Annotated in this window: 61 protein-coding genes (1 of these 61 running past the window's edge); 31 read left to right on the forward strand and 30 right to left on the reverse strand. The window is 69.7% G+C overall.

All coding sequences use genetic code 11. The features are described 5' to 3' along the window. Positions 1–265, reverse strand: a 265-nt coding sequence (locus FB391_RS12455) for an SDR family NAD(P)-dependent oxidoreductase (RefSeq protein ID WP_246093498.1), incomplete at its 3' end; no start/stop codon positions are given. Positions 266–386: 121 nt separating this feature from the next. Here FB391_RS12455 and FB391_RS12460 point away from each other — a divergent pair. Continuing rightward, positions 387–968: a TetR/AcrR family transcriptional regulator gene (locus FB391_RS12460; RefSeq protein ID WP_141894755.1), complete on the forward strand. Its 582-nt coding sequence runs from the start codon at positions 387–389 to the stop codon at positions 966–968. Between the two features lie 6 nt (positions 969–974). Here the strand turns inward: FB391_RS12460 and FB391_RS12465 are convergent, their stop codons facing one another. Further along, positions 975–1340 carry an HNH endonuclease gene (locus FB391_RS12465; RefSeq protein ID WP_141894756.1) on the reverse strand — a complete coding sequence of 122 codons (366 nt, stop codon included), beginning with the start codon at positions 1338–1340 and terminating at the stop codon, positions 975–977. Between the two features lie 148 nt (positions 1341–1488). Then, on the reverse strand, positions 1489–2313 hold the full coding sequence (locus FB391_RS12470; protein WP_141894757.1) for a Cof-type HAD-IIB family hydrolase: 825 nt from the start codon (positions 2311–2313) through the stop codon (positions 1489–1491). Between the two features lie 91 nt (positions 2314–2404). Here FB391_RS12470 and pgi point away from each other — a divergent pair, with 91 nt between their 5' ends. Next, the gene (pgi, locus tag FB391_RS12475; protein ID WP_141894758.1) at positions 2405–4087 is read left to right on the forward strand and encodes a glucose-6-phosphate isomerase; all 1683 of its coding nucleotides are present in this window, start codon (positions 2405–2407) and stop codon (positions 4085–4087) included. Positions 4088–4129: 42 nt separating this feature from the next. Here pgi and FB391_RS12480 read toward each other — a convergent pair whose 3' ends face one another. Then, on the reverse strand, positions 4130–6085 hold the full coding sequence (locus FB391_RS12480; RefSeq protein ID WP_141894759.1) for an FAD-dependent oxidoreductase: 1956 nt from the start codon (positions 6083–6085) through the stop codon (positions 4130–4132). 296 nt (positions 6086–6381) lie between these two features. On the opposite strand from FB391_RS12480, the gene FB391_RS12485 reads away from it, so the two are divergent. Continuing rightward, positions 6382–7272 (forward strand): aggregation-promoting factor C-terminal-like domain-containing protein, encoded by an 891-nt coding sequence (locus tag FB391_RS12485; RefSeq protein WP_141894760.1) that lies wholly within the window; start codon positions 6382–6384, stop codon positions 7270–7272. A gap of 45 nt (positions 7273–7317) precedes the next feature. On the opposite strand, the gene FB391_RS12490 is transcribed toward FB391_RS12485, so the two are convergent. Next, positions 7318–8460, reverse strand: coding sequence for a DUF4232 domain-containing protein (locus tag FB391_RS12490; RefSeq protein WP_141894761.1), 1143 nt, complete (start codon positions 8458–8460; stop codon positions 7318–7320). Positions 8461–8515: 55 nt separating this feature from the next. Then, positions 8516–9217 (reverse strand): DUF899 domain-containing protein, encoded by a 702-nt coding sequence (locus FB391_RS12495; RefSeq protein ID WP_141894762.1) that lies wholly within the window; start codon positions 9215–9217, stop codon positions 8516–8518. A 250-nt stretch (positions 9218–9467) separates the two neighbouring features. Between FB391_RS12495 and FB391_RS12500 the strand changes: the two genes are divergently transcribed. Continuing rightward, the gene (locus tag FB391_RS12500; RefSeq protein ID WP_141894763.1) at positions 9468–10748 is read left to right on the forward strand and encodes an MFS transporter; all 1281 of its coding nucleotides are present in this window, start codon (positions 9468–9470) and stop codon (positions 10746–10748) included. Positions 10749–10861: 113 nt separating this feature from the next. Here FB391_RS12500 and FB391_RS12505 read toward each other — a convergent pair whose 3' ends face one another. Together FB391_RS12505 and pyrH are read right to left on the reverse strand one after the other, a co-directional pair. Then, positions 10862–11344 (reverse strand): tetratricopeptide repeat protein, encoded by a 483-nt coding sequence (locus tag FB391_RS12505; protein ID WP_141894764.1) that lies wholly within the window; start codon positions 11342–11344, stop codon positions 10862–10864. Next, positions 11341–12081, reverse strand: coding sequence for a UMP kinase (gene pyrH, locus FB391_RS12510; RefSeq protein ID WP_141894765.1), 741 nt, complete (start codon positions 12079–12081; stop codon positions 11341–11343). The genes FB391_RS12505 and pyrH overlap by 4 nt, the downstream gene beginning before the upstream one ends. A 182-nt stretch (positions 12082–12263) precedes the next feature. Between pyrH and FB391_RS12515 the strand changes: the two genes are divergently transcribed. Next, the gene (locus tag FB391_RS12515; protein WP_141894766.1) at positions 12264–13865 is read left to right on the forward strand and encodes a DUF5060 domain-containing protein; all 1602 of its coding nucleotides are present in this window, start codon (positions 12264–12266) and stop codon (positions 13863–13865) included. 63 nt (positions 13866–13928) lie between these two features. On the opposite strand, the gene FB391_RS12520 is transcribed toward FB391_RS12515, so the two are convergent. Together FB391_RS12520 and FB391_RS12525 are read right to left on the reverse strand one after the other, a co-directional pair. Then, on the reverse strand, positions 13929–15002 hold the full coding sequence (locus tag FB391_RS12520; protein WP_141894767.1) for a 3-deoxy-7-phosphoheptulonate synthase: 1074 nt from the start codon (positions 15000–15002) through the stop codon (positions 13929–13931). Positions 15003–15223: 221 nt separating this feature from the next. Beyond that, positions 15224–15862, reverse strand: a complete 639-nt coding sequence (locus FB391_RS12525) for a hypothetical protein (RefSeq protein WP_141894768.1) — start codon at positions 15860–15862, stop codon at positions 15224–15226. Between the two features lie 58 nt (positions 15863–15920). On the opposite strand from FB391_RS12525, the gene FB391_RS12530 reads away from it, so the two are divergent. Continuing rightward, positions 15921–16463 (forward strand): NUDIX domain-containing protein, encoded by a 543-nt coding sequence (locus tag FB391_RS12530; protein ID WP_141894769.1) that lies wholly within the window; start codon positions 15921–15923, stop codon positions 16461–16463. Beyond that, positions 16463–17245, forward strand: coding sequence for a formylglycine-generating enzyme family protein (locus FB391_RS12535; protein WP_246093499.1), 783 nt, complete (start codon positions 16463–16465; stop codon positions 17243–17245). Before FB391_RS12530 ends, FB391_RS12535 begins: the two co-directional genes overlap by 1 nt. Here the strand turns inward: FB391_RS12535 and FB391_RS12540 are convergent. After that, positions 17239–17430 (reverse strand): hypothetical protein, encoded by a 192-nt coding sequence (locus FB391_RS12540; RefSeq protein ID WP_141894770.1) that lies wholly within the window; start codon positions 17428–17430, stop codon positions 17239–17241. The genes FB391_RS12535 and FB391_RS12540 overlap by 7 nt on opposite strands. 63 nt (positions 17431–17493) lie before the next feature. After that, complete coding sequence (locus FB391_RS12545; RefSeq protein ID WP_141894771.1) at positions 17494–18102, reverse strand: hypothetical protein; 609 nt, start codon at positions 18100–18102, stop codon at positions 17494–17496. 108 nt (positions 18103–18210) lie between these two features. On the opposite strand from FB391_RS12545, the gene zapE reads away from it, so the two are divergent. After that, entirely contained in the window at positions 18211–19302 is a 1092-nt protein-coding gene (gene zapE / locus FB391_RS12550; RefSeq protein WP_141894772.1) for a cell division protein ZapE, read from the forward strand. Positions 19303–19486: 184 nt separating this feature from the next. Next, positions 19487–20107: a GyrI-like domain-containing protein gene (locus FB391_RS12555; protein ID WP_141894773.1), complete on the forward strand. Its 621-nt coding sequence runs from the start codon at positions 19487–19489 to the stop codon at positions 20105–20107. A 10-nt stretch (positions 20108–20117) separates the two neighbouring features. Here FB391_RS12555 and FB391_RS12560 read toward each other — a convergent pair whose 3' ends face one another. Then, positions 20118–20696 (reverse strand): AAA family ATPase, encoded by a 579-nt coding sequence (locus FB391_RS12560; protein WP_141894774.1) that lies wholly within the window; start codon positions 20694–20696, stop codon positions 20118–20120. A gap of 275 nt (positions 20697–20971) precedes the next feature. On the opposite strand from FB391_RS12560, the gene FB391_RS19795 reads away from it, so the two are divergent. After that, positions 20972–21946, forward strand: a complete 975-nt coding sequence (locus FB391_RS19795; RefSeq protein WP_141894775.1) for an HNH endonuclease signature motif containing protein — start codon at positions 20972–20974, stop codon at positions 21944–21946. Between the two features lie 17 nt (positions 21947–21963). On the opposite strand, the gene FB391_RS12570 is transcribed toward FB391_RS19795, so the two are convergent. Together FB391_RS12570 and FB391_RS12575 are read right to left on the reverse strand one after the other, a co-directional pair. Continuing rightward, positions 21964–22359 carry a VOC family protein gene (locus tag FB391_RS12570; protein ID WP_141894776.1) on the reverse strand — a complete coding sequence of 132 codons (396 nt, stop codon included), beginning with the start codon at positions 22357–22359 and terminating at the stop codon, positions 21964–21966. Positions 22360–22362: 3 nt separating this feature from the next. After that, positions 22363–24162, reverse strand: coding sequence for a DUF2207 domain-containing protein (locus FB391_RS12575; protein WP_141894777.1), 1800 nt, complete (start codon positions 24160–24162; stop codon positions 22363–22365). A 41-nt stretch (positions 24163–24203) separates the two neighbouring features. Between FB391_RS12575 and FB391_RS12580 the strand changes: the two genes are divergently transcribed. Next, the gene (locus FB391_RS12580) at positions 24204–24644 is read left to right on the forward strand and encodes a MarR family winged helix-turn-helix transcriptional regulator (protein ID WP_141894778.1); all 441 of its coding nucleotides are present in this window, start codon (positions 24204–24206) and stop codon (positions 24642–24644) included. 18 nt (positions 24645–24662) lie between these two features. Here FB391_RS12580 and FB391_RS12585 read toward each other — a convergent pair whose 3' ends face one another. From FB391_RS12585 to FB391_RS12595, 3 genes are read right to left on the reverse strand one after another with little or no spacing between them, the layout of a single operon-like run. After that, a complete protein-coding gene (locus FB391_RS12585) occupies positions 24663–25676 on the reverse strand; it encodes a DUF2804 domain-containing protein (protein ID WP_141894779.1) in 1014 nt (337 codons plus the stop codon). Beyond that, positions 25673–27556 (reverse strand): glycoside hydrolase family 2 protein, encoded by a 1884-nt coding sequence (locus FB391_RS12590; protein WP_141894780.1) that lies wholly within the window; start codon positions 27554–27556, stop codon positions 25673–25675. The genes FB391_RS12585 and FB391_RS12590 overlap by 4 nt, the downstream gene beginning before the upstream one ends. Beyond that, positions 27553–28932, reverse strand: a complete 1380-nt coding sequence (locus FB391_RS12595; protein WP_246093500.1) for an MFS transporter — start codon at positions 28930–28932, stop codon at positions 27553–27555. Before FB391_RS12595 ends, FB391_RS12590 begins: the two co-directional genes overlap by 4 nt. Positions 28933–29012: 80 nt before the next feature. Between FB391_RS12595 and FB391_RS12600 the strand changes: the two genes are divergently transcribed. Then, positions 29013–29597 carry a thymidine kinase gene (locus FB391_RS12600; protein ID WP_141894781.1) on the forward strand — a complete coding sequence of 195 codons (585 nt, stop codon included), beginning with the start codon at positions 29013–29015 and terminating at the stop codon, positions 29595–29597. Here FB391_RS12600 and FB391_RS12605 read toward each other — a convergent pair. After that, the gene (locus FB391_RS12605; RefSeq protein ID WP_141894788.1) at positions 29584–31170 is read right to left on the reverse strand and encodes an L-serine ammonia-lyase, iron-sulfur-dependent, subunit alpha; all 1587 of its coding nucleotides are present in this window, start codon (positions 31168–31170) and stop codon (positions 29584–29586) included. The genes FB391_RS12600 and FB391_RS12605 overlap by 14 nt on opposite strands. Before the next feature lie 114 nt (positions 31171–31284). Further along, the gene (locus FB391_RS12610; protein WP_141894790.1) at positions 31285–31653 is read right to left on the reverse strand and encodes a VOC family protein; all 369 of its coding nucleotides are present in this window, start codon (positions 31651–31653) and stop codon (positions 31285–31287) included. Positions 31654–31774: 121 nt separating this feature from the next. Here FB391_RS12610 and FB391_RS19700 point away from each other — a divergent pair, with 121 nt between their 5' ends. The 3 genes from FB391_RS19700 to FB391_RS12620 all read left to right on the forward strand — a co-directional run bounded on the left by FB391_RS19700 (position 31775) and on the right by FB391_RS12620 (position 33501). After that, positions 31775–31939: a hypothetical protein gene (locus tag FB391_RS19700; protein ID WP_185843053.1), complete on the forward strand. Its 165-nt coding sequence runs from the start codon at positions 31775–31777 to the stop codon at positions 31937–31939. Positions 31940–32011: 72 nt separating this feature from the next. Beyond that, positions 32012–32422 carry a GreA/GreB family elongation factor gene (locus FB391_RS12615; RefSeq protein ID WP_141894792.1) on the forward strand — a complete coding sequence of 137 codons (411 nt, stop codon included), beginning with the start codon at positions 32012–32014 and terminating at the stop codon, positions 32420–32422. A 107-nt stretch (positions 32423–32529) separates the two neighbouring features. Beyond that, entirely contained in the window at positions 32530–33501 is a 972-nt protein-coding gene (locus tag FB391_RS12620; protein WP_141892304.1) for an IS481 family transposase, read from the forward strand. 13 nt (positions 33502–33514) lie between these two features. Here the strand turns inward: FB391_RS12620 and FB391_RS12625 are convergent, their stop codons facing one another. Next, positions 33515–33916, reverse strand: a complete 402-nt coding sequence (locus tag FB391_RS12625; RefSeq protein WP_141894795.1) for an ester cyclase — start codon at positions 33914–33916, stop codon at positions 33515–33517. A 135-nt stretch (positions 33917–34051) separates the two neighbouring features. Between FB391_RS12625 and dinB the strand changes: the two genes are divergently transcribed. The 7 genes from dinB (at position 34052) to FB391_RS12660 (ending at position 40003) form a co-directional block, all read left to right on the forward strand. Beyond that, entirely contained in the window at positions 34052–35248 is a 1197-nt protein-coding gene (gene dinB / locus FB391_RS12630; protein WP_141894797.1) for a DNA polymerase IV, read from the forward strand. A 122-nt stretch (positions 35249–35370) separates the two neighbouring features. After that, on the forward strand, positions 35371–35754 hold the full coding sequence (locus tag FB391_RS12635; RefSeq protein ID WP_141894799.1) for a YciI family protein: 384 nt from the start codon (positions 35371–35373) through the stop codon (positions 35752–35754). Further along, complete coding sequence (locus FB391_RS12640) at positions 35751–36995, forward strand: RNA polymerase sigma factor (RefSeq protein ID WP_141894801.1); 1245 nt, start codon at positions 35751–35753, stop codon at positions 36993–36995. The genes FB391_RS12635 and FB391_RS12640 overlap by 4 nt, the downstream gene beginning before the upstream one ends. 28 nt (positions 36996–37023) lie before the next feature. Next, positions 37024–37602, forward strand: coding sequence for a VanZ family protein (locus tag FB391_RS12645; RefSeq protein ID WP_141894804.1), 579 nt, complete (start codon positions 37024–37026; stop codon positions 37600–37602). 52 nt (positions 37603–37654) lie between these two features. After that, positions 37655–38542 (forward strand): zinc-ribbon domain-containing protein, encoded by an 888-nt coding sequence (locus FB391_RS12650; protein ID WP_141894806.1) that lies wholly within the window; start codon positions 37655–37657, stop codon positions 38540–38542. A gap of 51 nt (positions 38543–38593) precedes the next feature. After that, positions 38594–39052: a P-loop nucleotide/nucleoside kinase family protein gene (locus FB391_RS12655; protein WP_246093517.1), complete on the forward strand. Its 459-nt coding sequence runs from the start codon at positions 38594–38596 to the stop codon at positions 39050–39052. A gap of 99 nt (positions 39053–39151) precedes the next feature. Then, complete coding sequence (locus tag FB391_RS12660) at positions 39152–40003, forward strand: alpha/beta fold hydrolase (protein WP_141894808.1); 852 nt, start codon at positions 39152–39154, stop codon at positions 40001–40003. A gap of 171 nt (positions 40004–40174) precedes the next feature. Here FB391_RS12660 and FB391_RS12665 read toward each other — a convergent pair whose 3' ends face one another. Further along, on the reverse strand, positions 40175–40360 hold the full coding sequence (locus FB391_RS12665) for a hypothetical protein (RefSeq protein WP_141894810.1): 186 nt from the start codon (positions 40358–40360) through the stop codon (positions 40175–40177). Next, positions 40317–41009, reverse strand: a complete 693-nt coding sequence (locus FB391_RS12670) for a YrhB domain-containing protein (protein WP_141894811.1) — start codon at positions 41007–41009, stop codon at positions 40317–40319. Before FB391_RS12670 ends, FB391_RS12665 begins: the two co-directional genes overlap by 44 nt. Positions 41010–41286: 277 nt before the next feature. Between FB391_RS12670 and FB391_RS12675 the strand changes: the two genes are divergently transcribed. The 3 genes from FB391_RS12675 to FB391_RS12685 all read left to right on the forward strand — a co-directional run bounded on the left by FB391_RS12675 (position 41287) and on the right by FB391_RS12685 (position 42942). Further along, positions 41287–41640: a hypothetical protein gene (locus FB391_RS12675; protein ID WP_141894813.1), complete on the forward strand. Its 354-nt coding sequence runs from the start codon at positions 41287–41289 to the stop codon at positions 41638–41640. Between the two features lie 49 nt (positions 41641–41689). Then, entirely contained in the window at positions 41690–42100 is a 411-nt protein-coding gene (locus FB391_RS12680; protein ID WP_141894816.1) for a DUF4259 domain-containing protein, read from the forward strand. A 572-nt stretch (positions 42101–42672) separates the two neighbouring features. Further along, positions 42673–42942 carry a hypothetical protein gene (locus tag FB391_RS12685; RefSeq protein ID WP_141894818.1) on the forward strand — a complete coding sequence of 90 codons (270 nt, stop codon included), beginning with the start codon at positions 42673–42675 and terminating at the stop codon, positions 42940–42942. A gap of 307 nt (positions 42943–43249) precedes the next feature. On the opposite strand, the gene FB391_RS12690 is transcribed toward FB391_RS12685, so the two are convergent. Next, positions 43250–43867 (reverse strand): HD domain-containing protein, encoded by a 618-nt coding sequence (locus FB391_RS12690; RefSeq protein ID WP_141894820.1) that lies wholly within the window; start codon positions 43865–43867, stop codon positions 43250–43252. A gap of 241 nt (positions 43868–44108) precedes the next feature. Between FB391_RS12690 and FB391_RS12695 the strand changes: the two genes are divergently transcribed. Together FB391_RS12695 and FB391_RS12700 are read left to right on the forward strand one after the other, a co-directional pair. Further along, entirely contained in the window at positions 44109–45935 is a 1827-nt protein-coding gene (locus FB391_RS12695; protein WP_246093501.1) for an alpha-amylase family glycosyl hydrolase, read from the forward strand. Then, a complete protein-coding gene (locus FB391_RS12700; protein WP_141894823.1) occupies positions 45928–46704 on the forward strand; it encodes a hypothetical protein in 777 nt (258 codons plus the stop codon). Before FB391_RS12695 ends, FB391_RS12700 begins: the two co-directional genes overlap by 8 nt. 12 nt (positions 46705–46716) lie before the next feature. On the opposite strand, the gene FB391_RS12705 is transcribed toward FB391_RS12700, so the two are convergent. From FB391_RS12705 to FB391_RS12730, 6 genes are all read right to left on the reverse strand, one after another. Beyond that, entirely contained in the window at positions 46717–47730 is a 1014-nt protein-coding gene (locus tag FB391_RS12705) for a LacI family DNA-binding transcriptional regulator (RefSeq protein WP_141894825.1), read from the reverse strand. A gap of 32 nt (positions 47731–47762) precedes the next feature. Beyond that, entirely contained in the window at positions 47763–48710 is a 948-nt protein-coding gene (locus FB391_RS12710) for a sugar ABC transporter permease (RefSeq protein WP_141894827.1), read from the reverse strand. Then, complete coding sequence (locus FB391_RS12715) at positions 48710–50314, reverse strand: ABC transporter permease subunit (RefSeq protein ID WP_141894829.1); 1605 nt, start codon at positions 50312–50314, stop codon at positions 48710–48712. The genes FB391_RS12710 and FB391_RS12715 overlap by 1 nt, the downstream gene beginning before the upstream one ends. 83 nt (positions 50315–50397) lie before the next feature. Continuing rightward, positions 50398–51645: a sugar ABC transporter substrate-binding protein gene (locus tag FB391_RS12720; RefSeq protein ID WP_141894831.1), complete on the reverse strand. Its 1248-nt coding sequence runs from the start codon at positions 51643–51645 to the stop codon at positions 50398–50400. 153 nt (positions 51646–51798) lie between these two features. After that, the gene (locus FB391_RS12725; protein ID WP_141894833.1) at positions 51799–52596 is read right to left on the reverse strand and encodes an AAC(3) family N-acetyltransferase; all 798 of its coding nucleotides are present in this window, start codon (positions 52594–52596) and stop codon (positions 51799–51801) included. 631 nt (positions 52597–53227) lie between these two features. Beyond that, entirely contained in the window at positions 53228–53470 is a 243-nt protein-coding gene (locus FB391_RS12730; RefSeq protein WP_246093503.1) for a helix-turn-helix transcriptional regulator, read from the reverse strand. A 111-nt stretch (positions 53471–53581) separates the two neighbouring features. On the opposite strand from FB391_RS12730, the gene FB391_RS12735 reads away from it, so the two are divergent. The 4 genes from FB391_RS12735 to FB391_RS19705 all read left to right on the forward strand — a co-directional run. Further along, positions 53582–54211, forward strand: coding sequence for a helix-turn-helix domain-containing protein (locus tag FB391_RS12735; RefSeq protein ID WP_185843054.1), 630 nt, complete (start codon positions 53582–53584; stop codon positions 54209–54211). A 106-nt stretch (positions 54212–54317) separates the two neighbouring features. Next, positions 54318–54710, forward strand: coding sequence for a hypothetical protein (locus FB391_RS12740; RefSeq protein WP_141894838.1), 393 nt, complete (start codon positions 54318–54320; stop codon positions 54708–54710). After that, on the forward strand, positions 54707–54835 hold the full coding sequence (locus FB391_RS20100; RefSeq protein WP_281286432.1) for a hypothetical protein: 129 nt from the start codon (positions 54707–54709) through the stop codon (positions 54833–54835). Before FB391_RS12740 ends, FB391_RS20100 begins: the two co-directional genes overlap by 4 nt. Then, on the forward strand, positions 54832–54893 hold the beginning of the coding sequence (locus FB391_RS19705) for a hypothetical protein (protein ID WP_185843055.1). It continues 103 nt past the right edge of the window; 62 of the gene's 165 nt are visible here — the first part of the coding sequence; its start codon is at positions 54832–54834; its stop codon lies off the right edge, out of view. The genes FB391_RS20100 and FB391_RS19705 overlap by 4 nt, the downstream gene beginning before the upstream one ends.

Consider the following 54893-nt stretch of genomic DNA (forward strand, 5'->3'; position numbering starts at 1 on the left):
CGGCGTTGTTGACCGCGATCCGCAGCGGCGCGAGGGCCTCGGCGGCGTCGACGGCGGCCTGGCCGACCGCGGGGTCAGACACGTCGCCCACGAACGCGACGGCGGTGCCGCCCGCGCCGGTGATCTCGGCGACGACCGCGTCGGCGGCCTCCTGTCGCACGTCGGCGACGAGGACGGCGGCGCCGTTCGCCGCGAGGGTGAGGGCGACCGCCCGGCCGATGCCGGATCCGGCGCCCGTGACGATGGCGGAGCAGCTCCGCGACATCGTACGTAGCCATGATGTACCTCCGTTGGTGGCGTCATCGTGTGGCGCCCGTCGTGTATCCGACAGTTGTCGGTTACATATGAGTTAACCTACACCTGTCGAAAAGATTCCCGGAGGCGGCATGGACCCCCGAAAACAGCGCAGCCAGGAGCGCCTCTACGCCGCAGCCCTCGAGCTCGCGGGCGAACGACCGATGTCGGAGCTGTCGGTCACGCAGCTCGCCGAGGCGGCTGGTGTGCACCGCTCGACGTTCTATGAGCATGCCGACTCCCCCGAAGCCCTGGTCGAGGCGGCGCTCACCGCCGAGTTGGACCGGCTGCGCGACGCGCTGCTGGCGGACCGATCGGATGCCGCGACCGCCCTGGTCACCGTCACGCGTGGCGTGCTCGAGCACGTGCTGCGGCACGCCGACGTCTACCGCCGCGAACTCTCCGACGGCGGCGGCGCGCTGCATGCGATGCTCAGCCGTCACTTCCGCGGCACGACCGAGGCGCTGATCGAGCGCGGTCGCGTCGAACTCGGTGTGACCGTCGCCGGCACGGCGCCCGCGGACGTCGCCGACGCGGCGGCGCGGTTCCTGGCGGACGGGACCGTCGGCCTCATCGACGGCTGGCTGCGACGCCCACGCCCACAGGTCGACCAGTTCCTTCAGCTCTACGGTGCCCTGCTGCCCGACTGGTGGCCGCACCGCCCCTCGGTCTGAACTCGGTCAGGGCGCCGAAGCGGGAGAGGAGCCCCCACGCCAGGCGGCGAGCACCTCGACGTGCCGCAGCAGGAAGGCGCGCTCGTCGAGCCGCTTGCGGCGGAGCCACCCCGTCACCTCGTCGTTGCTCTTGCTGGCGTTGCACGAGCGGCACGCCGGAACGACGTTCTCGAACGTGTAGCGGCCGCCCCGCGAGATCGGCAGCACGCAGTCCTTCTGGAACGGCCCCGTCGCGACCCCGCAGTAGGCGCAGGCGCCCCACGCCTCCAGGATCGCCTCCCACTCGTCGAGCGTGAGATCGTTGTCGGCGGCGGCCACGCGGCGCGCACGGCGCCGCGACGCGCGGGCGCGGCGGGTCTGACTGACGGCCATGCCCACAAGCTACCGACCGCGACCGCCGGATCCGTTCGGCACGCCCGCATGAGTGTGCACATCATGTGCTCTCGCCGAGCGCACACGTCACCGACGCGGACAGCGTGTCATCTCGGCGAGAGCACATGATCACGACGGCCGTCGGGGGTCACGCCGCCTCGCCGGGGAGGCCGTCCAGCAGCTTCTCGATCGTGGTGAGGACGCCGTGATCGAGGTTGGACGGCGCGGCGTACCGCGCGCGCTCGGCGACGAGCGGGTGGGCATTGGCCATCGCGAACGAGAGGGCTGCGGCATCCATCATCTCGAGGTCGTTGAGGTAGTCGCCGAATGCGGCCGTCTGGTCGCGCGTGATGCCGGTCGCCGCCTGCAGACGCTTCAGCGCGGCTCCCTTGTCGACGCCGAGGTTCATGATGTCGATCCAATGCTTGCCCGACACGACCACCTGGTGCGTCGCACGCAGGTCCTCAAGCGCCGGCGCCGTGGTGGCCGCGTCCTCGAAGTCGAAGATCGCGACCTTGAGGATCTGGTCGTCGACCTCCAGCAGGTCGGGCACCGCCTCCAGCCTCGCGTAGTACTTGTCAGCCTCCGCACGGAACGCGTCGTCGGCGCGCTCGATGTAGGCCGAGGTCTTCCCGCACACGACCACGCCCAGGTCCCGCTGCGTGAGCGCACGGAGGCGGGTGATCAGGGATGCCACGAACGCGGCATCCATCGCGTCCGAGCTGATCTCGACGCCGCCCTCGACGACGTACGCGCCGTTCTCGGCGATGAACACCATGTGGTCGAGGTGCTCGGCGAAGGCGCGCTGGAGCGTCGCGAGCTGTCGTCCGCTGGCGGGCGCGAAACGGATGTCGCGCTCGCTCAGGCGGTCGAGGAGCGGCCACAGCGCATCGGGGATGCGGCCGTCGCCGTCGAGGAGGGTGCCGTCCATGTCGACGGCGATCAGGCGCAGGTCTGGGCTCGGAAATGGCATCGCCTCGAGCCTACGCGGCTCACTTCGACGCCCACCTGGCGGTGAGAAACACGAAACCATCACCGCCACGGGCGCGGGTAGCTTAGGGTGCGTGACCGCTCCCGTCGATGCCACCGCCACGCCCGCCTGGTCCGAGCTCAGCTCGCTCCGGGATTCGTTCGCCCCTGATCTGCGCGACTGGTTCGCGATCGATCCGCGCCGCGCCGAACGGCTGAGCTTCGAGCTCGCCGATCTGCACGTCGACCTGTCGAAGAACCTCGTGACCGACGAGATCCTGGCCGCCCTCGTGCGCCTGGCCGAGCAGACCGGGGTCGCCCAGCGGTACGCGGCGATGCTCGCCGGTGAGCACATCAACACCACCGAGGACCGGGCCGTCCTGCACACGGCCCTGCGACGCCCGGCGGGCACCGAGCCCGCGCTCGTCGTCGACGGACAGGACATCGACGCCGACGTGCAGTCGGTGCTCACCGCCATGAGCGCGTTCGCCGACCGGGTGCGCTCGGGCGAGTGGACTGGGGTGACCGGCAAGAAGGTCACGCACATCGTCAACATCGGCATCGGCGGGTCCGATCTCGGTCCGGTCATGGTCTCGGCGGCGCTCGAGCCGTACGCGACCGCCGGCATCCAGGCCCGGTTCGTGTCGAACATCGACCCGTTCGACCTCGCGAACAAGACGAAGGACCTCGACCCCGAGACGACGCTCTTCATCGTCGCGTCGAAGACCTTCACGACCCTCGAGACCCTGACCAACGCGCGTCTCGCGCGCGACTGGCTGTGGGGGGGCCTGCAGGCCGCCGGTGCGATCGACGGGTCCGACGAGGCGCGGACGGATGCCGTCGCGCATCACTTCGTCGCCGTCTCGACCGCACTCGACAAGGTCGCGGCGTTCGGCATCGACCCGGTCAACGCCTTCGGATTCTGGGATTGGGTCGGCGGCCGCTACTCGGTCGACTCGGCCATCGGGCTCTCGCTCATGATCGAGCTCGGACCCGACGTGTTCCGCGAGCTGCTGGCCGGGTTCCACGCGGTCGACGAGCACGTGCGGACGACGCCGCTCGACGCCAACGTGCCGGTGCTGATGGGCCTGCTGAACGTCTGGTACTCGAACTTCCTCGGCGCCCAGTCGCACGCGGTGCTCCCCTACGCGCAGCAGCTGAGCCGCTTCGCCGCGTACCTGCAGCAGTTGACGATGGAGTCCAACGGCAAGTCCGTGCGCTGGGACGGCTCCCCCGCGACGACCGACACCGGCGAGGTGTTCTGGGGCGAGCCGGGCACGAACGGCCAGCACGCGTTCTACCAGCTGATCCACCAGGGCACGCGGCTCATCCCCGCCGACTTCATCGCGTTCGCCAACCCGGCGTACCCGCTCGAAGACGGCGGCCGCGACGTGCACGGCCTGTTCCTGTCGAACTTCCTCGCGCAGACCAAGGCGCTCGCGTTCGGCAAGACCGCCGCAGAGGTCGAGGCCGAGGGCACGACAGGTCCGCTCGTGGCCGCGCGCACGTTCGCCGGCAACAAGCCGACGACGTCGATCTTCGCGCCGGCGCTCACTCCCGCGGTGCTCGGCCAGCTCGTGGCGCTCTACGAGCACATCACCTTCACGCAGGGCGTCATCTGGGGCGTCAACTCGTTCGACCAGTGGGGCGTCGAGCTCGGCAAGCAGCTGGCACTGCAGATCGCTCCCGCGATCGAGGGAGACGAGGCCGCCATCGCCGCGCAGGACGCGTCGACGCGGTCGCTGCTGGCGTACTACGCCGCTCACCGCACGCGCTGAGGGACCCGGGATGCCGGTGCCCCCGGTATCCCGGATCCCACGTTAAGCGCGCAGGCGGCCGGCGAGCCGCGTCGCGCTCATGTAGGCGATGGCCTCGATCGAGATCATGGGGTTGACCCCCGACGCGGTCGGGAACGTCGACGCGTCGGCGACCACGAGGTTCGGCACCTCCCAGGTCGCGCCGTCCGGGTCGACGGCGCTCGTCTCGGCCGAGCCGCCCATGCGCGCGCTTCCCATGAGGTGCAGTGCGGCCATCGAGCACCGACCTGGGCCGTACCCCGCCGCTGCGCAACGGCCGATGAAGGCGTCCAGAGGCTTACCGCTGGAGCGCGTCCACTCGATGCCTGCCTGGTGGCCCGAGAACATGCGCAGCGCACCGGCCGCCTCCAGGATGCGGGAGGCCCCCGCGACGCCCGCCTGCACGCGCCGGGCATCGCGGTCGGACAACGTGTAGTGCAGCGTCGGCTCGCCGTTCTTGTCGACCCGGACCTCGCCCGCGTCCTGGTCACGGGCGATCACGCCCACGCTGGAGTACCGGGCGAGGCGCTTCATGACGTCGAGATGCGCCTGGGCTCCGCGCCACGACTGGAATGCGACCGACAGTCCGGGGTTGGCCGCGGCCGTCTCGTACACGACGCCGTATCCCGAGCCGTCGAGGTCGGCGTGCTCGGCGGAGTAGCGCGACTGCATGGCCCCTTCCCACGGCCTCACGTCCTCGTCGAACTCGGCCCACACCGCCGTCGCCGGGTGCAGCCGCAGGTGCTTGCCGATGTTCGGATTCTGCAGCCCCGAGCGGCGCAGCAGCGCGGGGGTCTGCACGCTCCCGCCCGCGACGACGACGGCACGGGCGCGCACGGTGACCGTGCGACCGTCGGCGGTGCGCCCCGTCACACCCGTGGCGCGGCCGCCCTCGGTCTCGACCCGGCGCACGTCGACCCCGGTGTACAGCCGAGCACCGGCGGACTCGGCGTCGGCGAGCCACGTCTTCGCGGCGGACTGCTTGGCGCCGATGCGGCAGCCGTAGCCGCAGCGGCCGCACTCCACACCGGTGTCGCAGCCGACGACGTTGCGCTCCAGCTCGCCGACGTGCCAGCCGAGCTCCGCGAGCCCGCGCTGCATGATCCGGTCGCGGTGGGACGGGGCGCTGTGGGAGCCGTTGACGCCCAGGCGCCGCCACACCGCGTCGAGCGCCTGGTCGTACTCGTCGGTCGTGAACTGCGGGACGCCGTGCGCCGCCCACTCCGCCCGAACGCGATCGGGCGTGCGGAACGACGTCGAGAAGTTCACCACGGTGCCCCCGCCCAGGCACTGCGCCGACAGGACGCTCAGCTGCCCCTCGGCCGTGGCCGACGGCCCCGGCGCGTACAGCCGTGCGAGCCCGCCCAGCTCGCTGCCGTCGAAGTCGCGGTCGTCGTAGTAGGCGCCCTTCTCGAGCACCACGACGTCGTACCCCTCGGCCGCGAGCACCGCCGCCGCGGTGCCACCGCCAGCGCCCGAGCCGACCACGACCACGTCGCAGTCGAGCGACAGGTCCGACACCGGCGTCTGCGGGTGCAGCGGCGGTGCCGCCGCGTCGGCACGGGGTCCCGGCGGTCCGGGGTAGCCCATCGCGGACCACAGCGGCGAGCGCCCGTCGGCGCCCGGGGCGATGTAATACGACAGCATCGCGGCGGACTTGAGGTTCTGGAACAGCACCCGCTTGAGGGGCAGCCGCGAGTCCGACATCGCGATGAGCGCCGCCTCGCGGCGCGCCGCCGGCAGCGACGAGAATCGCCGGGGGCCGATGCCGAGCAGGATGCCGCCGATCGGGGTGTCCCACAGCGAGAGCACGCGCGCGAGCAGCTCCGCCTCCTCGGCGCGCGGGTTCGCCTCGAGCATGCCCTCGGCGATGGGGACGGCCCCGAGCCGGGTCGCTGACGGGATGCCGTCGCCGTCGCCCGGGGCGAAGGTGTCGAAGATGGACTCGAAAGTCGCCCGCTGCGCTGCGGTCAACGTCATGGATGCCTCCTGGTGCGCCGTTGCTGCGGCAAGCATGCACCATCGGCGGCGGTGACGACAAGGGTTAAGTGAATCCGCATTCACGCCTGTTGCACCCCTTGTGACACTGCGGCGGACCCCGTTGGTCGACCCCGGATCAGGCCTTTCACGCAAAACCGTTCCCACGGTTCTTCCAGCGAAAAGCCAGAAGTCGTCCAGAGGCGATGAGGCAGACTCGGGGACTTGTGCGTCCGACCCGAGGGCGCCGCGCGCTGTACCCGACGGCGCGAACCCCGAGCAAGGAACGTACGTTCGTCATGCACTCAGACCAGATCAGCCCTGCCCGCCGGCCCCGTCGGCGGCTCACCGCCGTGGCCGTGGCCGCCGGAACCGCTCTCGGAATCGTCGTCACGACCGGCCTCACCCTCGCCTCGCCGAACCTCGCCGCCGCCGCGCCGCTGGCCGCCACGGCCATCGCCTCGGTCGCCGCCCCCGATGCCACCGTGCACACGCTGCGCGACATCCGCGTGGAGGCCAAGAGCACGCTGCTCGCCGCCCGCGTCGCACTCACCGACGCCGACACCATCACCTCCGACATCGCCGCGGCCGGCCTGGACATCGGCATCACCGACACGTCGGTCGACACCGACGACCTCACGCGCGCCGCCGACCGCCTCGCACAGCTGAACATCGTCCCGGCCCTGCTGCTGCCAGGTCTGGCCGCCGACGCGTCGTCGTCGACCGAGAAGGTCGCCGCACGCGTGGCCGACCTTCGCGAGCACCTCGATGCCGCGAAGGCTCAGAAGGCCGCCGAAGAGGCAGCCGCCGCAGCCGCGGCAGCCGCCGCCGAGGCGCAGCGCCAGGCCGAGGCGGCCGCTGCCGCGCTCGCCGCCGCGAACACGCCGGAGGGCGCCAAGGCGACCGCCCGCGCGATGGCCGCCTCGCAGTACGGCTGGGGCGACGGCCAGTTCTCGTGCCTCGAGTCGCTGTGGACCAAGGAGTCGCACTGGGACTACCAGGCCTACAACAAGAACGGTGGCGCGACCGGCATCCCGCAGGCGCTGCCCGGCAACAAGATGGCCAGCGCCGGCGCCGACTGGCAGACCAACGCCGCGACGCAGATCGCGTGGGGCCTCGGCTACATCGCCGGTTCGTACGGCACGCCGTGCGCGGCGTGGTCGCACTCGCAGGCCGTCAACTGGTACTGAGCCGCAGGTCCCGGAATGCCGCGTCCCGTATGGGGCGCGGCATTCTCAGTACGTGACGACCGGGTTCTCGTCGATCTGCCACGCAGTGACGGCGACCGTCGAACCTTCGACGATGTCGAGGTCGATGGGCCACGAGCCGCGCTCCATCCCCGCGGTCTGTGCGGCGTAGACGGTCTTGGTGACCAGCGCCCCGTGGGGCGACGCGGCGTCCCACCCGAGGTAGGTCACGGCGTACCCGCCTGCGGGCACCTCGATGCGCTGCGGGCCGGGGTCCTGCGCCATGAACGAGCTGCCCTGCTCGATCGTGACCGCCAGGAGGTGCCCGTTCTGGTCCTCGAACGCGATGTCGGGGTAGCCCTCGATGACACAGGGCTGATCCGAGAAGTTCATGAGCTGGATCGGCATGCCGCGGTGGCCGGTCGCGGCATCCGGTTCGCCCTTCAGGACGGTCGCCTTGTCAGGGGTGCACCAGTTCGGGTCGAGCTCGGTGGATGCCTCGGCCCGGGACGGCACCGGCACGCCCGTGGCGTTCGGGTCGGGCATCGCGCCGAAGGTCACCGCGGCCTCGGCCTGCTGTCGCGCCGCGGTCTCGGCTGCGATCGCAGTTGTGCGCGCGTTGTCGGCAGCGACCCCGCCCGCGATCACGGCGACCACCGCGACCGCGGCGGCCGGCAGCAGCCACCCGGGCCGCCGGTCGTCACGGGCGGAGGCGGGAGCCTCGGCCGGCGCGCGGACGACGAGGCCCGGCATCCATCCCGCGGCCAGGCCCCACAGCGCACCGGACGCGGCGCCCGCGCCGAACTCGCCGACGAGCAGTCCGCGAGGCCCGAACATCGCGAGGGAGTCCCAGGACACCGCGACATCGAACGCGAGCCCGACGACCGCCCCGGCGGCGACGGCCGCGAACCACGCGGGCAGGAACAGCGCGCCGCCGCGGCCGGCCACAGTCGTGACGAACGCGTGGACGAGCGCCACCGCGACGGCACCGAGTGCGATCGCGAGGACCAGCCACCCACCGCTGTCGCCCCACAGCAGCCCGCGCGGCGCGACCTGCGGCACCAGATTCGCGAGTTGGGCCGCTCCGCCCGGGATCTGCGAGAACCCCCAGCGGATCAGGACGACGAGAAGCCAGAGGGCCGCCGCGAGGCCGCTCGACGCGAGCAGACGGCGGCTGAGAGGAGTGCGCATCGCGTCTCATCCTGGCCGATGGCCGGCCGGGAGGAGCGCAATCCACAGCCGGGACTCAGCCGGTGGCGCCCGGGCCGTACAGCTCGGCGACCTTCTGCGAACTGAACCAGCCGTCGTACGTGGGGGTCCTCGGCCAGCCCTCGGGCGAGTCCTGCCACTCCTCGCGCCGTCCGTACGGCAGCAGGTCGATGAGCCCGAACTCGTACGACAGCCGCTCGGTGCCCCGGCCGTTGGTGTGCCACGTGCGATAGACGGTGTCGCCGTCGCGCAGGAACACGTTCACCGCGAAGCCGCCGCCGGGCGGGGCATCCATGTCTGCGCCGAACGGGCTGTCGGCGGTCGAGTACCACTCCATGCGGTTGGCGACCTTCTCCTTGTACGCGAGCGCCTCGTCGATCGGCCCCTGCGTGACGATGACGAAGCGGGCGTCGTAGGGGTCCAGGAACTCCAGCCGGTCGAACTGCGCCGTGAACCCGGTGCAGCCCGGGCACTGCCACTCCTTGCCCTCGAACCACATGTGGTTGTACACGATGAGCTGCGTGCGGCCTTCGAAGACGTCGGCCAGTCGCACCGGCCCGTCCTTGCCCACGAGCGTGTAGCCGGGCAGTTCGACCATCGGCAGCCGCCGCCGTTGCGCGGCGATCGCGTCGAGCTCACGGGTGGCCGCCTTCTCGCGCACGCGCAGTTCGGCGAGTTCGCGCCGCCACGCGTCGGCGTCGACGACGGGCGGGAGGGCGTTCTGGGTCGTGCTCTGCATCGGGACCTCCGGAGGACGGTTTCGTATGTTCACACCGTACACATCTGGTTCTCCGCGTCAAGGGGTCCGCAGAAATGGCGGGGAACAGTGGATGCCGGCGGCAGCTGCCGCCGGCATCCACTCCCCTCGCCGACATCATGTGCTCTCGCCGAGTGCGCACGTTATCGGCGCTGGGCGTGTGCGCTCGGCGAGAGCACATGATCCCGGCACGACCGCGGGCCGCGCGAGGGGCCGCCGATACGCTGGAGGCGTGCCTGACGAGGAGGTTCGGAGCAAGCAGGAGGTGCTGCGCCTGCCGGCCTTCGCGCTGTTCTGGAGCGCCGCGACGCTGCGCGCGTTCGGCGGCAGCGTCGCGGGCGTCGCATTCCAGGTGCTCATCGTCTCGGTGATCGAGGCGACCCCGCTGCAGATCAGCGTACTGAGCGCGCTCGGCGTCGTGCCGTACCTGTTCCTCGGCCTGATCATCGGCGCGCTGATGGATCGATGGCGGCGCCAGCGCACCCTCGTGCTCACGAGCATCGGCCGCGCCGTCGTGCTCGCAGTCATCCCGGTGCTGCTGCTGACCGGGACCCTCGGGTTCTGGTCGCTCGCCGCCGTCGTGTTGACGCTGGGAGTGCTGACCCTGTTCGCGGACTCGGCGGCGCAGCCGCTGCTCCCCCGCATCGTGCCCCGCGATGCGCTCGTCATGGCGAACGCGCGCCTCGGGCAGAGCCAGACCGTGGCCGAGACCGCCGGCCCCGCGCTCGGCGGCACGCTGCTCAACCTCGTCGGAGCGCCGCTGCTGTTCGCCTTCGACGCCGTCATCAACGCCGTCGCCGCGCTGCTGCAGTGGCGGATCGCCGTCGCCGAGCCCCGGCCCGCGCCCCGCGCTCCGGGTCGGCACGTCGGGCACGAGATCGTCGAGGGCATGCGGTACACGTACGGGCACCGGACCCTGCGCCCGCTTGCGCTGTCGGTGCACACGTGGTTCCTCGGCAACAGCATCGTGGCGACCGTGTTCGCGGTGTTCGTGCTGCGCGAACTCGATCTGCCGGCCTGGGCGTTCGGCCTCGCGCTCGCGTGCGGTGCGGTCGGCGGCTTCGCCGGCGCGGTCATCGCGCCGGCGATCGGGTCCCGGTTCGGCGCGGGCCGCGCGATCCTGGTGGGCCGCGCGCTCGTGGTGGTCCCGTGGGTCGTCCTGGCCTTCGCGCCGCTCACCGCCGACAGCGGCGTCGCCGTCGTGCTCACCGTCGTCTCGGCCGCCCAGTTCCTCTACGGCCTGTCGATGGGCATCGAGGACGCGAATGACATCGCCTACCGCCAGTCCGTCGCGCCCGACGGCATCCAAGGCCGGATGAACTCCACGATCCGCACGGTCAATCGCGTCGTGTTCTTCTTCGGCGCGCTGCTGAGCGGGGTGCTCATGACGTTCCTCGGCTTCCAGCCGACCATGGCGATCGGCGCCGTGATCTTCGCGATGGCAGCGGTGGTCGTGCTGGCCTCGCCGCTGCGCACCGCGCGTCACGACGACCAGCCCGACGCGCCGGAGTGAGGGGATGCCGGCGGCCGCGGCATCCCCTGCCTCCAGGGTCACCCGGGGCCGGTTACGAAGGCCGGGTGTCTGCGCCTTCCGCGGGGACCCGTCGTAACGTGCGCGGCGTCGTGTTACGCCGGCTGTGGACCCGCGAGCTCGTCGGCATACGCGGTGACGGCTCGCCCGTACATCGGCAGCGTCGGCGCCAGAGCCCGCAGCGCGACGGCGAGCGCCTCGTCCGGCCGCTCCGCATCGCGCAGGCAGAGCGCGAGGAACGCCGCGGCCGCAGCGCCGGCGATCGTCTCGTCGCCGAGGTCCCGCAGCAGCTCCGCGCCTTCGTCCGCCCGCCCGATGTTGCGCAGCGAGCTGGCGAGCTGCACGACGGCTTGCGGCATCCGCTCGCTGTCCAGTCCGGCGGCGAGCGCCGCCCGGTACTGCGGCACGGCGTCGTGCTCGCGCCCGACGAAGTCCAGCACCGACGCCCACTCGAACAGCGCGGCCGCGTCGTCGGCCGGGCGTTCGTCGACAAGGGCTCGCATGCGGTCGACGACATCGGGGTCGGTGTCGTCGGCCGTGTTCCAGAACTCCGCGACGCGGTCCTCCCACGAGCTCATCGGGTCACCTCATGAGAGACGCCGGTCGTGATCAGGGTTCCGAGATCCTCTCCCTCGCAGATGCGGCGCATGAGGCCTTCCCGGGCGACGTCGAAAACGTGCATCGTGAGCTCCTGCTCGCCGGCGAGCACGAACGCGCTCGTGTCCATGACGCGGATGCCGCGGCGCACGGCGTCGTCGTACGTGAGGCGGTCGAAGCGCACGGCGTCGGCGTGCACGTTGGGATCCTTGTCGTAGACGGCGTCGATGTCGCGCTTGGCCACGAGGAGCGCATCGGCCTCCAGTTCGAGCGCGCGCTGCACCGACGGGTAGTCCGTGGTCACGTAGGGCTGGCCGATCCCGCCGGCCAGGATCACGATGCGGCCCTGCGCAAGGTGCGAGATGGCGCGCAGCCGGATGAACGGCTCGGCCACGGACTGCATGGGGATCGCGGTCATCACGCGGATGTCGGCATCGGTGCGGCCGGTGAGTGCACCGCGCAGCATCAGCGCGTTCATCACCGTGCCCAGCATCCCGATGTTGTCGGCCTCGGCGCGCCCGATCCCCCAGCCGTCGGCCATCCGACCACGGAAGTAGTTGCCGCCACCCACCACGACCGCCACCTGGACGCCGAGGTCGTGCACGGCCAGCACCTCATCGCTCAGGTGCGCCAGACGCCCGGGATCGACCCCGGAGCCCGATGCTCCCGCGAGCGCCTCACCGCTCAGCTTGAGAACCACTCGCCCGTATCTCGACATCGCACCCTCTCCTCACCGGCGGGCGACGGCGTCGTCGCCCGGACGATGCTAGCGGCGCGCGACGCCCGGTGCAGCCGCGCGACGGACTTGCATAACCATTCGACCTAGCGAGATTACTCACAAGCTGGATAGCGTGAAGGAGGAGTCCCACCCACCCCGAGGAATCATCTGGAGGATGATCGATGGAGATCACGCGACGTACGGTGCTGACCGGAGCCGCCGTCCTGGGAGCTGCCGCCGCGATCGGCGCACCGAACCCGGCGAACGCGAGCACACGATCGGCCGCGGCGACCGGGCAGGCCGCGAACCCCAAGGCGGTCGAGCGCTGGGGCATGCACGAGATCGTGCTCAACGGCCCTGACAAGGGGAACCCCTACGTCGACGTCACCGTCGCTGCGGTGTACGAGGGCGCAGGCCAGACCATCACGGTACCGGGCTTCTACGACGGCGACGGCACGTTCCGCGTCCGATTCTCGCCACCGCAGTCAGGGCAGTGGCGGTGGCGCACCGACAGCAACCTGCCGGCGCTGCGCCAGGCCGGCAAGGTCGACGTGATCGAGCCCGCGTCGGGCAATCACGGGCCGGTCCAGGTCGTTCCCGGCGGGTACCACTTCGTCTACGCCGACGGATCGCCGTACCGGCAGATCGGCACGACGTCGTACTCCTGGGCTCTCCAGTCCGACGAGAAGTGCGAGCTGACGCTGAACACGCTCAGCACGTCGCCGTTCAACAAGATCCGCATGCTCGTCTTCCCCAACGTCCCCGCCGAGGCGACCGATCCCTTCGTGCGCACCGGCACCGGGCCTCGCGACTGGGACCCGACGCGCATCGACCCCGCGTACTTCCGTCGCTACGAGAGCCGCATCGAGCGCCTCCTCGCACTCGGGATCCAGGCCGATGTCGTGCTGTTCCAGCCGTACGACACGGCGCGGGGCTACTCCGACATGACGCGCACCGACGACGAGCGGTACGTGAAGTATGTCGCCGCCCGGTTCGGCGCCTACCGGAACGTGTGGTGGTCGATGGCCAACGAGTACGACGGCATCAAGACCAAGACCGTCGACGACTGGGATCACCTGTTCCAGGTTCTCCAGGCGGCCGACCCCCACAACCGGCTGCGTTCGGTGCACAACAAGAACATCTACTACGACGCCCGCAAGCCCTGGATCACGCACGCGAGCATCCAGAGCGCCGGCGCCGCGCTGGACGGGCTGCGGGCACACTTCCATCGCCAGTTCGCACTGAAGCCGGTGATCTTCGACGAGGTCGCGTACGAGGGCAACATCAGCGAACGCTGGGGCCAGCTCTCGGGCGAGCAGATGACGCACCGCTTCTGGAACACCTTCGTCGGCGGCACATACTGCGGCCACGGCGAGACCCTCAACCCCGAGCAGAAGCCGAGCATCTCGTGGCTGGGGCAGGGCGGCACGCTCAACGGCACCAGTGCACCGCGCCTGGCGTTCCTCAAGCAGATCATGGAGGACGGTCCGGCTCCCGGCATCAACGCCCTGCAGCCGGACTGGGACTACGACATCGCGGGTGTCGACAGCCAGTACTACCTGCGCTACTTCGGTGAGAGCGCCCCGACGCAGTGGGAGGCGATCCTCCCGAGCGGCTCCGGCCTGTCGTATCAGGTCGACATCATCGACACGTGGAACATGACCATCACGTCTGCCGGGGTCTACAACATGGCCAAGGTTCCGCGCGGCGCCCAGGATCCGGCTCGTCCCACGGTCGCGCTTCCCGGCACGCAGTGGATCGCGGTCCGGTTCACCCGGGTCTGAGAGGAGTGGATGCCGTCTCCCCGGCGCTCCGGAAGTGCCAGGGCGGCGGCATCCACTCTTCCGTCATGCGGCGATAGCGAGCTGGTGGCGGCGCTGCCGCGCTGCGGCGGCCAGCTCGCCCAGCAGGACCTCGGTGGTGTCCCAGTCGATGCAGGCGTCGGTGACCGACTGGCCGTACACGAGGCTGTCGCGGGTGCCGGCCGTGAGCTTCTGGCTGCCGCCTACGAGGAAGCTCTCGATCATGACGCCGGCGATGTCGCCGGTGTCGGCGAGCTGACCGGCGAGCTCGCGCACCACCTCGGCCTGGCGCACGTGGTCCTTGCCGCTGTTGGCGTGGCTGGCGTCGACCACCAGCCGGCGCGGCATGCCGGCGCGCTCGAGCAGCTCGGCCGCACGTTCCAGGTCGGCGGGGCCGTAGTTGGGTCCGCCGCGACCTCCCCGCAGCACGACATGGGCGGCGCGGTTCCCGGTCGTCGAGACGACGGCCGCCGCACCCGCGTCGTCGGTGCCGAAGAACACATGCCGCTGGGACGCGACCGTGCAGCCGTCGATCGCGATCTGCACGTCGCCGTCGGTCGCGTTCTTGAAGCCGATCGGCATCGACAGCCCCGATGCGAGCTGACGGTGGATCTGGCTCTCGGTGGTGCGGGCGCCGATCGCACCCCACGCGACGGCGTCGGCGATGAACTGCGGGCTGATGGGCTCCAGGAACTCGCAGCCGATAGGCAGCCCGAGGTCGAGGACGTCGAGCAGCAGGCGCCGCGCGACGCGCAGGCCGCGCACGACGTCATGCGTCCCGTCGAGGCCGGGATCGTTGATGAGCCCCTTCCAGCCGCCGGTCGAGCGGGGCTTCTCGAAGTACACGCGCATGACGACGAGCAGGTCGTCGCGGTGCCGGTCCGCCACGGCGGCGAGGCGGCGCGCGTAGTCGACCGCGGCCTCGGGGTCGTGCACCGAGCACGGTCCCACCACGACGAGCAGGCGGTCGTCGTCGCCGCGGAGGACCGCCTCCACCTCCGCGCGGGCATCGGTGACGGCGGTCTCGTGCGCGGCGGTCATGGGCAGTTCGCGGCGCAGCTCCGCCGGTGACGGGAGCGGCGTGAAGGAGGCGACGCGGAGGTCGTGCGTGGCGTTCATGGGTTCCTGTTCCCGGCGGAACCCGGATGCCAGGCCACCGCCGTCTTAACGACGAAGGCAGACCCTCGGATGAGTGTCTGCCTGTGGCTCTGGAGGCGCTGCGCTTATCGGCGGTCGGCTCCTCCAGAGCCACTCCGATACGCATACCAGCGGATGTCCATCCCGCGACCGTACCCGCGGCGCGGGACGATCGTCAAATCCCGGCCGCGGTCGCCGCGCGATCAGCCGCCCGGGCCGACCGGGTCGACAGGTGCGCCGTCGCCGTTCTCGGGGATGTCGCCGCGCTCGACGGGGGTCGCCGGACCGGTGGGGGCATCCGAGAACAGCAGTTCGAGCTCGGCCTCCGACGGCACGTGCACCGCCTGCGCCGCGGCCGCCAGGTCCTCGGCCGGGACGCCGTCCATGCCGATCACCCGGATGACGGCGCCCTCCGACGACGTGGCGTATTCGTCGATGCCGCCGCCCGATCGATGCCAGACGCCGTCCTCTTCGGTGCACGTCACGGGCGCGTCGGCGGCATCCCACAGCGGCATCGCCGCGCAGGTCTCGGCGGTGAGCTCACCGCGGTCCGTGCGGAGCATGAGGATCCCGCCCGAGCCGTCGGCGGTCCACGAGGCAGACATGCCCTCCACCCCGTTCGCGCCGACCGATTGCGGCGCCAGCACGTAGCCGTCCACCTCGGTCGTGTAGACGAGGTCGGGAGCGATGCCGAGGGCGCCGGCACGCGCGGCGATCGCGTCGGGCTCTGCGGCATCGGTCACCCCGGTGCCGGCCGCCGGCGTGGCGCATCCGGTGAGCAGCAGCGCGATGAGCAGAGGGACGGCGATGCCTGCTGACGTGGCCGCACGGAGGGGACGCATGATCGCATCCTGCCTCATGGCGTCCTCGGACGGGCGGACCGGACATAGTGTGGCCTCCATGATCTGGCAGACGCTCGCCTCCCGCACCGTGTACGAGAACCGCTGGATCCGGGTGCGCGAGGACGATGTCGTCGGTCCCGACGGCGCGGGCATCTACGGCGTCGTCGAGATGCGGCATCCTGCCGTCTTCGTCGTCGCGCTGGACCCCGACGATCGTGTGCTCCTCGTCTCGCTGTACCGGTACGCGACCGGACGATCGTCGCTCGAGGTGCCCGCCGGGGGTTCGGACGGCGAGGACGCCCTGGTCGCCGCGCGGCGTGAGCTCGCCGAAGAGACCGGGTATGCGGCCGCCGAATGGACCGAGATCGGCCGCATGGATGCCCTCAACGGCCTGGCCGACGCGCCCGAGCACGTGTTCCTCGCCCGCGACCTGCGGCCGGTGGCCGACGCGACGCACTCCCAGCACGAAGAGGGCATCGACGACGTGCGGTGGGTGCCGTTCGCCGATGCGCTGGCGCTCGTGGCGGCGGGCGAGATCGCCGACGGCGAGACGATCGCCGCCCTCGCATTCGCGGGGATCCACCTGGGGCGGTTCCGCTGATGCGTCCCGCGGAGACCGAGTGGATGCCGCCGGCCGAGGTCGACTGGGTCCACATCCCTGCGGGCGTCGTGCAGCGGGGCACCCCGGGCGCAGAGCTCGACGCGGTGGCCGCGCGGTACGCCGACACCGGGATCCGGGCGGCCTGGTTCCGAAAGGAGGCACCGCGCACGGCGGTGCACGTGCCGGCGTTCCGGATCGCCCGCACGCCCGTCACGAACGCCGAGTGGATGGCCTTCGCCGCCGAGACCGGTCGTACGGTCCCGTCCGGCCCTGCCGACCACCCCGTCATCGGGGTGGCGTGGGCCGACGCCGTCGCGTACTGCGGCTGGCTCGGCGAGCGCCTGAGCACGGACCTGCGGCTGCCGACCGAGGACGAATGGGAGCGCGCCGCCCGCGGCGACGACGACCGCGAGTTCCCGTGGGGCTCGGAGTACCGCACCGGCCTGGCGAACCTCCATGACCTCGGCCTCGGCACGACGACCCCGGTCGGCTCGTTCCCCGACGGCGCGAGCCCGTTCGGCGTGCTCGACCTCGCGGGCAACGCCGACGAGTGGACCTCGACCCGGTACGCGCCCTACGCCGGAGCACCGGCGGACGTCCCGGCAGTCGAGGACTGGGCCTTCGACCCGCACATCACCCGCGGCGGCGCGTTCCGCCACGACCGCGACCTCGCACGCTGCGCTCGGCGCCACGGCGCCTACGAGGCCGATCTCGCCGCCATCGGGGTCGGTTTCCGCCTCGCAGCGGACGCGGCCCCGCAGGATCGGATGCCGCGTCAATAGTCGACGTGCGCCTCCTCCGAGATGTCGAGCGCCGTCGCGGTCGCGCCCCAGGCGCTGAGCGCGTTGTCGAGCTGTCGGCGCAGCCACTCGGCCGACAGCGACGCCGCGGGCAGGGATGCGAGCTGCCGCTGCCGCTCGTCGACGGTCCCCGAGAGGTCCGGTGGTTCAGGGTGTGCGTCGTTCATGGGATCTGCCTTCCTTCGAGGATGTGTGCGCGGCTTCGACGAGCAGGATGCCGGGCCAGGCCGTCAGTCCGGGTACGCCACACGGATGCGGCGCCGCTCGTACATCAGGGTCGCGGTCAGCAGCAGCACGCCGACGACGACTCCCGAGATCTGCGCGGCGAGCGGATGGACGCTCGCGCCGAAGATCAGGATGAGGGCGACGAGCGCTCCCCCGAGGACGGCGTTCACGGCGGCGATCATGCTCGCCATCGTGAACAGGAACGACGAACGCGAATAGCGCACGCCCAGCTCGCCGGTGCGCGGGTGGTCCAGGGCGATCAGCTCCGGGCCGAGAGGATGCAGGCCGACCCAGTGCTCGCGGATCCGCAGCATCCGCCGGCGCACCGTGATGTTCTCGACGCTGGTGTCGACCAGACGCACGACGGTGAACCAGCCCAGCATGAAGATCGTCGGCAGGACGGTGAACGTGAGGGTGGCCAAGAGCGCCGGCGATCCGCCGGCGAACACGATCGCGACCAACCCGCTTGACAGCGTGGCCAGGTAGATCGTGCTGCGCGTCCCCGCCTCGGCGATCGTCGAGCTCGCAACCGACTGCAGGACGAAGAGCTCGGTTCCGACCGCACTGTTCAACGCGGCCGCGTCGGGACGGGGCTGCTCGCTGATGGTCGACATGTTCACCTTCCCCGGCGCGCGTGCCGGTGCACGCCGTTCACCACAGTGACCGTGTCGGGCTCCGGATTGTGACAGGCACCGCTCGCAGGCGTGTGGCACCCTCGTAGGGTGCGTTCGACAGACGGGCTCGTGGCGGACGTGCACAACGCGGCGCTTCGCGACGGCTTCGTGCTCGACACCGCGCAGCGCGCACTGCTCGATCGGCTGGCCCTGCTCGGCGCCGAGCTCGACCACAGGCCGCTGCGGCGATCGCGGCCGCGGAGCCTGTACATCCACGGAGACGCCGGCCGCGGCAAGTCCTGGCTGGCGGATGCCTTCTTCGCCCGACTCCCCTCGCCGCGCAAGACACGTGTGCACTTCCATGGCTTCTTCGACGCGCTGCACCGCAGCATCCACGATCATCGGAGCGAACGGGATGCCGTCGAACGCGCCGTCGCCGACCTCACTCGCGAGAGCCGCCTGCTCTTCTTCGACGAGCTCCACGTCCACGACGCCGGCGACGCGCGCCTGCTCACCCGCCTGCTCGACCACGTGTTCCAGCGTGGGATGACCGTGCTGGCGACGTCGAACTACGCTCCGGACGACCTTCTGCCGAACCCGATCTGGCACCACACCTTCGAGCCCGGGATCGCACTCATCACGGCGCACATGGATGTGTGGCACCTGGACGGGCCCGTCGACTACCGCACGCGCAACGAGAACCACGGCCGAGGGTTCGCCGCCGGGAGCTGGACGCGGATGCCCGGCGGCTCCTCCATGCACGCTGCGTCCCCCGTGCCCGCGGCGTCTACCGCGTCCGCCGTGGAGACCCTCACCGTGCAGGGCCGGACGTTCGCCGTGACGTCGGCAGACGGCGCGCGCCTCACGGCGACGTTCGACCAGCTCTGCCGCGCGGCGACGTCGTCGGTCGAGTACCTCCTCTGGGCCCGGATGTTTCGACAGTGGGTCATCACGGACGTCCCTTCGCTGGCGACGACCGACGCCGACACGCAGCAGCGCTTCATCACCCTCGTCGATGTGCTGTCGGATGCCGACGTCACGGCCCACTTCTCGTCGACTCTCGACCTGCCCGACTTCCTCGCCGAGGCCTCGGAGCGCCCTGACGCCTTCCGCATGACGAGCCGCCTGCAGCTGATCACGACCGCCCCGGCGACGCCGCACGGAGCGCTCCGCGATGCTCATCGGGCTCACGGCAAATGAATCACAAAAAGATAACGGCAAACCCTTGCTGTCGTTATCTCGCCGTTATAGAGTGCTTGCACGGTAGTTGTTTTGCTGTGGCAGCTACCGGCATGTGATTGCAGGACACTCTTGGTGCAAGGGACAAGGGCCGGTCGGTAGCCTCTCCGACCGGCCCTTACTCTTGCCTCAGGACGGAACCGCGATGACCGACAAGATCGACCTCACGAAGACGCTCGACAGCTACCGCGCGAAGCGCGGGGAGTTCCGGATCGTCGAGATTCCCGCCCGGCGCTATCTGATGATCGACGGGCACGGCGACCCCAACACCTCCCCCGCCTACGCGGAGGCCCTCGCAGCGCTGTACCCCGTCGCCTACAAACTCAAGTTCGCCAGCAAGCGCACGCTCGACCGCGACTACGTCGTGCCGCCGCTGGAGGGGCTGTGGACCGCCGAAGACCTCGACGCGTTCACGACCGCGCGCGACAAGTCCCAGTGGGACTGGACGATGATGCTCCTGGTGCCGGACTGGATCGAGGCGGACCTCGTCGACGGCGCCATCGCGCAGGTCGCCGCGAAGAGTCCGCCCGCGCGCCTGACCGACGTGCGGCTGGAGAGCCTGGACGAGGGATGCTGCGTCCAGACGCTCCACGTCGGCTCCTTCGACGACGAGGGTCCCGTGCTCGACCGCATGCACCACGAGTTCATCCCGTCGCAGGGTCTGCGCATGTCGGGCACGCACCACGAGATCTATCTCAGCGATCCGCGCAGGACCGCGCCCGAGAGGCTGCGCACGATCCTGCGGCAGCCGGTCATGCGCGACTGACGGCGCGGCGTCAGTCCCCAGGGACCGGAACCGCCCGGAGATCGAGCAGGCAGCCGCCGCCCGAGATCGCCGCGGCGACGGCATCCACCGTCTCGTCCGGGTTCTGCCCGCTCGTGTCGATCACGTGCGCTTCCAGCGCGGCGAGCTCGGCGAACTGGTCCCACAGCGACAGGATGGGCCCTTCGGCCACGAGCGCGTCGGCGGCGGTGCGCGCCTGCGCCCGGCGCAGGGTCTCATCCCGCGAGGGGCGCAGCACGATGTAGTGCACCCGCGGACCCTCGCCGTGTTCGCCCGCCGCGACGAGGTCACCGAAGTGGTGGAGCATCCACGGGCCGATGATGCCGTCGACCACCGTCAGGTATCCGCCGGCTGCGTACGCGCGAGCCGCCTCGCGGATCACGCGCAGCACCGTCTGGTTCTGCGCATCGGACTCGGGAAGGTACGGCGCGATCGCGCCCGAGGCGATGAAGCCCCAGAAGTCATCGGTGTGCAGGTGCACCGCACGCGGCTGGGACTGCGCGACGGCCCTCGCGACCGTCGACTTCCCGGCACCGGGAGGGCCGGTCAGGATGATGATGTCGGCGCTCACCCGTCCACGGTATCGCGGCCCTCCTCCCCAGGCGTCGCCCGTGTCAGCCTCCGGCGAGTTCTCCACAGAAACGCCCCATGACCGGGAATTTCAGCAGCTCAGAATGTCGGAGCCCCTCGCCATGATGGAAGTATGAGCTTCCCGCTCGACGACCTTCGCGGACTGGCCGCGGCGCTCGGCGACGCCCTGAGTGAAGCCCTCACGCGGGGCGCTCAGCGAGGGTCGTCCGACGGCGACCTCGTCGAGGCGCTGCGGGTGGTGGAGGATCTCGGGCGATGGGTGGATGCCGCACGCCTGAGCATCGCGGGCGAGATCGGTGCGCGAAGCGAGCCGGGCGCCCGCGAGGTGCCTCTGGTGACCCGTACGGGTGCGACAACGCGGCAGAGCTGGTCGAGCGCGCCGCAGGCGTCTCGCACGCCACGGCTCGCGCGCGACTGCGGACCGCTCGCGCGATCACCGCGCGGACCACGATCACCGGCCAGGACCGTCCGGCTCCGCTCGACCGCGCGCGGCACGAGCTCGCGTCGGGCCGGCTGGGCGTCGACGCCGCCACGACGATCGTCGACGCCCTGCGCCCGCTCCAGCGCCGTGTCGGCGTGGACGCCGTCGCCGCCGCCGAGGCCGAGCTCGTGCGAGCGGCGGTCGGAGCCGCGGGCGAGCCGCCGTGCGGCATCCACGAACTCCGAATCATGGCGCAGACGTGGGCTCTGTACCTCGACCCTGACGGCACGCTGCCCGACGACGACAGCGAGCGCTTCCGGACGTTCCGCGTCGGTCGCGAGCGCGACAGCCTCTTCCCGATCCACGGCAACGTCACGGCGGAGGTCGCCGCCGGGCTCGTCCGGCTGCTCGATTCGCACCTCAATCCGCGCGTCGGCGAACGCGGGCCGCGGTTCTTCGGCGCGACCGGGTCGTCTGACGCATCCGGTGCGGTGTCGCCGGACGACGGCTTGCCCGGGGATGAGAACGTGCGAGATCCGCGGTGCATCATCCCCGGATGCCGGGTCCGCGCCGCGTGGTGCGAGGTCCACCACGTCGTCGAGCACGCGCGCGGCGGCCCGACGGACGTCGGCAACGGCGTGCTCCTGTGCTGGCATCACCACCGCACGATCGAGACCAGCGGGTGGCAGATCCGCATGCGCGACGGGACGCCCGAGATCCAGCCGCCCGCGTGGATCGATCCGCGGCGTCGATGGCGTCCGCCGAACCGCGTCCTCCACCACGAACTCGCCCGGGCGAGGTCGGCATGACGCACAGACGTCGGCGTTCAGTCGGCGACCGGCTCCGCGACGACCTCGACCTTGAAGCCCGCGGCGTTCTGCAGCCACCCGGCGTAGTGGTCGGGGCCGCCGGCGTGCGGATAGCGCTCGTGGTAGAGCGGACGCCAGCCGTGCGCGGGCGCGTCGTGCATGACGGCATCCACGTCGCCGCGGCCGCCCGCCCAGAACGCGAGGTGATTCACTCCCGGGCGCCGCCGGTCGTGCCCGCCGTCGGCGAGGTTCGGCGACCCGGTGAGCGTCAGGTAGGCGCCGCCGTCGCCCCAGGTCTCACCGCCCGGCCACGCGCTCAGGCGCGAGAGACCTACGCGGCCGAGCAGCCACGCCCACTCGTCGCGAACGAGGTCGAGGTCGTCGATCCACAGCTCCACGTGATGCAACCCCACGCGTCAGACCCCTCCGCCGCCACCGCCGCCACCGCCGCCGCCGGCCGAACCGCCGCCGGAGGAGCCGCCCGACGACGAGGACGACGATGCCGACGCCGACAGATGCGAGATGCCGGACGAGAACGCGGCGGCATTGAACCCCGAGGTCCCGACGTACCAACCGGGGTTGCCGCGGTCGCCGTAGAGCACGGCGAGCTCCTCGGCCCACTTCTTCTCCTGGCCGAACACCACCGCATACGGCAGCAGCGTCTCGTACAGCTTGAGCTTCACGGTCGGGTCGGTCAGGTCGACAGGTACGCGCTCGGCACCCTGGGGCGACTGCAGCATGCGGATGCGGTCGGCTTCCGCCCACTCGATGAACTGCTTCAGCCCCAGCAGATGGTCGCGGGCCTCGGCGCCCGCCGAGGTGAGCGGATCGCGCGCCACGAGGATGGTGATCGTGATGGCCAGCGCGATGCCGCCGAACAGCAGCACCAGGGGCACGGCCGGGTCCACGAACGAGACGAGGGCGGCCACACCCAGGACGATCACGAGCGCTGCCGACAGCCACGCGATGGCGAGCGGCCAGACCTTCGCCCCCGTCGGCACCACGCGCCGGAACCCGCGCGCCTTCAAGTCGTCCGCGGCGGCCTTGAGCACGGCCTGCGCCGTCTTCGAGAACCGCGTGTCGGTGCCGCCGAACTCGAACTCCTCCCCCGGCACACCCGACGGGAACAGCCCGGGCAGCAGCATCTGACCGTCCGCGTCGGCGAGCGAGGGGTCCTGCAGCACGGCCTTCAGCCGCGTCCCGCCCCACATCTTGCGCGAGCCCTCTTCGATGCGGATGCTGCCCACGATCGCCTGCTCGAGCACCTCTGCCGGGATCGCCTTCGTGGTGTACCCCAGCAGCACCGCGCTCTGCAGTGCGTCGAGACTCCGCGGCGGCGTGTACTCCGCGATGATCACCGACCGCCCGGGCGCATCGCGCAGGAACCGCCGACGCGCGATCAGTGCCGCGACGAACGACCCGCCGAGGCCCAGCACCGCCACGATGCTCTGCAGCCATCCCCACGGCGAGCCGAAGTACGACGAGTCGAACGGCGTGAACGTCCCCTGCGCGAATCCGATGGCGATCGTCAGCGTCTGGTAGGGGCCGACATCGGTGGCAGACGCCTCGACGGCGCCGTCGGAGTCCGAGATGGGACACGTCGCGGCCGACCCCTGACTGCCGACATAGCAGGCCATGGCGCCCGTGCGGGCGCCATCCACGTCGGGGGTCATCGTAACGCGCGCCGTGATGCGCCCGAACGACTGCGGCCACGCCGTGCCGTTGACGTCCCAGTAGAACTCGTCCACACCGGTGTCGGAGAAGTAGTGCGTGACGTTCTGCAGCGTGTACGTGAAGACGTACGTCTGGCGGCCGTGCACGAATCCGTCTGCCCGCGAGGTCATCGAGAACACGCCGTCCTCGGACTCAGTCTCGGACTCCCGGGGCGCGCCGTCCTCATCCGTGATGGACACCAGCTGCGGGTTCAGCGGCGCACCCTGATACGTGTCCGGGATCGACCGCCGCATGCCGTGGTTCTGGTCGATGTCGGGGAAGAGCGCGACGAACGTCTCGACGACGGTGAGGGTGCTCGAACCGTCCTCGGCCCGCCCCAGCTGGTACTCCACGTCGAGGCTCTCGAACGAGAAGTCGTCGACGTCGGCGTGGGCCGGAGCGACCGAGGCACCGGCCATCAGTAGTCCGGCGAGCATCGCGATCAGCAGGCCGAAGACGCCGGAACGGCGCCCGCGCGACGCGCGCGATGCGAGAGGGACCATGCCGCAAGCCTACGGTCGCACCCTGCCCTACTCTTGTCGATATGACCGACCGCCGCCTCGCCATCGACGCGTGGGAGAGCCTGTTCCGCGCCCAGCACGAGGTGTTCGGCGACATCAACGACGACTTCGACGACGACACGCTCAGTCAGGCCGAGTACGACGTGCTCCTGACCGTCACGCGCGCCGACGACCTCACGGCCCGGCTGCGCGATGTCACGGCGAACATGCTGATCAGCCAGCCGAGCGTCTCGCGCCTCGTCGACCGCATGGTCGCGCGCGGGCTGCTGACGAAGTGCGCCGACCCCGAGGACGGACGCGGCTCGCTCGTGCACGCGACGGAGGCCGGGGCGTCGCTGTTCCGCCGGATCGCCAGCGCGCACGGCCGCGCCATCGCCGAGCGCATGTCGCTGCTGACCGACGACGAGCTCACCCAGCTGCGCGATCTCACGTCGAAGCTGCGCAAGAAGCAGCCCAGCTGCTGAGCGCGTGACCCGCGCGGGTCACCAGCGGTTGTGCACCTCTTCGGCCCAGCCCAGGATGCCGTCGAACGCGATCGTCTCGCCCCCGGGGATCGCGAACGATCCCACCCAGTGGCCGAAGCACTGGTCGGTGCGTGACGAGATCACCGCGAGCTCGGTGCGGGTCGTCTTGTCGTAGAAGGGCGTGAAGGATGCCTCCAGCCCGCCGCCCGTGATCCGCCAGGGTGTGCGCCACTGGGCGATGTCGTACTCCCACGTGAGCTCGTCGTGGATCTTGTGGAGCCGCCCGTCGACGAAGAAGGCGTTCTCGGTGGAACCGGTGCCTTCCGTCCACCGCCCGCCGACCTGGATGCCGATCGTGCGGCCGTGCGAGACTCCCGAGCCGGCGCCCCAGTTCCACGAGATGTCGTACGGCCAGCGTCCGCGGCCGTGGTCGAGCACCGCCCACGACGCGCCTGCCGGGACGTCGTGCGTGACGCCGTCGACCGTGACGGTGCCCGAGGCCGGACGCGCGACGTCCTTGACGGTGTACTGGAAGCGCGTGCGACTCCACGGCACGACCACCGCGAGCCGCTCGTGCCCTTCGGGCAGCGCGGCGAACACGTCGAACGATGCGCCGGGGATGCGTGCCCGCAGCCGTGTGCCGCGCTGCCCCGTGCCCGACCCCGTCGAAGGGATCACGTCGATCTCGAGGTCCTTGGCGCGCGCATGTGCCGGGCCGCTCTCGACGCCGGCCGCCAGCTCGACGCCCCGCGTCGGGATCACGGTCGCACCCTTGGCCCAGGTGCGCTCGGTGGCGCGCTCGAAGACCCACACCTCGTGCACGGCGGCGTAGTCGATGGACGACACCGTGAGCGCGAGGATGTGCGTCGGGGTCGTGACGTTCCAGTACTCCCACCGCTTGTTGCGTCCGCGACCGCGTCCGATGCCCGACGTTTCGACGAGGGGCTGGCGCGCCCATCCGATCGCGTCCGGGTTGACCCGCCCGTTCGGGAGGGTGAGCGACACGGGCGTGGTGAGCTCGCGCTCTGTCATGCGGGGTCCTTCCGTGCATCATCTCGCCGGCGCTCGCTCAGCGATCGCTGCGACGACGCACTTGCGCTGAGCGAGGCACGAGACGAAGCGTCCCTCAAGCGGTCGTTGATCGCGCGCATGACGTCTTCAGGAACCTTCACGAACCGGCGATCGTAGGTCACGAGGCCGTTGACCTCCTCTTCGACGTCGGCGAGCTGCGTGTACACCGTGGCCGCGAGCCCCCGGGCGATCGCAGGCGCGATCTCGCGATCGTGCAGCCGTTCCAGAGCGGCCACCAGCTGGTCGCGCGAGCGGTACTTCTTGTAGCCGAACGTCGTGGGACTCCACGTGTGCTGCGGCACGGCAAGGCTGTAGCCGCCGTATTCGGTGAGTGCGAGGACCCGGGCGTCGCCGCGCGGCACCTTCACGGGACGGAAATAGATGTGCAGGCTGCGCAGATCCCCGGCACCCTGGTCATGCCAGCCGCTCGCGTGGTCCACCGGGCGCGTCGGGTCGAGGTCCCGGACGATGCCGGCGATCCGGGCGGCGTCGAACTGACCCCAGCCCTCGTTGAACGGCACCCACAGCGACAGCGACGGCACATTGCGAAGGTGCGTGATCATGTCGTGCAGCTCGCGTTCGAACGCGTCGCGGCCTGCCTCGTCGGCCCGCCCGAACCGGGCGTGCCGGCGGTCGTCGAGCGTGGGTGAGGCGATCGCGGGAGCGCTCACCACGAGCGGGTTGTACGTCGTGCCGCCGCTGACGGCGTCCTGCCACACCAGCATGCCCAGACGGTCGCAGTGGTGGTACCAGCGCAGCGGCTCGACCTTGATGTGCTTGCGCAGCATCGTGAACCCCAGTCGCTTCGCGAGCCGGATGTCGTACTCCAGCGCCGCGTCCGACGCCGCGGTGTACCCGCCGTCGGGCCAGTACCCCTGGTCGAGCAGCCCCACCGGAAGATGCGGCTCGCCGTTGAGCAGCAGCCGCGGGAAGCCCCGCTCGTCGACGCCCACCCCGAAGGACCGCATCCCCACGTACGACTCGACGCGATCGTCGCCGAGCGTCACGCGCACGTCGTACAGGAACGGATCGTCGGGGCTCCACGTGCGCACGGCCCCGTCGAGCACGACCGCCGTCGGCACACCGACGTCGAGATCAGTGGATGCCGCCACCCGCCCGTCCTCGAGCACGTCGACCCGCGCGGTCTCGCCGGCGGCCGCATGGTCGCTGTGCACGGTGACCACGACCGCTCCGCCGTCGAGGTCGGGCGTGAGCACCAGGCGGTCCACCGCGACGCGCGGCAGGATCTCGAGCCACACGGTCTGCCAGATCCCCGACTGCGGCGTGTACCAGATGCCGCCCGGGCGGCTCGTCTGCTTGCCGCGCGAGAGCCACGAGGCATCCGTCACGTCGCGCACGGCGACGATCACCTCGTGCTCACGAGCCTGACCGCCCGCGGCGAGCGCCGCCGTCACGTCGAGCGCGAACGGCAGGTACCCCCCGGTGTGGCCGCCCACCTCGACCCCGTCCACCGCGACGCGGCAGGACTGGTCGACCGCGCCGAAGTGCAGCACGACCCGCTCTCCGTCGCGCGGGGCCCGCGGCAGCGCGAACGACCGCCGGTACCACAGCGTCTGGTCGGCACGGAGGGTGCGGCCGACGCCCGACAGCGTCGTCTCGGGCGAGAACGGCACGACGATGCGACCGTCCCAGGCAGCGGGCGGCGCAGCTGGGTCGTCCACCGCGAGAGGGTCATCGGCCCCGCGTCGCAGCGGAGCGATCGCGTAGTCCCATCGGCCGTTGAGGTTCAGCCAGTCCGGGCGGACGAGCTGCGGACGCGGGTACTCGGGCAGTGGGGCGTCGGGATCGAGGGTCTCGGCCCACGGCGTCAGCAGCGTCATGCCCGGGCCTCCGTCACGGCCTGACCCGGCGCATCCGGCGGGCCGCCGGCATCCATCGTCCGCCGGTCGTGGCGACGCAGCAGCGCCACCGGGATGACGACGAGCACGGCGACGACGGCCGCGGCGGGGAAGATCCAGGGCGTCGGCACCTGCTTGACCACGCCGAGGTCGACGTAGGTCTCGGCCGCACCGACGATGACGGCGGCGCCGATGAAGGGGCCGGCGACCATCGGGATGAGCACCGCCGCGATCATGCGCAGACCCTGCACCATCCCGACGCGATCAGCGGGCGTCGCGTCGCGGACGCTCGCCGAGATCGCCGCCACCGACAGCATGAAGCCCGCCATCATCACCGTCCCGGCGACGATGACCGCGATCATGTCGCGCACGAAGAACATCGCCACGAGACCGGCGACGAGGATCGCCACCGCAGGGAGGACCGCCCGCACCTTTCCTTCCGCGTGCCGCTGGCCGACCCGGTCGATGACCCTGCCGCCCAGGACGCTCGCGATCGACGCGAGGATCAGCACACTGCCGAGGACGATCGCATATCCGTCGATGCGCAGGTACCGCTGGATGTAGATGATCAGGTACGGGATGAACACCTGCGTGCTCGTGCCGACGACGGCGTACGCGAACAGCAACAGGTACAGGCGCGGGTTCGCGCGGATCGTGCTCGGGCGCAGTCCGTACACGACGGTGGCGATGTAGGCGCCCTGCGCCGACTCGATGCGGTCGGGGTCGCGCACCGTGAACCAGGCGACGACGCCCACGGCAGCCGTGACGAGGCCGACGATGCCGAAGAACAGTGTCCACTGCCCGGCCTGCGTGAGCCCGTCCAGTGCGCCGAAGACCACCAGCATGCCGATGAGCGGCATGATCGCGAGCACGCCGTCGACGCGTCCGCGGTTGGCAGGCACCGTCGACTCGGTCACCCAGGCGTTGAACGCGGCGTCGTTGGCCCCTGACCCGAAGAACGACATGACACAGTCCAGCGCGACGATCGCCACGACCGCCGTCCCGACGGCGAGGGCGGCATCGGCTCCCGCCGCGGGGTGCACGAAGCCGAACGTCGCCGTCGTCAGGCCCCACAGCACGTACCCGACCGCGATGAACGGCTTGCGCGTGCGGGCGCGGTCCGACCAGGCGCCGACCAGCATCGTCGCGAGGGTGGCCGCGACGGCGGATGCCGCGACCATCGTCGCGATCACCGTGGGGTCGGTCGTGATCGTGTCGTAGACGAACACGTTGAGGTACATGTTCTCGACGGTCCAGGCGAGCTGGCCGACCAGGCCCAGCACCACGACGGTCACCCACGTGCGGGCTGAGAGGGTCTGGGCGCGCGACGGAGCGGGCGCAGGTGATCGTTCGGGCATCGGCATCCTTGCTGACGGTCCGGGGGCGGGTCTGTCCGGGGTACGGAGCGCTTCGATCCTAGGCCGCATAGTCTGGCGCCATGCACACGCGGGATCGGGCTCGGCTGCAGGTGGTGACCGGCCCCATGTTCGCCGGCAAGTCGGAGGAGCTGATGCGCCGCGTCCGCCGCGCACGCGTGGCCGGGCTCTCGGTCGAGATCGTCAGCCACGCGCTCGACGATCGGCGGGGGACCGGTCAGGTGAGCTCGCACTCGCGACTCAGCGTGCCGTCGCGTACGGTTCCCGACGCACGCGCGCTCGCGGCGGCGACGCTCGGTCGCGACCTCGACATCGTGGCGGTCGACGAGGCGCAGTTCTTCGGGCCCGAGTTGGTCGCCGCGGCGGAGGACCTCGTCGCCGATGGGGTCACCGTCATCGTCGCGGGGCTGTGCGTGACGTTCGACGGCCGGCCGTTCGAGCCGCTGCCTGCCCTCATGGCGACTGCCGAGGATGTGCTGAAGCTGACGGCCGTGTGCGCGGTGTGCGGTGCCGACGCCGCGTTCCACCAGCGTCTCGCGGCAGGCGACGTCGCCGACTCCCGCGTGCCGTCGCCCGAGCAGGTGGGCGGCGTCGAGTCGTATCAGGCGGGGTGCCGTCTCCACTTCACGGGCTTCAGCACTCGATGACGTTCACCGCGAGTCCGCCCTCGCTGGTCTCCTTGTACTTCGTCGACATGTCGATGCCCGTCTGACGCATCGTCTCGACGACCGCGTCGAGCGACACGTAGTGCGACCCGTCGCCTCGGAGCGCCAGCCGCGCGGCGGTGACCGCGGTCGACGCGGCGATCGCGTTGCGCTCGATGCACGGGATCTGGACGAGCCCGCCGACGGGATCGCACGTGAGCCCCAGATGGTGCTCCATCGCGATCTCGGCCGCGTTCTCGATCTGCCGGTTCGTGCCGCCCATGACGGCGGTGAGTCCGCCGGCGGCCATCGCGCACGCGGATCCCACCTCGGCCTGGCAGCCGCCTTCCGCCCCCGAGATCGAAGCATTCGCCTTGAACAGCGACCCGAGCGCCGCTGCAGTCAGTAGATACCGGCGGATGCCGCGCCGCCGGTTCGCGTCGGCCACGTGCTCGTCGTCCCACGCGGCGGCGTCGCCAGGTTCGGCGACATGCCCGTCATAGCCGAGCAGCGCACTGCCGACGAGCTCGCCGTAGGGCGTCACGGCGTTGCCGGCACCGAGGCCGGAGTCGGCGAGGAACCGCCACCAGTACATCGCGACCGCCGGGACGATGCCGGCGGCGCCGTTCGTCGGCGCGGTGACCACACGGCCGCCCGCGGCGTTCTCCTCGTTCACGGCGAGCGCGAACGCCCCCAGCCACTCCCCCGGCAGCTCACGCCGCCCGTCCGCCTCGGCGGTCTCGAGCTGGCCGCGGATGGACGACGCGCGCCGCTTCACCCCGAGCATGCCCGGCAGCACGCCGTCGGCGTGCAGGCCGGCTTCGACGCAGGCGGCCATCGCGTCCCAGATCGCGTCCAGCCCGGCCGCGACCTCCTCTTCGCCTCGCATGGCGGACTCGTTGATCCGCGCCGCCTCCGCGATCGTCAGCCCCTGCTCGTCGCACAGCTCGAGCAGCTGCTCGGCCGACGCGAAGTCGAGCGGGTAGGCGTGTGCGCGCACCTGCGGCGCCTCGCCGTCGCGGCGGATGAACCCGCCGCCCACGGAGTAGTACGTCTCGCGGGCGATCAGCCCCTCGTCCGAGGCCGGCTGCGGCTCTGCGGCGCGCGCGGCGCCCGTCGAACGGATGCCGCCGATCGCTGCCGGCATGCGTTCGGGACCGTCCTGGGGGGCTGCCCAGGCCTCCAGCGTCATCGCGTTCGGATGCGCCGGCAGGCGTGTGCGCGGCGCGAACACGACGTCCGCGCGCTCGAACGGCACCGGGTGCGTGGCCGCGAGCTCGAGGTGCCGCCCGTCGGGCCACCCCGTCCACGCCGCGCGGACGGCATCCGGATCCACGGTCTCGGGTTCCAGACCCTGGAGCCCGGCAACGACGGCATCGGGAGTGCCATGGCCGATGCCCGTGGCACCCAGGGAGCCGTAGAGCGTGCAGGTGACGCGGCCGATCCGTGGCAGCGCACCGGACTCGCGCAGGCGGACGCCGAAATCGTGGGCGGCCCGCATGGGGCCGACCGTATGGGAGCTCGAGGGTCCTACACCGATGGAGAACAGCTCGAACGCCGAGACGTAGGCGCTCATCCCGACAAGGCTACGCCGCCCGGGCACACACTCTGCCCGCTGTTATGCATTCGAAAGGGGCAGGATGCCGCGATCCGGCGCGATCGGCCGCGCACAGTGCCTGCGCCGCCGGGATCACGCGCGGGGCGCGAAGGCGATGAGCCCGACGGTGTTGCCCTCGGGGTCCTTCACGAACGCCTGCCACTCGTCGTGGCCGGCCGGACCGAGTGCGTCGTCCTCGTGGGTGAAGATCACGTGCGGCTCCGAGACGACCACGGTGCCCGTGCCCAGCCGGGCGATGGCCGCGGCGACGTCGTCGACGCGCAGGTACAGCAGGGCGGACGGTGCGTTGCGGTCCAGAAGCAGCCGCACGCCGTCGAGATCGAAGAACAGCAGTCCGGGAGGATCGAACCTCGCCACCGGCGGACTGCCGAGCAGGCGCTGGTAGAACTCCGCCGCGCGGTCGAGGTCGTCGGCGTGCTGGGCGACCTGCGTGAGTCTCATGGCGCCATTCTGGTGCGCGAGCGCCGGTCACGCACCAACCCCCGACTTCCGCCGCCTTGCTCGCGGGCTGCCGGTGCGGTAGGCAGAGAGGGCAACGGCTAACGAGTCAGGGGGCTGCCACATGCTGTTCGTGCTCTACCTCATCCTGCTGATCGGCGGAATGGTGCTGCTGGGGATCTCTTTCGCCTCACCGCTGCCCGCGCTGCTGTTCGTCGTCGGGCTGCTGTGCATCGTGCTGGCCGTCGCCCTGCCCATCTCTGCCGGGGCGTTCGAGCAGCGCAAATAGCGGATCACACCGTCCGCGCGGCAAACCGGCTAGGCTCGGGAACTTCATCTGTCCCGGCCGAGGAGGTCCGCCGTGTCTGTTGTGGAAGAGCCGATCTGGCTCACGCAGGACGCCCTGCGTCATCTGGAGCAAGAACTCGACACGATCGTGCGCGAGGGCGCTGACGACGACCAGTCCCAGGCGCGCGCGGTCGAGCTTCGGGGCATCATCCGTCGCGCTCAGGTCGGCGCACGGCCCGATGACGGCGTCGTCGAGCCCGGCATGCAGGTCACCGTGGAGTTCGCGGCCGACGGCTCTCACGAGACGTTCCTGCTCGGCTCGCGCGCGCTCATCGGCGCCGACGGCGACCTCGCCGTGTTCTCGCCCGAGTCACCCCTCGGCCAGGCGATCGCCGGCCTGCTGCCGGGCGACCGCTTCGAGTACCGCACACCGACCGGCGCCACGGTCGCCGGCGCCGTCGTGTCGGCAGTCCCGCACGCCTGAGCGGCGGCGCTAGATGTACCCGGCTGGGACGTTGGTGACGTTCTTGTGGGGTGAGGAGACCTCCTGGCTTAGTGGAGCTGTCTAGTTCTTCACTGCCAGGAGGTCTCGTGTCTCACGCTAATGCCCGGCTCAATGTCCGGGGCAGAGTTCTGCTCGTCGAGCGGGTGCTGATGCAGCATCGCCCAGTCGCTCACGTCGCCAAAGAGCTCGGAGTGTCGCGTCAATGCGCGCACCGCTGGGTCAACCGGTTCCGGGCTGAGGGTGTCGCCGGTCTCAGCGACCGCTCCTCGCGTCCGCATTCCATGCCGCGACGAACACCACTGGAGGTAGAACTGCGGGTGGTCGCGGTGCGCCGTCAGCTGCGGCAAGGCCCCGACCGCCTCGCCATGGTGACCGGTGTCCCCGCACGCACTGTCACCGCGATCTTGCGCCGACATCACGTGCCACGTCTGGTCGAGTGCGACCCGCTGACCGGGGCCGTCATCCGGGCGTCGAAGACCACCGCCGTCCGCTACGAACGCGCCCGAGCGGGCGAGCTGGTCCACATGGACGTGAAGAAGCTGGGCCGCATCCCCGACGGCGGCGGTTGGCGGGCGCACGGCAGATCAGCCGGCGACACCGCCGCGCACAAGAAAGCGCGGATCGGGTTCGACTACGTCCACTCGCTCGTCGACGATCACTCCCGACTGGCGTACTCCGAGATCCACCCGGACGAGAAGGGCGCCACCTGCGCCGCGTTCCTCGCACGGGCCGCCGCCTACTTCCGCGACCACGGCATCGCTCGCATCGAGCGGGTGATGACCGACAACCACTTCAGCTACCGGCTCTCCACCGACGTCCGCGATGTGCTCACCTCGCTGGGCGCCAAACATGTCCTCATCCGCCCGCACTGTCCGTGGCAGAACGGCAAGGTCGAACGACTCAACCGCACCCTGCAGACCGAATGGGCCTACCGGCAGGTCTTCACCTCGAACGACCAACGCGCGGCCGCCCTTGCGCCCTGGATCGAGCAGTACAACACTCAGCGATACCACTCAGCCATCGGCGGCACCCCACTCAGCAGGGTGTCACCAACCTGACTGCCGGGTACAGCTAGACGCCGGCGACCCCCAGCTGACTCATCAGCTCGAAGCCGGTGTCGGCGCCCGCGAACTCGGTGAACCGTCCCTTCGCGACGCGGTACATCGAGAATTCGGCGATGTTGACGTGCCGCCGCGTCGGCGCGACGCCGCGATACTCGCCGAGATGCGTGCCGCTGCCGCGGACGTGCGCGGCGATGCGGTCATCCTCGACCACCAGCTGGATGCGTCGCCAGCGCCAGTCGGGGAAGCCGCGGAAGAGGTCGGCGAGGTCGTCGACCCAGGCGTCGACGCCCCCCGGGAGGTGCGAGCGGCGCACCGTCGAAGCGACGAACGACCGGATGTCGGCAAGATCGTGGCGGTTGCACGCATCGAGGTAGTCGGCGTACCACGCATGCATCTCCCAGGGCTCCACCTCCTCATTATCCGGGCCGCCCCGCCACCACCGGCGCGATCGCATCTTTCAGCGATGTCACTACGCTGCGATCTAGTCCACTGTCGTATCTTCGTGCGATGCTTCGCGAGGGACGGATGACCGGCGGGAGGCGGGATGCGGGACCAGGCGACCGTGCTGCACGCGGACCTCGACGCGTTCTACGCCTCTGTCGAGCAGCGGGACGCGCCCGCCCTGCGCGGCCGGCCCGTGATCGTCGGCGGCGGCGTGGTGCTCGCGGCCAGCTACGAGGCGAAGGCGCGCGGCGTCCGCACCGCGATGGGTGGCCGGCAGGCGCGCGAGCTGTGTCCCGATGCCATCGTCGTGCCGCCGCGCATGGACGCATACTCCGCGGCGAGCAAGGCGGTCTTCGCGATCTTCCGAGACACGACGCCGCTGGTCGAAGGACTGTCGATCGACGAGGCCTTCCTCGAAGTGGGCGGCCTTCGGCGCATCGCGGGGACGCCTGAGCAGATCGCGGTGAGCCTGCGCCGGCGGGTGCGCGCCGAGGTGGGACTCGCCATCTCGGTCGGAGTGGCGCGCACCAAGTTCCTCGCCAAAGTCGCGAGCGCGGTGAGCAAGCCGGACGGCCTCTTGGTGGTCGAGCCCGACCGCGAGCAGGAGTTCCTGCTGCCGCTGCCGGTCGAACGGCTGTGGGGTGTCGGCGCCGTGACCGCCGAGAAGCTCCACCGGCTCGGCATCCGCACCGTCGGACAGCTCGCCGAACTCGAAGAGGCGACTGCCGAGCGTCTGCTCGGCAGGGCCGCCGGCGCACACCTGCACGCGCTCGCCCGGTTGCGTGACCCCCGGCCGGTCGACACCACGCGCCGCCGCGGATCGATCGGGTCGCAGCGCGCGCTCGGCACCCGGCCCCGGTCCGCGGCGGAACTGGAGGTGATCCTCACCCAGATCGTCGACCGGCTCGCCCGACGCCTGCGCGACGGCGACCGGGTGTGCCGGACCGTGGTGCTGCGTCTGCGCTTCGGCGACTACGCGAAGGTCACCCGTTCGCGCTCATTCCGTTCGCCGACCGACCGGACGGCGCTCATCCTGACCGTCGCGCAGGCGCTTCTCGCCGCCGCGCAGCCCGAGATCGAGACGCGCGGCATCACCTTGATCGGCCTCTCACTGACGCAGCTCGGACGCATCGACGCCGTGCCGCCCGAGCTCCCCATCGACTGGGACGACGGCGTCCGGCTCGACACGGTGCTCGACGCCGTCCGCGACCGCTTCGGGTCGGCGTCCCTCGCGCGTGCGGCCCAGCTCGGGCGCGACCCAGGCTGGTCCACGCCGCTGCTCCCCGAACACGAATGACACGAACCCGCGGCGATACTGTCGTATCAGCGCACCGCTGTTCGTAGATCAGGTGTGAGGAGCCTCCGGGTTCACCGCCACAGCGGAGCCACACGGCTCCCGTCCTACGAGAGGAGACGACAGTGCCCAAGTATCTGATCGCGTTCAACGACGAGTGGGTCCCCGAGCAGACGACGGACGACCTGCACCGCAAGAGCGAGGCTTCGAACGCCGTGCTCGACGAGATGAAGGCCGCCGGCGTCTTCCTCTTCGCCGAAGGGGGCATCGACGCGTCGACCGCTGTGTTCAGCGTCGTGTCCCAGAACGGTGAGCCCGTCTTCACGGATGGGCCGTACGTCGAGACCAAGGAGCACCTGGGCGGGTTCACCGCCATCGAGGTCCCGGACGACGAGTCCGCCCGCTACTGGGCCGGGCGCCTGGCGGTCTGCCTCGACTGGCCGCAGGAGGTGCACCGGTTCCCGACGGACCTCGCCGAGATCATCGAACGGCAGACGCCCGGGTCGTGACCGAAGCCCCCGTCGAGCAGGCCGTCGCCCGCGCCCACCGGGAAGAGTGGGCGCGGGTGGTGGCAGGCCTGGCGCGCCGCTTCGGCGACCTCGGCCTCGCGGAGGATGCTGCGGCCGACGCCTTCGTCGCCGCGCTGGAGCGGTGGCCGCGCGACGGTGTGCCGCCCCATCCCGGCGCATGGCTCACCACGACCGCGACCCGCAAGGCGATCGACCGACTGCGTCGCGAATCGCACCGCGACGCCAAACACCGGGCGGCCAGGATGCTGTCGGACGATGTCCCTCCCGAACCGACCGGACCTGTCGAGGACGACCGGCTTCGCCTCATCTTCATCTGCTGCCATCCGGTGCTGTCGATGCCCGCGCGCGTGGCTCTCACCCTGCGGCTCCTCGGCGGCCTCACCGTCGCCGAGATCGCTCACGCCTTCCTGGTGCCCGAGACCACGATGGCGCGGCGGATCACGCGGGCGAAGGCGAAGATCGCGGCCGCCGGCATCCCCTACCGGCTGCCGTCGTCCGCCGATGTCGGCGACAGGCTCGCCGGGGTGCTCGCGGTCGTCTTCCTCATCTTCAACGAGGGCTACCTGGCCACTGCCGGCGACGACCCGGTGCGCGCCGACCTCTGCGACGAGGCGATCCGCCTCGGCCGTCTGCTCCGGATGCTGCTGCCCGCCGAGGGCGAGGTCACCGGCCTGCTCGCGCTCATGCTCCTGCTGGATGCGCGACGCGGTGCGCGGGTCTCGCGCAGCGGCGAGCTGGTGACGCTGGAGGAACAGGACCGCAGCGCCTGGAACCGCGCGCTGATCGCCGAAGGGCACGCCCTCGTGCGTGAACGCATCGCCGCGGTCGCCGCCTGCGAGGGGCGGCCGGGGCGCTACCAGCTCTTGGCCGCCATCAATGCGGTGCACACCGATGCCCCCTCCGCCCGCGACACCGACTGGGCCCAGGTGGTCACTCTGTACGACCGGCTCGTCACCGTCGATCCCTCACCGATCGTGCGGTTGAACCGTGCGATCGCGGTCGCCGAGGTGGATGGTCCCGACGTCGCGCTCGCAGAGGTCGACCGGCTCAGCGATGCACTCGACGGGTATCACGCCTACCACGCCGCGCGTGCCGACCTGCTCCGACGCGTCGGCGGCCGAAGCGCCGACGCGCGCGCCGCGTACGACAGGGCCGTGGCGCTGGCCGGCAACCCCGCCGAGCGGGCGTACCTCGCGCGTCGCCGCGACCAGCTCGTCTGATTCGGAGGTTGTCGGGGGAAGATGCCTTGTGACCTCCTCCCCCCGGCAGCCGACGGCCCTCCGGCGCAGCATCCTGATCCTCGCGTTCGCGGTCTATCTCGCGCTGCTCGCGTGGGTGGTGCTGTGGAAGCTCGAAGTGCCGTGGATCGGCGACGCCGCCCGGCTGGTCAGGCCGATCAAGCTCGTGCCGTTCGTGCCCAGCGGGGACGCCGGCGCGAGCACGCCGATCGAGATGCTGATCAACCTCGTCCTGTTCCTGCCGTTCGGGCTGTTCCTCGGCGCGCTGGCGCCGTCCTGGACGTGGGTGAAGGCCGGCGCCGCCGCCCTGGGGGCGAGCCTCGTCCTCGAGACCGTGCAGCACCTCATCTCGACGGGCAGCTTCGACACCACCGATCTCATCGTCAACACCGACGGCGCCCTTATCGGCTGGGGCGTCTTCGCCCTCGTGCGCCGCGCCGCGGGCGAGCGCACGTCGGTCGTGATGTCGCGCGTGTGCATCGCTGTCTCAGCGCTCGCGCTCGTGGCGGCGACGGCGTTCGTCGTGTCGCCGCTTCACTACGGCCCGCAGCGCGACATCGTCGTCGAACGGTCGACCTCGCTGCCGTAGCGCAGTGAGGAGCGATGGGCGCCATGTCAGAGGCCATGGCTAGCGTGCTCTCATGGCGGAGCGCGTCGGGCTGTGGTGGGCGCGGCGCCAGTTCTCCAAAGGCGCCGAGGTGCCCTACCCGGTCGGGAGCTACCGCGAGGCGTGGGCACCCTTCCCCGCGCTCATCCGCCAGTATCACCCCGAGCTCAATGCCGGCATCGCACTGAGCCAGATCCCGCCGGCCGCCGACGTCCTGCTCCTGTGGCAGTGCGAGGCCGGGCACAAGTTCGCCGCCACTCCGGACGAGCAGCGTCGTCGGCCGGGCCGCGAACGTCGGCGCTCCGCGTGGTGCCCGGAGTGCTCCGACCTCGCGCGGCCCGCACGTGCGCTGCCGATGCGCGACGTCGTGACCCTGCCGGGCGCCCCCGTGCCCGCCGCGGTCGCCAACCCCGTCGGGCGCGCCGTGCTCCGGCCTCGCCGACCGCCGCGCAAAGTGCAGCTGTGTCCGAAGACGCCTGATCTGCCGATCGGGGACGCGTTTGTCTCCGCATGCGCTCCGAAGCCGGCGTCCGCGGTCGAGGCCGAGCTGCGCGCCGACGTGTTCGCGCGTCTCTCGGTGACGCCCGGGCTCAACGCGGTCCGTGTGGCACGGCCGTTCTTCGACCACCTCGAAGTGTGGCCCGACATCCTGCTCCCCGAGCTGCGCGTGGCGATCGAGTACGACAGCACCGGCCGTCACGGGCTGGAGCACGTCGGCAAGAAGGAGGACTCCGACCGCCGCAAGGACCGCACGCTGCGCGCCGCGAAGTGGGAGGTGGTCCGGATCCGCACGGGCAGACTCGAACAGCTCGGCCCGTATGACCTGCAGGCGAGCGCATGGAGCCCGAAGGTGCTTGATCGCCTCCTGGACACGCTGCGAGTGATCCGGGGGCCGCTCCTCGTCGACCCTTACCTCGCCTGATCCGTGCCCAGTCATCTGGCTAGAGTCGGGATGATGAGCAGGGTCGTCATGATGTGCGGGCCGGCGGGTTCCGGAAAGTCGACCGTCGCCAGAAAGCTCGAAGCGACAGGCATGACACGACTCTCGTTCGATCGGGAGGCCTGGCGACGAGGTATCCACGTGATGCCTCTTCCTGCTGAGGTTCACGAAGCGATCGAGCGAGAACTCCGCGCGCGACTCGTCGAACTGGTCACGGCCGGTGCCGACGTCGTCCTCGACTTCTCGTTCTGGTCAAGACGATCCCGTCTCGCGTATCGTGCCCTGCTCGGACCGCTCGGGGTGGTGCCCGAGACGATCTACCTGGCGACTCCACGAGCGGTCGCGCTTGAACGGCTGCAGAAGCGCAGCCACGAGCACGCGGACGACTACGCTCTCGCTGCGGATCTCGCGGCCGAGTACTTCGACCACTTCGAGCCCCCGACCGCTGACGAGGGCCCGTTGACCGTGCTTCGGGCAACCGAGCGGCAGTAGACCAGTGCGAATGCCGTCGTCGGCGCGCTCGACGCGCACCACACATCCGATGGTCGCGCGACAGTGCGAAGACAGCGCACTCGCTCCGTCGGCAGCGAGATGACAGCGCCCGAGCGCCACACTTCTGCCATGACCGGAACTCGCTCGGCGGTATCGCTCGACGGCACCTCGATCAGCTACGCGCACACGGGTGCTGGTCCTGGGCTCGTGATCGTTCCCGGCAACAACCGGGTGGCACACAACTACGCCCGATTGGCCGGTGAACTCGCCGATCGCTTCGCCGTCTCGGTCATGGAACGCCGCGGCCGCGGGGCCAGCGGTGCTCAGGGCCGCGACTACTGTCTCGATCGGGAGGTCGAGGACGTGCAGGCGGTCCAGCGCGCCGAGCAAGCGCGACTCGTCTTGGGTCACAGCTATGGCGGCCTGATCGCCCTCCAGTCGGCCCGCACGGACAGATCGCTCGACCGGGTCGCGGTGTACGAGCCGGCGGTCTCGGTGAACGGATCATTCGATCTGTCGTTCCTGCCCGACTTCGAACGGCTCCTGGCTGCGGGCCGGCACGCACGCGCGATGGCGTTGTTCCTGCAGCGCACCCGGCTGACGCCCCTGCCCGATGCGACACCGCGATTCGTGTTCCAGGGCTTGGCCGCGCTCATGGTGCGCGGCAAGAGTGGGACCGAGATGCGAGACCTGATGCCCACCACCCCACCGGAGCTGACCGAAGTCCTCCGTTACGACTCCGATGGGGCGGGCTACGCCGAGGTGGCGGCGAAGACTCTCCTGATCGGCGGCACCAAGACCCCGGCCTATCTCACAGATGTTCTCGAGACACTCAGTCACACCATCCCGCATTCGCACGTGGAGATGCTCGAGGGCGCTGACCACAATGCGCCCGACGAGAGCGCCCCGCAGACGGTCGCGAAGCGCCTCGCCGCGTTCCTCGACGGCTGACTCGGGAGCGCGCGATCAGCGTCCGGCCGGGGCCGGCGCGTCGACCCCCTTCTCTTGCAGGTCGCGGAACGGCGACACTCGTCCCGTGACGGCGGCGCGCGCTTCAGTCATGGCGCGACGGTAGACCGCATCAACGCGATGTCGACGGGGATTGACAGCGTCACACGGGACTCATCGCACGTCGAGTGGGTTCTCGAAGCTCACCAGCGGTAGACCCGCAGGCGACGCGAACGATGCCGCGATATCCGTGAGCGACGCGCGGAGGAACGGCAGGAACGCATCGCGGCCCCACACTCGCCGCATGAACACCGCCTCACGGTTGTCCCAGCGCAGCGCCGGCCGCTCGTCGATGTCCAAGACCGTGACCCCCGGTCGGCGGGTTCCTGGGCCCGAACGAGCGACCGCCCGCTCCAGGACGCGCCAGGTCGATCATCAGCGCCCGCAGCGCGTCGTCGCGATGGCTGAACACAGCCTCGTCCTGAGACGTGCCGCGGCTCCACGAACGCAACGCCCACCGGTCGCCCTCCGGCTCGATGTACCGGCCCGTCTCCATGTCGGACCAGCCGAACTGCCCGTCGCGGTGAAACGGCGCCTCCAGGTGGCCCCACCGTGCGTAGCGCTGCAGCAAGCGGGCATCCGCACCCTCGGGGTCGACCGCATCGAGCACGTTCCCGACGCCGGGCAGCCGGCCCCGGCGCCAGCGCCGAAAGGTCTCCTTGTCGTGGAGGTTCGCGTAGCCGATGGTGCGCTCGTCCCCCGAGTGGGAGATCGGGTCAGAGCCTGTCGCCCACACCTCCCCGCTCTCGCCGTCGACGACGTACGGTCCGCTGCCGATGAGCATCGCCAGCACGTCGCCCGTGTCCAGGTAGGCGCGCGACTGCCGCGTGATCGTGAATCCCCAAGGAGTCGCCTCGATTCGCCCGTCGGCCTCCGGCCCCTCATCGAACTCGTGCCGTGTCCATGCCCTGACGACGTCGATGGTCACCTCGAGCTCAGCGTCTGTCACCCTCGCAGGCTACCGGCGTCCACCATCGACGACGGCAGATCCACTGACGTCCGGCGGCCCCCCTGAGTCGCCACATGACCGCCGATCGCGGCCCACCAGGCCACGATTTCCGCGGAGCCGCGCGCTGGACTGCACCTGCGTCGTAGCCCGGATAGCCTGCCTGGACGACCGGCCGACGGAGGGAATGCATGTGACGAGGCAGCACCACGCCGACATCGCCGAAGCACCGCGGCCGCTGTCTGCGATGGACCGACGCTTCATCTCGTGGACGATCGCCATGATGTTCGTCTTCGGCTACGTCATCTGGCAGCTCGTCGGTGTCGCGACGGTGAAGGACGCGGCGCCACCCTCATGGCTCATCAGCGCACCCTCAGGCGCCGTGATCGCAGGCGAGCCGAGAACCACCCACCAGCCGTACCGTGCAACCACCTCTTTGACCGTCCGCCCTGCAGACGGCGGCACAAACGAAGCACTCATCACGGAGATGGGACTCTCCGAAGACGAGCCCACGCAGATCGGTCCGACTCCTTTGGACTGGCGACCGGTGTGGGTGTACGCCCGACCGACCAACGACGGCTTCGAGGTGCGGCTGGTGTATCTCCGGGACGCCCAGGACACCATCACGCCATAGCGCTCGCCCGGCCCGATTGCATGTCGGACGCGGATCGTACGATCAGCGAATGGGAGCATGGAGCGCAGACCCATTCGGCAACGACTCGGCAGCCGACTGGGCATGGGAACTGGATGACGCGACTGACTGGACGTCGGTGCAGGAGTTGCTGACGAGCGTCCTCGACAAGAACCCCGAAGACATCGACGACGACACCTCGACCCTCGTCATTGCGGCCGCCGAAGCTGTCGCCCACGGACTCGGTCGCCCGACGCAGTCGGACACGTACACGGAGAGCGTGCAGGCGTTCGTGAAGCGCGTCCCCGCACCCACGGCAGACCTCATCACAACCGCTGCGCAAGCGCTCGACGTCGCCGCATCGCCGCGCGGCGATCTCGCTGAGCTGTGGGCCGACTCGGACAGCGGCCAGGAGTGGGAAGCGGTTGTCGCGCAGGTGCGTGCCGCGCTTTCGCACCGGTAGACGCTTTTCGCTGATGGTGTGGGATTATTTCGCCGGCCGCCTCGCACGGCCCTGATCCCGCGCAAGCCTCCGAGCCTGACGAGCCGATCGCGACCGCCGGCGCGCCGAACAGCGCGATCCAGTTCGTGAAGCGGGGCGACGACATCGGGGTATTCCTCGACAGGGGATGACAGCGGTCCTCTCCGGCGCGAAGGCTGCCGCGTCAGGGCCGCCGGGCGCGACGGGTTTCCTTCGAGGATGACGCCCCGGCCATCGGGGACGTACCCACACCTCGCGTACATCTGCTGGGCCACGCCGTAGTCGCTGCTGCAAAGGTGGTCGAAGTCTCGGTCGTTCGGACGACCAATTCTCACTGACACAGGACGAAAGTAGCGCTCGACCGAGCGCGGCTGGCCGCTCGCGAGCACCTCGCCGCCGCTGTCGCAGTGACTCGGGAGGGTTCTTCTCGATAGGGTCACAGCATGACAGCGCAGTCCGTTGTGGGTACGCACCCTCCGGTGAAGCGAAGCCGGCGCGTCGGCCGCGGGTTCATCCTCATGCTCGGTGTGATCGTAGTTCCACTGGCTCTGAACATGCTGTTCAACAGCTACGGCGCGCTCACCGTCGACGGGGCGCTTCGCATGGCGTTCGCGGCTGTTGCCGGCCAGACGGTCGCTGTCCTCAGCGCGATGACGGCTCTTGTCCTCACGGTGAAGCGCGGATACGCCTGGCCGGCGATCGTGGCGTTCGCGATCATCACCGCGGTGGTCGTCGGGTTGGCGGTCGGCAGCATCGCGGCGGCCGGCGACACCCTGCTGAGCCGCCTCGATCTGATCGCCGAGGTCAACGAGCTCAACGCGTGACGTCACTGTCCACAGCGGCCGGGTCGAGGACCCCGTTGATGGGCAAGCGCGTTACGCGTTCTCTCGTCATTCGGTGCAGAAACACGAAAGCCCGCGGAATCCGCGGGCTTTCGTAGATACTGTCTCAACACAGTGCGCGCCCGAAGGGACTCGAACCCCTAACCTTCTGATCCGTAGACAAGCGCGCGGCGGACGTACTTGCCCGCGATTCTGCGGCTGGAGAGGCCAGGTGCACACATCCGTGCACACATGCCGTCGGGGCCCGCATTGAACTGACCGATCAAGGCACGACGCGCTCAACGAGCGCTCAGTCGCACCAAGGCGCGTGCGTCGCGCCCGCTTCTAGCCTGGTGGTGCCGCCGTCTCGACGCTCACGCGTGAGTTCGCCGGCGAGGGTGTAAGCCGCTCCAGCCGAGGGCGATCGTTCTGCGTGTGCGACGGCCGCGTCGACGATGGAGCGGACCGCGTTGAGTCTCGGGAACTGGTCGTGCACTGCGGCTGCGCGCTCCGCGGAGATCAGGGGGTGGCGGCCGAGGTCGGCGAGAACGCCCGCGCGCGTCAGTCGTGCGAGGGGCCCGCGGCGCTCCGCAATGCCGCCTGACGTGTGAAGCGCGATCGCTTCCCACACCTCGTCCGCCTGCTGCTCGTCGAACCCGTGAGCGATCAGTCGGGACACCGCGAGATCGGCACCTTCCACTTCGAATCGCTGCCGCCCCTCGGCGCCCGGGCCAAGTCCGAGGTCGTGCATCGCCGTCGCAGCGAACAGCAGCCGCCGGTCGCACCCGCCCGGCTCCGTCTCGTCTGCGATCAGCTCAGCGAAAACGAAGGTCCGCAGGCAGTGGTTTCGCAGCGGCTCAGGGAGCGGTTCGAGTGCGCTGAAAACGACATCGGCGAGTGGCCCGGTGGGCAGGATCGAGTTGTTCACGGAGGGATGTTACAGCGGTTCTCACCTCGATCTGCAAAATGTTTCATACTCCGCAAAACGTTGCTATCGTTGCCCCCGACCCTCCGTGCGGCGTCCTGCCGCCGTACCCGAGCGCGCCGAGTGGCGCACGAATGAAGGCAGGCGTATGCGCTGGCACGATCTCCCTCACCACGATGGCTCCGAGCTCTACTCCCCCATCACCGCCGTTGAGGAGACGGATGTCCGTCGGCCACGCGTCCGAGTGCCCGACACCTTCGGGACGGTGTCGAGCGTCTGGCTGCGCGTGGTGGTCGACGGCGAGCCGCAGTTCCTTCCCATGCATCGGATCGAGGCCCCGATCGCGTGTGACGACGCGCAGTGGTGGGAGGGCGCCTTCACGGTCGCGAACCCCGTGACGTCCTACCGCTTCCTGCTGAACGCCCAGAGGGGACGGGCGTTCTGGCTCAATGGTGAAGGCATCGACGAGGTCGAACCGCTCGACGCGCTCGACTACCGAGCGACCACGTTTCCGGCTCCTCCCGAGTGGGCAACCCAGCAGACCATGTACCAGATCTTCCCTGATCGCTTTGCGCGCTCCGCGGCCGCCTCCAGCCGCCCCATCCCCGCGTGGGCGATCGCCGCATCGTGGGACGACGAGGTGGTCCATCGTGGCCCCGACACCCCGCGCCAGTTCTTCGGGGGCGATCTGGACGGTGTCGCCGAGCGACTCGATCACCTCGAGACACTGGGAGTGACCCTCATCTACCTGACCCCGTTCTTTCCTGCCCAGTCGAACCACCGCTATGACGCGAGCACTTTCGACCGGGTCGACGCGACGCTCGGCGGCGACGAGGCACTCATCCGCCTGGTGGAGGCGGCGCACTCGCGGGGCATCCGCGTGATCGGGGATCTGACCACGAACCACACCGGGGATGCGCACGAATGGTTCCGCGCCGCGCGCGGCAACCCGTCGGCCGCCGAGTCCGACTTCTACTACTGGAACGACGAAGCTCACATGGACTACGTCGCCTGGTACGGCGTGCCCAGCCTGCCGAAGCTGAACTGGAACTCGCGGGAACTGCGTCGGCGCTTCATCGAGGGCCCGGACAGCGTCGTGGCGAAGTGGCTGCTGCCCCCTTACGGTCTTGATGGCTGGCGCATCGATGTCGCCAACATGACAGGTCGGCAGGGCGAAGACGACCTGAACACGCTTGTGCAGCGGACGGTGCGCCGCACCATGGACGAGGTCGCGCCGGGCAGCGTGTTGTTCGCGGAGTCGACGAACGACACCAGCCGCGACTTCGACGGCTCGGGGTGGCACGCGCCCATGAGCTATTCGGCGTTCACCCGCCCCTTGTGGCACTGGCTTCGCCAGCCGGAGGCAGCGCCCGTGCACCACTACGGGATCCCCTACGCCGAGACGCCGGCAGCGTCGGCGGAGTCGTTCGCCCGCGCTTTCCGGCGCTTCAGCACCCCGATGCCGTGGGCTGTGCGATCGCTCGCGATGAACGCGATCGACACGCACGACACCCCGCGGTTCGCGGAACGCGCCGACGCGGCAGCGCAACTGGTCGCTGCGGGTTTGTCGTTCACTCTGCCCGGCACGCCGGTCATCTTCGCGGGTGACGAGTTCGGCCTTCGTGGGAGCGACGGCGAAGCCTCTCGAACGCCGCTGCCTTGGGGCTCCGACGCCGCTCTTGCGACGGCGTATGCACGCCTTGCGGCTGCGCGCGCCGCGTCGCCCGCGCTTCGGACCGGAGCGCTGCGGTGGCTCCACGCGGGGGCCGACGCCGTCGCATTCGTGCGGGAACGTGACGACTCGGCCGAGCTCGTCGTGGCGTGTCGATCTGCCGCGGAGATCTCGCTTCCGGTCGCGTCACTCGCCGGGCGCACAGTCGACGAGTTCGCGCCGCCCGCGGTGGCCCTCGGCGACGTGACCCTGGACCGAGCGGCAGATCGGCTGCGGTGGCGTACGAGCGGGCCCGCGTTCGGCGTCTGGTCGCTTCGCACGGCGGCAGCACCGTCGGCCGCTGCGACGACTGCGGCGAGAGCCACACGCCGAGAGGCTCTCGAATCCGCGCATGCTTGACCTGCACCGTTTCGACGAGCTCACCGGGCGCCTGACGGCCGGGTTCGCCCGCGTCCCTGGCGCACGCGGCCTTGTCGTGGTCGGTTCGGCCGCAGTAGCCGAGCGACGGGACCGCTGGTCTGACCACGACTTCCTGGCGCTCGTCGATGACGAGGCGGCTACTTCCGCCAGGGCATCCCTCGACTGGCTGCCGGACCCGGAGCGTATTGTGCTCCTCGCCCGCGAAGGCGCAGTTGGATTCTCGGTGCTCTACGACGATGCCCACCTGTTGGAGTTCGCCATTGCCTCCGTCGACGAGCTCGCCGGTGTAGTGATCGACGAGGCGCAGCTCACCTTCGGCGACGAACGTGCACACGCATTCGTCGCCGAAGGGCGCGAGCGGCTGAACACCATCCCACCCGTCGATGCCGCAGGCGAGGCAGGTCTGACGTTCGTCAAGCTGCTCGTCGGCTTCGGGCGTGCTCGCCGCGGCGAACGGGTCATCGGCGGTCAGTTCGTTCGCACTTGGGCGGTAGGGCATCTGATCCGGGCGATTCGCGCGCGCGTCGAGCCCGCCGATTGTGTGCGAGAAGACGCGCTTGAGCCGGCCCGTCGATTCGACGCCGCCTACCCCGGGATCGCTGCCCGCCTGGACGCGGTCCTGGGCCAGCCTGTCGAGGACGCGGCTCGCGGCGTCGCCACGCTCGCACGTGACGTCCTCGGGCCAGGATGGCCAGAGTTCCCGAGCCGTGCTGCGGACGTTGTGGCGACGGTGCTCACCGAAGGGTGAGTTTGCCGGAGATCAGCTCTCGCTCGGCGCCGGGCCGGTCGACTCGCGTACGACGAGTTCGGGCTGGAAGATGTACTCGGTGCGGTAGGCCAGGATTCCGTTCATCTCGCCGACGAAGGCGTCCGCGATCGCAATGCCCATCGTGGGAACCGGCTGCCGGATGGTCGTGAGAGGCGGCCAGCAGCTGCGCGCCAGTATCGAATCATCGAATCCGACTACCGATAACTGAGCGGGGACGGAGAGCCCCTGTCGGCGTGCTTCGGCAAGCACCCCCACTGCCATGAGGTCGCTCGCGCAAACCACGGCGGTGCATCCTTCTGCGATGAGTTCGCGGGCCGCACTCGCGCCGCCATCGTCGGACAGCAGCCCATGAACCACGGGCGCAACGGCGATCGGGCCGAGGGCTTCCTGCATCGCCGACCGGAATCCCTCGGTCGCCCGGCGAGTGGGCACCCAGGACTCCGGTCCGCTGGCGAATCCGATTCGGCGGTGGCCCATCGCGACCAGGTGGCGGACCGCTATCGACATCGATGCGACATCGTCGATGGAGAAGAACGGAGCATCGACGTCCTCGCGATACCCGTTCACGAAGCCCAATGGCAGTCCGAGCTCACGCAATGCCTGGTAGCGGTCGGTCGATTCTGCCGTGTCGGCGTGCTGTCCTGCCACGAAGAGGATTCCCGACACCCCTGCCTCGACGAACATGTCGATGATCTCGTCCTCGTGCAGGCCGCCCTCGCTCTGCGTGCCGATGAGAGGGGTGAAACCGCGGCGGGCGAAGTTCGGTGCGAGCGCCTGCGCGAAGGCAGGGAAGATGGGGTTGACCAGCTCGGGCAACAGCACGCCGACGGGGCGCGCTGTACGGCTCCGCAGCCGCGACGGCCGTTCGTACCCGAGCACATCGAGGGCTGTGAGCACAGCGCGGCGTTTCGTCGGCGCCACGCCAGGCTTGTCGTTGAGGACACGGCTGACGGTCGCTTCGCTGACGGCGGCATGCGCTGCGATGTCAGCGAGAGTGGCACCCATGGCGGAAAGGTTAGCACCGGGTGATCTCGCGACTATTTCACCGCTCCGGCCGTCAGACCGCCGACGATGTACTTCTGCAGCACGAAGAACAGGAGCACGACCGGCAGCGCTGCGAGGACGGCTCCGGCGGCGAACACGGGCCAGTTTGCAGAGGTCTCCTGAGAGACGAATTGGTACAGTCCGACGGCCAGCGTCTGCTTCGCCGGGTCGGTGAGGAGCACGCTGGCCACGACGAACTCGCTCGCGGTTCCGATGAAGGACAGCAGCCCGACAACGGCGAGGATCGGCGCCGACAGTCGAAGGATGATCGTAAAGAAGATGCGGGCGTGCCCGGCCCCGTCGAGCTTCGCGGCTTCGTCGATGGATGCCGGCACAGTGTTGAAGAACCCGTACATGAGGTACGTGTTCACCCCGAGCGCCCCACCCAGGTAGACGAGGATCAGTCCGAGCTGCGAGTCGAGTCCGATAGCCGGGAAGATGTCGCCGATGGACGTCATCAGCAGGAAGATCGCGACCACCCCGAGTAGCTGCGGGAACAGCTGCACCAGCAGGATGGTGGTCAGCCCGAGCCGACGGCCGCTGAATCTCATCCGGGAGAAGGCGTACGCGGCGAGAGCTCCGAGGAAGACGGTGCCGAACGCGGCTACTAAGCCGATCATGATGGTGTTCGCGAACCACGCCCCATACGGCTGCGTCGGGTTGCTGAATAGATCGATGTAGTTGCTGAGGTCGATTGAGCGGAAGAGGTCGTTGGAGCTGACGAGGCTTCCGTTGGGGTTCAACGACGCCGACACGATGTAGAGGATCGGGAACACGGCGATCACGCTGGTGACGATCGCGACCGCGTACTTGCCGAGGAGTCCCAGCCGCTCACGGCGGCGGTGCGAGGGTCCGACGTGGCGGGCACGGCTGCGGTGCGGGTTGACGACTGGCGAGAGTGCCGTGTCGGGTTCGAACGGGTCCACGGTGATGGGCGCCATCAGTTCAGCTCCTCAAGGGCCTTGGTCCGGCGGAATCCGACGATCGAGATCGCGGCTACCAGCAGGAAGATGATGATCGAGAAGGCGCTTGCGAGTCCGTAGTCGCGTCCGCTCGTCTCTCCGAACGCGACCTTGTAGACGAGGGTGATCAGGATGTCTGTCGCGCCCACGTTCATGTCTGTGGAGATGTCCTGTGGGCCGCCTTCGGTGAGCAGGTAGATCACGTTGAAGTTGTTGAAGTTGAAAGCGAATGCCGCGATCAGCAGCGGCGCCATGGTCACCATGAGCAGGGGAAGCTTCACGCGCCGGAAGATCGTCCACGCGCCGGCGCCGTCCATCCGCGCCGCCTCGACGTACTCCTCCGGGATGGACTGCAGCGCACCGGTCGCGACCAGGAACATGTAGGCGTACCCGAGCCAGACGTTCACGAGCAGGATGCTCACCTTCGCCAAGACCGGGTTGGTCAGCCAGGGGACGTCGGCGCCGCCCAGCAGAACCTGGTTGATGAACCCGAACTGTGAGTTCAGCATCCCGCTCCAGATGAGGGCGGACAGGAAGGCGGGGAAGGCGTATGGGAGGATCACCAGGACCCGGAAGGTTCGGCGGAATCGCAGGCGCGGGTCGTTGAGCACGGTGGCCAGAAACACCCCGACCGCGAAGGTCGCGGCAACGGTGAACCCGGCAAAGACGAACGTCCACACGATGACCTGTAAGAGGGGTCCGCGGATCGACTCCTCGGTGAAGGCGGCAACGAAGTTGTCGAAGCCGACGTCGATCTTCCAACCGGGCATCAGCTCGGTGCCGCCCTCGGAGACGAACGCGCCGGTACCTTCGTCGCGGTAGACCGCGCCGGTCTCCACGTCGACGAACGTGTCTGTGGCTTCGTCGTACCTCATGGACGCGGAGTACACGTAGGCTTTCGCGCCGTCCGGGGTGCGCAGCGCCCCTTCGTCGAGGTCTTCGGACAGCGGAACACTCATTGCTGCGATCTGCGACTGCTGAGCAAGCATCTGTGAGAAGTCGAGGGTCTGGTAGCCATCGAGACCGACAGCGCGTCCGCCTTCGAACCTTGCGCCTTCGGCGGGCTCGAGGGGTCTGCCGTCCGAGCCCACCATTGCCGTGCCGTCTGGCTCGGTGACGAGGAAGGACAGCTCGCCGAACCGTTCCAGGACGACCATGTCATAGGCGGGCGAATCCGGAACGCGGGACAGTGACTTCTCGATGAGCACGGAGATGGCGTCGTCCTTGTCGCCCATGTGTCCGTCGCCGTAGTTGGTGAACGCGATGTACCCGCTGTAGACGACGACGTAGAGCTGGAAAACGACGAGGAAGACCGTGCCCGGTACCAGATACTTCGCCGGCAGCATCCCTCGGCGCAGGTACACCCAGTTGATCGCGGCAGCGGCCAGCAGAATGCCCACGACGATCAGCCACTGCTCGTCGAGTGCGAGCACGAAGGCGGCGTAGAGCACGAGGGCGTCCAGCACACCGAGGGAGGCGATCTTGACGAGCAGAGCCGAGGACGAAGGGATCGGTCGGCGCGGCGTGCCGTTCGGGGACGGGGGAATCGGCGCGGGCGGCGCCTCGGTGGTGGGGGCGGTCATGGTGCTCCAGCGGCGGCGGTGATGAAGTCGGGTTTCGGTAGTGCTGCGGGTCGGGGCTGAGGCGGTGCCCCGACCCGCAGCGGCTATTTCGCGATGTCGGTCGCGATGCGGTCCGCCATCGTCTGCCAGGCCGTGGCCGGGTCACCGGCGGTGTTGTTGACGAGAGCTGCTTCCGTCGCGCCCCAGTAGTTCCACACGGCACCCATTTCGGGGATCGCGGGCATCGGCACACCGGTGAGGGCCACCTCGCCGTACGCGCCGACGTCGGGGTTCTCGGCGGAAGCGATCTCGAAAGCCGAAGTCATCGCCGGCGGCCGCCCACCCGCCTTGTACAGCGCGAGCTGCACGTCCTCAGTGCCGAGGTAGTTCACGACGAACTCGTTCGCCGCGAGCGCGTTCTCGCTCTTGGCGCTGACGAAGAAGCCTTGTACTCCGACGAACGGCGTGGGCGCCTCCGGCCCGGCCTGGGGGATCGGCTCGATCGCGTAGTCGATGCCGCCGTCCTTGAAGGCCGGGAGGTTCCACGGGCCCGAGAGCATGTACGGCGACTTGCCGGCCGCGAACTCGTCACGCGCGATCTCGTTCGTGATGTTGGTGTTGAGCACGCCCTCCTGGCCCCACTCGACCAGCTTCTGCGCGAACTCTTCCCCGCCGGGGCTGCCGATCAGCAGATCGTCCGGGTTGTAACTGCCATCCGGGTTGGTGCCGAACAACGGCGCACCGTACGAGGTCTGCAGCGGGTACAGGTGGTACGGGTCCGACTCCGGTCCAGACGGCACAAGCACCGGGTACTGCGCAGCACCGCTGGTGACCACGGCCTGCCCGGCCGCGATGAGCTCGTCCCACGTTGCGGGCGTCGAGTCCGCCAGAGCGGTGTTGCGGACGAGCGTGATGTTCTCGACCGAGACCGGCAGCCCGTACGTGGTTCCCTCGTAGCTCATCGCCCGAATCGCCACATCCGAGTAGTCGTCAGCGGTGTCGCCGAGTTCGAGAGGGGCGACGACGCCGTTCTGCACGAACAGTCCCAGCCAGTCGCTGCCGCCGACGATCACGTCGGGGCCCTTGCCCGTGGGCGCCTGCTTGATGAAGTCTTCCTTCATCGTGTCGCCGTACTCCTTCTGCACGAGCTTCACGTTGATGCCCTTGTCGGCCTCGAACTGCGCGACGATGTCCTTCAGCTCCTCAGCGCGGTTGGGATCGACCCAGACCGTCAGCGTCTGCGAGCTCGTGTCCGATGCGGACGAGCCGCCGCCCGAGCATCCGGTCAGTGCCGCGGTCGCGACGAGACCGCCGACGACCAGCGCCGTGGTGGCGCGGTACTTCACCCTCATTGGTGCTGCCTTTCCATGTGATCAACGGGCCGCAACGTTGCAAGCGCTTCCAGTATCCGTGGAATCGTGTCGCGCCGATGCGGTGAACAGCATGGTGCCAGATGGTTGCCTACACTGCAACTTCTTGCAGTCTGGTGAGTCGCCTTCTGACGACTAGAGCCGAGTTCTAGCGAAATCGACGAGGCTCGCCAGTTCCATCACCCGGCACCGCGCAGCCCCGATCGTCACACTCTGGGAGCCGCCGGACGCATCGAACTCGGCACCGATGCTCGGGAAGTGCTCGTCGTCAACGACCGGCTCGTCCCAGTCAACCCAGGTGCGCTGGCCATCGATCAGAAGTGGCGCCCCGTTGCGGACCCGGGACCTGCCCGGACCGCCCGCTCGGCACTCAGCCAGGTGCAGCGCGGTGCAGGACTCGTAGCCGACGCCGAGGAGTACGACCTTGGCCCCGATGGCATAGAGCCGAGCAAGTGGCGAGCGCTCTCCGAACGGCTCGCGCAGCTCGTGCTCGGCAACGATTCCCTCGGCCTCGAGCCCTTGTGCCGCAAAGGAACGGTGGGGATGAGCGCTGCGTAGAACCCCTGGCTGCGTCCGGAACAGTTCTGCGACGCGCCCCATCGTCCGGGTGGGGGTCAACGCCGCATCGAAGGCGGGAAGGAGCTCCCGTACACGCGCACGCGCCGCACCGTCGAGGGCGGGGTCGTCGAGGAAGTTCGGGTCGCATAGGTGCCAGCTCTGCGTGGGCATCACGATGGTTCCCATCGGACCGACGGCGAGACGCAGCGCTTCAACTACCGCCTGCTCACCGCCCACAACGTTTCCGAACGACGACAGTGCACAGTGCACCAGCACGGCATCACCCGACTCGACGCCGGCGGACCGTAGGCCACCAACCAGATCGCCCACCCCCACGTACTCGACATCCAGTTCCTTGACTGCAAGAATTTTCATGTCGCGAGTGTGGCCCACCGAGCCGCTCGTGGCAAGCGCGACCCAACAGTGGTTGTTCCCGGCGACTGGTGGCTGTAAGCGGTTTCGCCTACTGGCGAAGGGCGAGGTTACAAGTGATGGAGACCCTCGTCCGACGGGCTTGCACCGTAGCCGGAGCCCGCACACTGACGAGGTACGGCGAGCTATCGCATCTTGTGCCGGAAGCTTGGCTTTCGGCATTCGCGGAGTTGAACGGACGGATCGACTGACCTCTGACCGACTCGATCCAGAATGTCGGTACTCCGTCGTGCGGGTTATCCTCGCCGTCCGCACGGGCGAGCCCGGCCCCGACGTGCGTGGTGCGTTTGGAGGACACGACGCCCAGTCACCGACTCGCGCATTTGCAGAGTTGGTGCACACATAGGTGCACACATGTCCTGCTGATCGAAGGGAGGCGAACGAGGCGAAACACACGAGATTTCGTGGGGAACTGCTGGAGCCGGTTGAAACTCTTCTGATCCACAGTCAAACGTTGCGCCCGCGAAGCAGAGGGGACGAGAGTAACGCCAGAAAACACGAAAACCCGCGGATAACCGCGGGTTTTCAATGCTTACTGTCTCAACACAGTGCGCGCCCGAAGGGACTCGAACCCCTAACCTTCTGATCCGTAGTCGATCCCCTCGGCGAGCCATTCGAGCGTGACACCGGTCGTTCGTGCCCAGCGGACGAACGCACTGGCGCTCGGCTCGCTGCGCCCCGTCTCCCAGTTGCTGATCGTGTTGCGCGATACACCGCACGCGTCAGCCAGGTCGGACTGTTCCAAGCCAGCCAAGAGGCGTGACTTCTTCAGCCTGTCGACGAGCGTCCAGGCCGGATTGTCGAGCATCATCGTCATGCACCAAGAGTAGCGACCTCACGCACAATTTCGCGACACGCCGCACAAGATATCGAGACTTGTGCACAGCCCCATCAATGTGGGCGTCATGCACAAGATTGCGACGCGACAGTGAGCGCCGAGGCGCTCGCGATCGCGCTCAACCACTCGCGAGCGAAGGGCACGGCCAAGGTCGTGCTTCTCGGCATCGCGAACCACGACGGAGACGGCGGCGCATGGCCGTCGATCGGCACGCTCGCCCGCTACGCGAACGTCGACGCCCGCACGGTTCAGCGCGCGATCGACTCGCTGGAGAAGCTCGGCGAGGTCCGACGGATCATCCAGGGCGGTGGCACTCACCTGACGTCCGACGCGCACCGCCCGAACCTGTACCGGGTGACGCTGCGATGCCCGAGCGATTGCGACCGTACGGCGCAGCATCGCGTCGGAGCGGTCGACCGATCGCCGGCCCCGATCGCGTCCTTGGCGGACTACGGCGTACGGGTGACGTCAGTGTCACCCCCTGACGCGGGCGTCGCCCCTGGGGTGACGCGGATGTCACCGGGGCGGGTGACATCAGTGTCACCCGAACCAGACCTAGAACTAACTACTCATCTTCCTGAGACCAACTCACGTGATCGCGAGCGCGCGAACGCGTGCACGGTCGGCAAGCGACGCGGCAAGCCGCACCGCCCGACGTCGACCGGCTACTGCCTCGACTGCGGCGCTCGCGTCGATGTCTCCGAGGAGGCCCGCGCGTGATCGACACGCTCCCGCCCTGGCTCTGGATTCCACTCGCCATCGCGCTCTGGGGCTACCTCGCCCTCGACGCCCTCGTACGCCACCACAACCGCCGCAAGGAGAACCGATGATCACCCTTCGACCGCACCTCACCTTCCCCGGTAGCCGCATCATCACCTGCCGATCGTGTGACTCGTCCCTCGGCGTCTACGGCAACGCGCGTCTACTCCACCACTCCGACGGGAGCCACACAGTCGAGTACTCGACGACGCGGCGTCCGACGTGGCGTGAGGTCCAGCTCGCCCCGTTGAAGTTCACCGTCGAGCGAGCGCGTGTCGACTACGGCCGGCCTGTGTGGCTCGCCTATCGGACGAGCGACCTGGAGTACGCGCAGACGTTCCGCACTCAGCGAGGCGCGCTGCGCTACGCGCTGTCGCGCGTGGCTGAGGCGATGCGAATGGCTGACCACGCCGACGTCGATGCGATCGACTATCAGGACGCGATGGAGGTGTTCGCATGATGTACCTCCAGTGCGGCGCATGCGGCTCCATCGTCCACGTGCCAGCGGGCCAGACGCCCGAGCAGGCGTCGAGCGAGCACATCCAGGCCCACGACGCGTCAGAGCTGCGCGGGTGGTCGGCGTGACCTGCCCGACCCCGGGCAAGCACCCGCACGAGTCGAACGCGTCGGCGACGAGCGCGGC

Origin of the sequence: Microbacterium kyungheense, assembly GCF_006783905.1 — a bacterium.
GTDB lineage: Bacteria > Actinomycetota > Actinomycetes > Actinomycetales > Microbacteriaceae > Microbacterium > Microbacterium kyungheense.

Excerpts from the sequence above, each read along its gene's own strand:
- pyrH (WP_141894765.1), bottom strand. The coding sequence starts at position 12,081 with ATGTCGAGATACGGGCGAGTGGTTCTCAAGCTGAGCGGTGAGGCGCTC.
- FB391_RS12590 (WP_141894780.1), bottom strand. The coding sequence starts at position 27,556 with ATGACGCTGCTGACGCCGTGGGCCGAGACCCTCGATCCCGACGCCCCA.
- FB391_RS12520 (WP_141894767.1), bottom strand. The coding sequence starts at position 15,002 with ATGAACGCCACGCACGACCTCCGCGTCGCCTCCTTCACGCCGCTCCCG.
- FB391_RS12495 (WP_141894762.1), bottom strand. The coding sequence starts at position 9,217 with ATGCAGAGCACGACCCAGAACGCCCTCCCGCCCGTCGTCGACGCCGAC.
- dinB (WP_141894797.1), top strand. The coding sequence starts at position 34,052 with ATGCGGGACCAGGCGACCGTGCTGCACGCGGACCTCGACGCGTTCTAC.
- FB391_RS12470 (WP_141894757.1), bottom strand. The coding sequence starts at position 2,313 with ATGCCATTTCCGAGCCCAGACCTGCGCCTGATCGCCGTCGACATGGAC.
- FB391_RS12600 (WP_141894781.1), top strand. The coding sequence starts at position 29,013 with ATGCACACGCGGGATCGGGCTCGGCTGCAGGTGGTGACCGGCCCCATG.
- FB391_RS19700 (WP_185843053.1), top strand. The coding sequence starts at position 31,775 with ATGCTGTTCGTGCTCTACCTCATCCTGCTGATCGGCGGAATGGTGCTG.
- FB391_RS12680 (WP_141894816.1), top strand. The coding sequence starts at position 41,690 with ATGGGAGCATGGAGCGCAGACCCATTCGGCAACGACTCGGCAGCCGAC.
- FB391_RS12530 (WP_141894769.1), top strand. The coding sequence starts at position 15,921 with ATGATCTGGCAGACGCTCGCCTCCCGCACCGTGTACGAGAACCGCTGG.
- FB391_RS12650 (WP_141894806.1), top strand. The coding sequence starts at position 37,655 with ATGGCGGAGCGCGTCGGGCTGTGGTGGGCGCGGCGCCAGTTCTCCAAA.
- FB391_RS20100 (WP_281286432.1), top strand. The coding sequence starts at position 54,707 with ATGATGTACCTCCAGTGCGGCGCATGCGGCTCCATCGTCCACGTGCCA.
- FB391_RS12535 (WP_246093499.1), top strand. The coding sequence starts at position 16,463 with ATGCGTCCCGCGGAGACCGAGTGGATGCCGCCGGCCGAGGTCGACTGG.
- FB391_RS12480 (WP_141894759.1), bottom strand. The coding sequence starts at position 6,085 with ATGACGTTGACCGCAGCGCAGCGGGCGACTTTCGAGTCCATCTTCGAC.
- FB391_RS12545 (WP_141894771.1), bottom strand. The coding sequence starts at position 18,102 with ATGTCGACCATCAGCGAGCAGCCCCGTCCCGACGCGGCCGCGTTGAAC.
- FB391_RS12655 (WP_246093517.1), top strand. The coding sequence starts at position 38,594 with ATGTGCGGGCCGGCGGGTTCCGGAAAGTCGACCGTCGCCAGAAAGCTC.
- FB391_RS12605 (WP_141894788.1), bottom strand. The coding sequence starts at position 31,170 with ATGAGCGCCTACGTCTCGGCGTTCGAGCTGTTCTCCATCGGTGTAGGA.
- FB391_RS12720 (WP_141894831.1), bottom strand. The coding sequence starts at position 51,645 with ATGAGGGTGAAGTACCGCGCCACCACGGCGCTGGTCGTCGGCGGTCTC.
- FB391_RS12715 (WP_141894829.1), bottom strand. The coding sequence starts at position 50,314 with ATGACCGCCCCCACCACCGAGGCGCCGCCCGCGCCGATTCCCCCGTCC.
- FB391_RS12705 (WP_141894825.1), bottom strand. The coding sequence starts at position 47,730 with ATGGGTGCCACTCTCGCTGACATCGCAGCGCATGCCGCCGTCAGCGAA.
- FB391_RS12595 (WP_246093500.1), bottom strand. The coding sequence starts at position 28,932 with ATGCCCGAACGATCACCTGCGCCCGCTCCGTCGCGCGCCCAGACCCTC.
- FB391_RS12465 (WP_141894756.1), bottom strand. The coding sequence starts at position 1,340 with ATGGCCGTCAGTCAGACCCGCCGCGCCCGCGCGTCGCGGCGCCGTGCG.
- FB391_RS12685 (WP_141894818.1), top strand. The coding sequence starts at position 42,673 with ATGCTGTTCAACAGCTACGGCGCGCTCACCGTCGACGGGGCGCTTCGC.
- FB391_RS12575 (WP_141894777.1), bottom strand. The coding sequence starts at position 24,162 with ATGGTCCCTCTCGCATCGCGCGCGTCGCGCGGGCGCCGTTCCGGCGTC.
- FB391_RS12580 (WP_141894778.1), top strand. The coding sequence starts at position 24,204 with ATGACCGACCGCCGCCTCGCCATCGACGCGTGGGAGAGCCTGTTCCGC.
- FB391_RS12610 (WP_141894790.1), bottom strand. The coding sequence starts at position 31,653 with ATGAGACTCACGCAGGTCGCCCAGCACGCCGACGACCTCGACCGCGCG.
- FB391_RS12660 (WP_141894808.1), top strand. The coding sequence starts at position 39,152 with ATGACAGCGCCCGAGCGCCACACTTCTGCCATGACCGGAACTCGCTCG.
- FB391_RS12700 (WP_141894823.1), top strand. The coding sequence starts at position 45,928 with ATGCTTGACCTGCACCGTTTCGACGAGCTCACCGGGCGCCTGACGGCC.
- FB391_RS12585 (WP_141894779.1), bottom strand. The coding sequence starts at position 25,676 with ATGACAGAGCGCGAGCTCACCACGCCCGTGTCGCTCACCCTCCCGAAC.
- FB391_RS19795 (WP_141894775.1), top strand. The coding sequence starts at position 20,972 with ATGGGTGGATGCCGCACGCCTGAGCATCGCGGGCGAGATCGGTGCGCG.
- FB391_RS12730 (WP_246093503.1), bottom strand. The coding sequence starts at position 53,470 with ATGACGATGATGCTCGACAATCCGGCCTGGACGCTCGTCGACAGGCTG.
- FB391_RS12675 (WP_141894813.1), top strand. The coding sequence starts at position 41,287 with ATGATGTTCGTCTTCGGCTACGTCATCTGGCAGCTCGTCGGTGTCGCG.
- FB391_RS12540 (WP_141894770.1), bottom strand. The coding sequence starts at position 17,430 with ATGAACGACGCACACCCTGAACCACCGGACCTCTCGGGGACCGTCGAC.
- FB391_RS12740 (WP_141894838.1), top strand. The coding sequence starts at position 54,318 with ATGATCACCCTTCGACCGCACCTCACCTTCCCCGGTAGCCGCATCATC.
- FB391_RS12485 (WP_141894760.1), top strand. The coding sequence starts at position 6,382 with ATGCACTCAGACCAGATCAGCCCTGCCCGCCGGCCCCGTCGGCGGCTC.
- FB391_RS12525 (WP_141894768.1), bottom strand. The coding sequence starts at position 15,862 with ATGCGTCCCCTCCGTGCGGCCACGTCAGCAGGCATCGCCGTCCCTCTG.
- FB391_RS12515 (WP_141894766.1), top strand. The coding sequence starts at position 12,264 with ATGGAGATCACGCGACGTACGGTGCTGACCGGAGCCGCCGTCCTGGGA.
- FB391_RS12505 (WP_141894764.1), bottom strand. The coding sequence starts at position 11,344 with ATGAGCTCGTGGGAGGACCGCGTCGCGGAGTTCTGGAACACGGCCGAC.
- FB391_RS12710 (WP_141894827.1), bottom strand. The coding sequence starts at position 48,710 with ATGGCGCCCATCACCGTGGACCCGTTCGAACCCGACACGGCACTCTCG.
- FB391_RS12725 (WP_141894833.1), bottom strand. The coding sequence starts at position 52,596 with ATGAAAATTCTTGCAGTCAAGGAACTGGATGTCGAGTACGTGGGGGTG.
- FB391_RS12460 (WP_141894755.1), top strand. The coding sequence starts at position 387 with ATGGACCCCCGAAAACAGCGCAGCCAGGAGCGCCTCTACGCCGCAGCC.
- FB391_RS12490 (WP_141894761.1), bottom strand. The coding sequence starts at position 8,460 with ATGCGCACTCCTCTCAGCCGCCGTCTGCTCGCGTCGAGCGGCCTCGCG.
- FB391_RS12555 (WP_141894773.1), top strand. The coding sequence starts at position 19,487 with ATGACCGACAAGATCGACCTCACGAAGACGCTCGACAGCTACCGCGCG.